The following is a 49,830-nucleotide window of genomic DNA, read 5'->3' on the forward strand; positions in this document are numbered from 1 at the left end:
GGTGAAAGCATGGTAACATGTTGAGCTGATAAGTACTAATAGGTCGAGGGCTTGACCTAAGAAAGCTTTAGCAGACAGTGTTTAGTTTTGAAGGTGTAGTATGTGGCCCAGTGGCTCAGTTGGTTAGAGCGCCGGCCTGTCACGCCGGAGGTCGAGGGTTCGAGCCCCTTCTGGGTCGCCATTATATATAATCGCGGGCGCATAGCTCAGCTGGGAGAGCACCTGCCTTACAAGCAGGGGGTCATAGGTTCGAGCCCTATTGCGCCCATCATTTTAGAATGAAAAATGAATATTAGTGCATAATAAGAATATGCCGACGTGGCTCAATTGGCAGAGCAGCTGACTTGTAATCAGCAGGTTATCGGTTCGAGTCCGATCGTCGGCTTTATGTGGAGGGATTCCCGAGTGGCCAAAGGGGGCAGACTGTAAATCTGTTGTCGCAGACTTCGAAGGTTCGAATCCTTCTCCCTCCACCATTTATTTATATCGCGGAGTGGAGCAGCCTGGTAGCTCGTCGGGCTCATAACCCGAAGGTCAGAGGTTCAAATCCTCTCTCCGCAACCATGCCCAGATAGCTCAGTCGGTAGAGCAGAGGACTGAAAATCCTCGTGTCACTGGTTCGATTCCGGTTCTGGGCACCATCTTTACATAATGAGCTTGGGCTACTAGCTCAGTCGGTAGAGCACTGGACTTTTAATCCAGGTGTCCCGGGTTCGAGTCCCGGGTAGCTCATCAAAAATCGTAAGAAATAGTTCTTACGATTTTTTTTATTGCATAAAAATGCTGTACTTTCACATTTATTGTACTTTATCGGTTTTGCCGCCTAAGCTTGGCGTGAGAATTTCGCAAGAGAAACTCTTTTTTGTACTTATTGTTAGAAAACTCAAGACTGTTATAATTGATGCTTACAGGGCTTGGCTAATATGTATTTTTAAGATATAATGAAATCAATAATTTATTTTTATATAGGATTGATTTTATGGCAGAAGCACCTTTATATGAAAGATTAATGCATTATAATAAAGAAGATATATATCCTTTTCACATGCCTGGACATAAATTAGGGAAGGTATTTTCTCCTTCTAATTTACTTAATTTAGATGTTACAGAAGTCAGAGGTATGGATAATCTATACGAGCCGGAAGAAGTAATAGCCAAAGCACAAGAATTAGCAGCAAAGACCTTCGGCGCAGAAGAAACGATATTTTTAGTGAATGGATCCACAGCTGGGGTTATAGCTTCTATCCTTGGGGTATGCGATCCTAAAGACCAACTCATTCTTGCGCGCAATAGTCATCATTCTGCCCATCACGGAATGATTTTAGGAGATATTACACCAAGTTATATTAATCCCAAAATGGTGAAGAAATACGGTTTATTAGGTGGGATTTCTTCAGAGGATGTAGAAGAAGCTATAAAAAAATGTCCAGAAGCAAAAGCTGTATTTATTACAAGTCCTACTTATGAAGGGTTCACTTCAAATATTAAAGAAATTGCTCGGATTGTCCATAAATATGATAAAGTTTTGATTGTTGATGAAGCTCACGGAGCTCACTTTAATTTTCATTCTTCTTTTCCTAAAACAGCTCTTAGTCAAGGAGCTGATATAGTCATTCAAAGTCTTCATAAGACTTTACCAGCTCTTACCCAAAGTGCCCTCATGCACTTTCAAGGCAATAGAGTAAATAGACATAGAGTAAAGCAAATACTTAGAATGATTCAAACCAGCAGTCCTTCTTATATATTTATGGGGTTGATGGATTTCCTTAGAAAAACATTGGACGAGGAAAAAAATCTTTGGTTTGAACCTTATTTTTCAAGACTTAAGGATTTAAGAAATGAGTTAAAGAAATTGGATCATATCATTCTTCTTGGAGAAGAATTAAACCATCAGTATGCTATTGAAGAAATTGATATTTCAAGATTGGTTTTTTATACTGGATATACCAATCAATCAGGGATGGATATTGACAAGCTTCTTAGGGACAAATACAAGATTCAAATGGAGTTAAGCAGTGAAATTCATTTTATTGGCATTACGACTGTAGGGGATACGCAAGAAGGGTATAAGCGTCTTTTAAATTCCTTAAGAGAAATAGACAAGAAATTAATCTTAAATCAAAAAAATGCCGATATAAACAATATATCGTATCCTCCATCAGAAATCATGATCTCTCCAAGAGAAGCTTTCTATGCACCAAAAGAAGTGATTCCCTTAGAAGATGGGGAAGGAAAAGTTTGTGCGAATTTCGTTGTATTTTATCCCCCTGGTATACCCTTATTATCTCCAGGAGAAAAAATAACAAAATTCCATATTGAACAGATCAAAAGACGAAAAAAAGAAAAGACAATAGAGGTTATTAGACGGGGTGAATTATGAGAGGATTATTTATTTCTATGGAGGGTTCAGACGGTTCAGGAAAGACAACACAGATCGAAAGATTAAAAGACTATTTTTTAAATAAAGGTTATGAAGTTATTATAACCAGAGAACCTGGGGGAACTTTAATCAGTGAGCAAATTAGAAATATTGTTTTAGATGTAAAAAATGAAGTTTTATCAGATATGACAGAAACCCTCCTTTATGCAGCATCTAGAGCACAGCATGTGGAAGAAAAGATCAAGCCGGCCCTAGAAAGCGGAAAGATTGTCATCAGTGATAGATTTGTAGATTCGAGTATTGTCTATCAAGGCTATGCAAGAGGGATTGGCATGGATATTGTGGAAGCTATTAATTCTTATGCCGTACAAGGATTTATGCCCGATATTACATTCTTTTTTGATATAGAACCAGAGTTAGCAATGAAAAGAAAAAACAGTCAAAAATCCTTGGATCGATTGGAACAGGAGCATATTTCATTTCATAATAAAGTATATGAGGGGTATAAAATCCTTCTAAAAAAATATCCAGAGCGTATAAAATCCATCAACGCAAGACAGAGTATAGACAATATCTACGAGCAAATTATAAAAGAAGTAAGCAGTTTATTAAAGGAGGATGCTTATGAAACTCATATTTGCGATCATTCATGATGAAGACGCCCACGGAGTAATGGATGAATTAAATAAAAAAGGTTTTGGAGTTACAAAGCTTGCCAGTACCGGTGGATTTTTAAAATCAGGAAATACAACGATCTTTATTGGAGTAGAAGAAGAAAAGGTTGATGAAGCTCTTAGTATTATAGAAAAGAAATGTAAAAGCAGAAAACAGGTAACAACAGCAAATTTACCACCAACCAATATAACGGAAGGATACATTCCTTATCCTATAGAAGTGACTGTAGGAGGAGCTACTATTTTTGTACTGGATGTAGACCGTTTTGAAAAAATCTAAGTTTTAAAGGGGAAAAAACAATGGATATGAAAGTCGGGCCAATTCAAACACCTTCTATACAAGCAACTAAAGAAGTAAAGGAAAAATCAGTAGAAAAAGATTTTGCCTTCACGCTTTTAAGCAAAATTGAGGAATCAGAGCTTCAAGAAAAGCTTGAAAAAATGTTAGAGGATATCACGGTCCAGGGTAAAAAATTAGCTGACCATATGGATATTAAAGATTTAAGAAAATATAGAACTTTGGTTTCTGACTTTATGAATGAAGTGGTATCGAGATCTCATAAGTTTTCCAGAGAGAATTTCCTGGATAAAAGAGGAAGACACCGGGTGTATGGTATTGTAAAAAAGGTTAATGACAATTTGGATGAACTGGCCCAGGAACTCATTAAAAAGGAAAAAGACCACTTGAAAATCTTAGAAAGAGTTGATGAAATCAGAGGATTGCTTTTGGATATAATAACTTAAAAATAGATCTATAAACTGCTGTAAAAAAACACAGCGGTATTTTTTTATCAAAAGATAGGAGATTTGCTATGTATACATTTGAAGAAATTATTGGTCATAGAGGAGTCATTCAAAATCTCCAGCAAGCGATTGAACACAATAAAGTATCTCACAGTTATATTTTTGACGGCATTTCTGGTGTTGGTAAAAAGATGATTGCATTTACTTTTGCCAAAACGCTTCAATGTTTGGAAAAAGGAACTGCACCCTGTAATAAATGCAGTTCGTGCAGAGCTTTTGACTCAGGAAATCATCCTGATGTTTTTTTTATCGATACAGATAAAAAGAATTTAGGAGTAGATGAAATCAGAGACCATATTCAAAAAGATATAGAAACAAAACCCTATAAATACAGGTATAAGATTTATATAGTGGACAAGGCGGACAAAATGACCGTGCAGGCTCAAAATGCCCTTTTAAAGACCATAGAAGAGCCTCCTTCCTATGGAATCATTATGCTTATTTCTACGAATTACAAACAATTTCTTCCCACTATTATATCAAGATGTTCCCTTATAAAGCTAAATCCTCTGAAGCCAGGAGAAATAAAAGATTACTTTAAAAGTACTGCTGTAGATCCTCATATGATTGATCTATACATTACTTTTTCCGGTGGAAGTATTGGCGCTATTAAAAACATGATGGAATCAGAGCATTTTTTGGAAATCAGAGAACATGTCATAAGATGGACTAATGAAATTCACTCAGGAGATTTAATGAAATTGTTTGAAATCCAAAAAGAAATGGAAAACTATAAAGAAGAAATAGATTTTGTACTGGATTTAATGTATGCTTGGTATAGAGATATTTTATTTCTAAAGCAAATGGGTAATAATCCATATATCATTAATAAAGATAAAGTTGATGTTTTGTTGAATACAGCTATGGTCTTATCTTATAATAAACTTGGCAAAAGTTTGGATGCAATAGAAAAAGCAAAAAAACAACTCAGGCAAAATGCGAATTTTCAACTTGCTTTAGAAATTATGTTACTACATATAAAGGAGAATGCACATGAACGTAATAGGAGTTCGTTTTAAGCGAGCAGGAAAAATATATTATTTTGATCCCGGTGATTTAGAAATAGAAGAGGGAAGTCATGTTATTGTAGAAACTGCAAGAGGTGTAGAATATGGAACGGTTGTTATAGCCAATCGAGATGTTCCTGAAGAACAATTGGTTCATCCCTTAAAAAGGGTGATTAGAATTGCAACGCCGGAAGATGATGAGACAGAATTTGAAAATAAAAGAAAAGAAAAAGAAGCTCTTGAAATATGTAAGCAAAAGATCAAAGAGCATAATTTAGAAATGAAGCTCATAGATGTAGAATTTACTTTTGACAATAATAAAATTATGTTCTATTTTACTGCAGAAGGAAGAATCGATTTTAGAGAACTGGTAAAGGATTTGGCGGCAATTTTTAGAACAAGAATAGAACTGCGTCAAATAGGAGTCAGGGACGAAACAAAAATGATGGGAAGCATAGGTATCTGTGGAAAGTCTCTATGTTGTGCGAGTTTCTTGTCAGAGTTCCAGCCGGTATCTATAAAAATGGCTAAAGAGCAGAATTTGTCCTTAAATCCTACAAAAATTTCTGGTGTTTGCGGAAGACTTATGTGTTGTCTGAAATATGAAGAAGAAACCTATAAAGAAATTAATGCGAAACTGCCTGATGTAGGACAAGAAGTAATGACTCCTGACGGTAAAGGAACTGTATTATCCGTTAATGTTCTTCGCCAACTGGTAAGGGTAGCAGTTGTTAAAAAAGAAGGAGATACGGAAGCTGGTGTATATTCTGTAGATGTCCTTCAGTTCACACCTTCTCCCAAGAAAAAAGATGAACAGGAAATAGAAGAGATCTATGATGAATTTACAGAATAATATTTTGCTTAGGGAAGGGGAAAGGATCGATGACCTGAATTTAAAAGGTTATCAAATCATTCAAAACCCCAAATTCTTTTGTTTTGGGATGGATGCAGTTTTACTTTCCGCCTTTACAGAAGTCAAAGAAGGAGATACAGTACTGGATTTAGGCAGTGGAAATGGCATAATACCTATGTTATTAGAAGCAAAGACTAGAGGAAAAAAATTTATCGGTCTTGAGATTCAAGAACAGAATGTGGATATGGCAAGAAGAAGCATTCTGCTTAATCATCTGGAAGACAAAGTAGAAATCCATCTTGGGGATGTTAAAAAAATAAAAGAGTATTATAAAGCCGAATCCTTTGATGTTGTTACATCCAATCCCCCTTATATGAATGCAGAAGGGGGACTAAAAAACTCCCATGAAGCAAAAACCATAGCAAGACATGAAGTGCTTTGTTCTTTAGAAGATATTATTTATGCTGCTTCTTATGTATTAAAAAATAAGGGCAGCTTTTATATGGTTCATCGTCCCCACAGATTGGTTGATATTATGGTGCTTTTAAGAAAATATCGTCTTGAGCCGAAAGCATTACAAATGGTTCATCCTTATATCGATAAAGAGCCTAATATGGTCCTTATAAAAGCGGTGAAAAATGCAAGAGCCTTGCTTAAGGGTTTAAAGCCTCTTATTATTTATAATGAAAAGGGTCAGTATAATGATGAAGTAAAGGAAATATACAATGAATAAAGGGGTAGCTCAATGCCTGGAACATTATATTTATGTGCAACACCTATTGGAAATTTAGAAGATATTACATATAGAGCGGTAAGAATTTTAAAAGAAGTGGATTTAATTGCTGCAGAAGATACAAGACATACAAAAAAACTCTTAAATCATTTAGAAATTACTACACCATTAACCAGTTACCACGAGCATAATAAGGCCGCTAAAGGACCAATATTGATTGAGAAATTAAAAGAAGGTTTAAACATCGCTCTTGTAAGTGATGCTGGAACTCCTGGAATATCCGATCCGGGAGAAGATCTTGTACGCCTTGCCCATGAAAATAATATTTTGGTTACGCCAGTACCGGGGGCCTCTGCGGTAATCTCAGGGCTTATTATATCGGGACTTTCTACCAGAAGATTTATTTTTGAAGGTTTCTTACCTACGGACAATAAAGGGCGAAATGAAAGGCTTAGAAAACTTTCTAATGAAGACAGAACCATTGTACTATATGAGGCTCCCCATAGGCTTTTAAAAACCTTAGAAGCCCTTTATGAGGCCTTAGGCAATAGAAAGATATCCATCGTAAGGGAACTTACCAAGCAGTACGAGGAAGTCAAAATAAGCACCATAGAAGAAAGCATAAAGTACTATCAGGAGGTTTCACCAAAAGGGGAATTTGTTTTAGTTATTGAAGGATTATCCAATGAAGCAATCAATGAAATAGAAATAAAGAAATGGGAAAATATTAGCATCGATGAACATGTCAGATTGTACATAGATCAAGGTAAAACTCAAAAGGAAGCCCTAAAGCAAGTGGCTAAAGACAGAGGGCTCAGTAAAAGAGAAGTTTATCAAATCATTCATCAAATCAAATAAAGAACAATAAAAAAAAGCCAGCTTCTGGCTTTTTTTTATTGTTCTTTAAGTTCCATTCCTGCTAATCTTACAAGTTCAATAATTGTTTCTTTAGAGATTTTCTTACCTTTATAGTCAATTAAATCTTCCATGCTACCAGTAAAAATGTCTGCTGGTTCATATTTCTTTAAAATGATTTTGTCGTTATCAACGAAAATCTCCAAAGCATCTTTTTCATGGATGTCTAAATTTCTTCTCAATTCGATAGGAAGCACCACTCTTCCTAATTCGTCTACTTTTCTTACAACACCTGTTGATTTCACGCTATATCCACTCCTCTAATATTTTGTTTTTCGACATTATATTACAATTAAAGAGTACCATAATTAACAATAAAAGTCAACACTATTTTTAAAATATAAAGAAATACATACAATAATAGTTATATAAGTAAGTTAAATAAGTCGATTTTTGGTGCAAAATGTTAAATTTTTGACATTTGGATTAACATATAAATGATGAGTTTCATTTTTTATTAAATATATCCAAAAATTAACTGGAAATAATCAAAACGGCTAAAATTCGACAAATATACTAGTCGTACTGTAAAAACTATATCTACAGCTTGTTCATATTTTTGCGGCTTGTACATATATATAGAGAAGAAACTATACAATTTGAATGGGGGGAGAGTATGTTAAATTATTTATGGGGATTTATGATTGTAATTGGTATTATCGTTGCTGCATTTACAGGAACTATGGGAGATGTTACTCAAACAGCAATTAATTCATCCAAGGAAGCTGTGCAGATCTGTATTACTTTATTAGGAGTACTGGGATTTTGGATGGGAATTATGAAAATAGCAGAAAAGTCAGGGCTTATTTCCAGTTTGACCAATAAGATACGACCAATTTTACGTTTTTTATTTCCAGATGTTCCTGATGGCCATGATGCTCAAAAATATATTGCTACCAATTTGATTGCCAATGTATTAGGACTGGGATGGGCAGCTACTCCTCCGGGATTATTGGCAATGAAGGCATTGCAAAAATTAAATCCTAAAAAAGATGAAGCCAGCAATGCCATGTGTATGTTTCTGATTGTAAACATTTCATCTGTACAGCTTATTTCAGTCAATATTATTGCCTATAGATCTCAATATGGTTCTGTAAATCCTTCAGAAGTTATAGGGCCTTCCTTACTTGCTACCTGTGTTTCAACTTTGGTTGCAGTGGTATTTGGGAAACTTATGGAAAGGAGAAAAAGAAGTTGAAATGGGTTTTATATATTTCTGATTTCATGATTCCTCTTATTATATTTGGCATACTTGTTTATGGATTTCTTAAAAAAATCAATATCTTTGATGTATTTATAGAAGGGGCAAGAGAAAGCGTCAATACTATTTTAACGATTATGCCTACTTTAATTGGACTTATGGTAGCTGTAGGGATTATTAGAGCTTCTGGAACCTTGGATATGATCGAAAGGGGACTAAAGCCCTTACTTAAATTTACTTCTTTTCCGTCGGAGCTGATTCCTCTTACGATTCTAAGGAGCATTTCATCTTCTGCCAGTTTGGGATTAGTTCTAGATTTGTTTAAACAATATGGGCCGGATTCATTCATAGGAAGGCTTATTTCTGTTATGATGGGATGTACGGAAACCATTTTTTATACTATGTCTGTATATTTTATGTCTGTTGGAATTAAAAAAACAAGATATACCCTCTTAGGAGCCATTCTTGCTAATCTGGCAGGAGTTATAGCTTCATTTTATATCACAATATGGGTTTTTGGAAGATAAGAAAGCGTTTAGCTGGTACACCTCTTGTGCCGAGCGCGGTCGACAAAGCTGATAAAATACAATAGGGGCGAGAATACATCCGGAGGGCTTTTTAATACATAGAAAAATGGAATAAATAAAAGGAGCCATTGGCTCCTTTTATTTATTATTTTAATTCGCTTACAACTTTCTTAAGTGCTGCTAATGCGTCATCAGGAAGCTTGTCAAATCCGCCTTTTTCTGTTGCTCTGGATTCAACGAATCTGATTCTGTCTTCCATTCTCTTCTTTAATTGATCTACATATTCAGCATCGTTTAAGTCAGGAACATAACCTTCAACTTCCATGATTTCGATATCAGAGAAGTTACCCCATGGTTTGAAGTTAGCAGTTCCTTCGATAATCGCTTCTAATACACCTAATGTAACAGCAGGAGTTACTTTCTTATCTAAGAAAGAACCTGTATTTAAGATGTAACAGTCTACATTTCTGTCTTGGAATAAAGCTTTGAATTTGTTGTAGTCATCAGCTAATGGGTATGTTCTGAATGGGTTAGCATATGGTTCTACAACTAATGCATTTGGATCTACTCCAGGAGCAAGTCTTTCAGCTGTTGTTCTCTTTGTAGCCAATGTAGCTCCCATTACAGAAGCAAGTTCAGCGCCTTTTAATTTAACAACAGGAGGAAGTGTTGGGTCTTTCATGAGCCAGAAGATTGCATTAACTGGTTCATCAAACTTGTCTACACGATTAGGTGACCATAATTTAGATTTAACAGCACGTCCATTTCCGTTGCGGATATCTTCGGTAACGATAACTACTTTTCCGTTTTCATCAACAGTAGCACCATTGTTTTGTACGGTTAATAAGTATTTATTGTCTTCGAAGGTTAATGGATAGTCTTGAGTTTTATCGAAGTAAGCAGGTTCTAATGCAACAGAAGAACCATCTACAGTAGAAATAACGAACGCATCGTCATGAAGAACAGTGATATCATATTTGTCATTGTGACGAGCATGAGTAATAGTAGATTTACCGGAACCGGACAATCCAAATACACCAGCAACGAATTTTCTTCCGTCAGCTAAGTTATAACGTTTTTGACCGCCATGGCAGGATGCATATCCGTTACGGTTTGCAATAGCCCATGCTAATGTAAGAGTACCTTTCTTGTGTTCACCGAAGTATCTCATGCCAAGAAGTGCAGCACAGTTGTGTTCTGGATCAAAGCATGTAAGACCCATTGGATGATCTGGGTGAGACCAGGTTGGATCAGAGAATACGTAGATATCTCCTTCATGTTCTAATTTTTTGGATCTTTGATACATATTGAAATATTCATCAGTTATATATTGGAAGTTAAGCATCCAGGAATACATAATGTTTTCTTGACCTTCTGGAATTAAAAGATGAGCTTTTACCATGAAGTCTTCATGAAGTCCTACATAAACTTCAGCATGATACATTTTTTTATAGCGAGTTTGATAAACAGCTTCACTGATTTTAAGAGCATATTCTGCAGTGTTTACTCCAGGTTCACCGATGATTTTTCTTGCAGAAGCGGCACGGCCACTAACAGCACCATCGTTAAAGAGCAATACTTTAGCGTCTGAATCTAATCCGATTGCTTCAGGATTATAAACAGGCATATCGGTTACAATGGTTCCGGGAGAAGCAGCAGCTAATTTGTATGCTTCTTTTAAAGATGTCACTTTAACAACATTGTTGCCATAGAAAGGGGTTTCAATGGTTGTTCTGATTTGAGAAAAAATAGGATTATTTGATCCAATTTGCTCTCTTGGAAATTTTGCTTGAGTTGCCATAAAAAAAAGCCTCCTTATTCATTTTATTTATGTAATTATAATAGAGAAAACTAAAGATAATAGGTAACTTTAAAACTTTCCCCATTATAATAATACATCTTTTATAGAATTAGTCAAGAAATAATAAAGAATTTTAAATGATAATTACTGGTATATAAATGTTATAAAACACCTATACTTTAAATAAGTTTCACTATATTTCATAAGTATTTTGCATTTTTCGTATAAAGGCGATATAATAATTTTTAGCAAATTTAATCAAACTATACATTAAACAGTGGAGGGTTAATATGAGTAAAAAAACTTATTATATTACAACGCCTATTTACTATCCCAGTGATAAACTTCACATTGGCCATTCCTATACAACCGTTGCAGCGGATGCTATGGCAAGGTATAAAAGACTTAGAGGATATGATGTGAAATTTTTAACAGGAACTGACGAACATGGTCAAAAGATCGAAAGAATTGCCAAACAAAAAGGAATGACACCGAAAGCGTATGTCGACTCTATTGTAACATGGATTAAAGAATTATGGAAGATAATGAATATCAGTTACGATACTTTTATTCGTACAACAGACGATTACCATGAAAAAACCGTTCAAAAGATTTTTAAAAAGTTATATGAAAAGGGAGACATATACAAAAGCTCCTATGAAGGCTGGTATTGTACGCCCTGTGAAACTTTCTTTACAGAAAGACAATTAAAGGATGGAAAATGTCCGGACTGTGGCAGAGAAGTAGAAAAAGTAAAAGAAGAAAGCTATTTCTTCAGATTGTCAAAATATCAAGACAGACTGATCGAATACATAGAAAGTCATCCTGAATTTATCCAACCTCAAACAAGACAAAATGAAATGATTAATAATTTCTTAAAACCTGGACTGGAAGATTTATGTGTTTCCAGGACTTCATTCAAATGGGGAATTCCTGTGGAATTTGATCCCGGTCATGTCGTATATGTATGGGTGGACGCATTGTCTAACTATATCAGTGCCCTTGGATATATGTCTGAAAACGATGAAGAATATAAAAAATATTGGCCGGCAGATGTACATTTGGTAGGAAAAGAAATTGTACGTTTCCATACCATTATATGGCCAGCACTTTTAATGGCTTTGGATGAGCCTCTTCCAAGACAGGTTTTTGGCCATGGATGGCTTGTTATAGACGGAGGCAAGATGTCAAAATCCAAGGGAAATGTGGTTGATCCTAAAGTATTGGTGGATCGTTATGGTTCTGATGCGATCCGATACTTCTTACTTAGAGAAGTTGCCTTTGGACAGGATGGAAACTTCACCAATGAAGCGCTGATCCAAAGAATTAACTCCGACCTTGCCAATGACTTTGGAAATCTTTTATCAAGAACTGTGGCCATGGTGGATAAATACTTTAATGGAACCTTGCCATTAAGCAGAAAAGCTACAGCATACGATGAAGAATTAAAAAACCTGGCTCGTGAGACCGTTACTAAAGTAGAAGAATATATGGAAAAACTCTTATTTAGCGATGCACTTACAGAAATTTGGAATCTTATCAGAAGAGCCAATAAATATATTGATGAAACACAGCCTTGGGTTTTGGCAAAGGATGAAGAGAAAAAAGACGAATTGGCTAATGTATTGTATAACTTAGGAGAAATTCTTCGTATTGTTTCCATTATTGTAGAACCCTTTATGCCGACAACTCCAAGAAAAGTATGGGAGCAGCTCTCTCTTTGTGAAGGAGAAAATACCACCTGGGACAGTGCGAAGACTTGGGGAAGTCTTCCACAGGATTTCACCGTTAAAAAAGGAGAAATACTCTTCCCAAGAATCGATATGAAAGTGGAGCTGGAAGCATTAGAGGCGGCACAAAATAAAGCCAGAGAAGAATCTGTAGCAAAAGCAGAAGAGAAAAAAGAAGAAAAAGAAGAGCAGCAAGTAACGGAGTATATATCCATTGATGATTTTGCAAAGCTGGATCTTAGAGTAGGAGAAGTCATTCAATGCGAGAAAGTAGAAAAAGCGGACAAGCTTTTAAAGTCTCAGATTAAAATTGGTAACGAAGTTAGACAAATCGTATCCGGTATTGCCAAATACTATACTCCTGAAGAAATGGTGGGTAAGAAAGTTATCGTAGTATGTAATCTAAAACCTGTAAAACTAAGAGGAATCTTGTCAGAGGGAATGATCTTGGCGGCTTCTGATGAAAATGGAAATCTCGTTTTGGCATCAACTGACAAAGATATTGAAAGCGGAGCGAAGGTGAAATAATGTATTTTGAATCCCATGCTCACTATGATGACGAAGCGTTCAATGAAGACAGGGATGAGCTTCTTTTAAGTTTAAAAGACAGTGGAATTGGCTATGTTATTCAAAGTGCCGCGAACATTTCTTCATCCAAAGCGGGAATAGAACTTGCGAAAAAATATGATTTTATATACTGTGCCATAGGCGTTCATCCCCATGATACAGAAGAGCTAGACGAGGAGAAATTTAAGGAATTAAAGAGCCTTGCGGCAGAAGAAAAGGTTGTAGCCATCGGTGAAATAGGCCTTGATTATTATTACGACAATGCTCCGAGAGATTTGCAAAAATATTGGTTTGAGCGGCAGATGGAATTATCAAAGGAAGTAAATTTACCTGTCATCATTCACAGCAGAGAAGCAAGCCAGGATACTTTTGATCTCATTGAAAAGGTAAAGCCTGTAGGAGGCGTGATTCACTGTTATTCCGGCAGTGTCGAGATGGCAAAGGAATATGTAAAAAAAGGTTTCTACATTGGAGTGGGAGGAACAGTTACATTTAAAAATGCCAAAAAAGTAGTTGAGGTTGTAAAGGAAATCCCTCTATCATCTATTTTGATTGAAACTGATGCGCCTTATCTTAGCCCTGTTCCTCTCAGGGGAAAAAGAAATGACTCCAGAAATTTGAAATATGTTGTAGAAAAAATTGCAGAAATTAAAGATATTACCTCCGAAGAAGTTGCCAGAATCACGATGGAAAACGGAAAGAAATTATTTAAAATTTGAGAAAAATTAAGTTTTGATTACAAAAATGAATATGAATAAGCAAAAACCAGAATATGTAAAGAGGCTTCAAAGCCTGATATATTCTGGTTTTTTTAATATGTTAAGAAAGTATAAATTAATATTTACAAAATAATAAAGGAGTTATGAATAAAATGTTAAAAATGCGTCAACACTAGTGTTTATAAGGGTTTGAGAGATTTATTACTAATTTATTAACAATGTATTAAGTAAATTTGACAATCCATAGTTTTCCATTTATAATACCAAAGAACTCACTTATACAGGAGGTAAAAAAATGAACCAAAAAACAAGAACCCTATTGCTTATTATAGGTATGTTCTTATTGGGCTCAAGCAGCGTTACAGCATATCAACTGATGTTAAAAGAAGTAACGGTTATTGATAATGATAAGTTAACATTATACAAAACACCTAAAACTACTGTAGAAAGTTTTTTACAGGAGCAAAGTATTACATTAAGTGAAAATGACGAAATGGATGTAGACCCGGATGATCAAATCGTAGAAGGAATGACCATAACTATTCACAGAGCAGTTCCTGTTGAAGTAACAGTGGACGGAAAAGAAAAAGAAGTGTATACTAAAACAAAGACCATTGAAGATTTTTTAGAAGAGCAGAATATTGAATTAGGCAGCAAAGGAAATACCAACATTCCTCTGGAAGAAAGAATTCGTCCTTATATGGAATTAGAGATTCAAACCTACAAAGAAGAATTTATCACTGAAAAGGCTGAGATTCCATATAAGACTCAGACAAAAGAAACCACTAATCTTCCGGCAGGAGAAAAGAAAGTTGTACAGCATGGTAAAAAGGGAATCTTGGAGAAAACCATTAAGATCGAATATCTTGGAGGAAAGGAACAAAAAAGAGAAGTAGTTGCAGAGATTGTTCTAAGCGAGCCCCAAGATGAAATTATAGAAGTTGGTGCCCAAAACACCATAAAAGGGTCAGACGGAAAAATATATAAGTACAAAAAGGTTCTGACTATGAATGCTACAGCTTACACTGCAAGTTACAAGGATACAGGTAAATATCCTGGTCAACCAGGATTTGGAATTACATATACAGGAACCAGGGCAAGAGTTGGAACAGTTGCTGTGGATCCAAAAGTAATTCCACTGGGAACTAAATTGTATGTTGAAGGTTATGGATATGCTGTAGCGGAAGATATAGGAGGAGCTATTAAAGGGAATAAAATTGATTTATACTTTAATACTCTGGAAGAAGCCGTTAATTTCGGCAGACAGCAAAGAAAAGTATATATACTGGCAGAACAATAAACTAAAGACATGGCTTTAAAGTAACAGAGGAGAATCCTATGGACTTAATTGCATCCCCTAGTAAGACAAAAGAGATTTTAAGTAAATACCCGTTTGTGTTTAGAAAGAAATACGGACAGAATTTTTTAATTGATTCCCATGTTTTAAATAAAATCATAAAGGGCGCACAAATTACAGAAGAGGATTGTGTGCTTGAGATCGGTCCGGGCATCGGAAGCTTAACTCAAGTGTTATCTTTTCAGGCCAAAAAGGTCATAGCAGTAGAAATCGACGACCAATTGATACCGATTTTAAATGATACATTAGGCCAATATGATAATATTAAAATCATTCATGGGGATATATTAAAGATTGACTTAAAAAAGCTTATAGAAGAGGAAAACAGTAATCAACCCATTAAGGTAGTGGCTAATCTGCCTTACTACATTACGACCCCTATTATTATGGAACTTTTAGAGAGCAAGCTGCCGGTAAAAAGTATTACGATTATGGTTCAAAAAGAAGTTGCGCAAAGACTTGCAGCTTCTCCGGGCAGCAAAGATTACGGAGCTATTTCAGTTGCGGTCCAATATTATTCAAAGCCCTGTCTGCTCGCAAATGTTCCTCATAATTGCTTTATTCCAAGACCTAATGTAGATTCCGCTGTTATACATCTGGAAGTATTAAATGAGCCCACAGTATCTGTAAAAGATGAAGCATTATTTTTTAAAATTATAAAAGCAGCATTTTCACAAAGAAGAAAAACTTTGATCAATAGCCTATATAATCAAAATGTGATTTCTATTTCTAAGGAAGAAATGGCCAGTATACTGAGCAGAGTCGGTCTGGATGAAAATATTAGAGGGGAAATGCTTTCGATTGATGAGTTTGCTAAGTTATCCGATGCTTTAAGTGAATATTTGAAGTAAAAAAGGCTCTTTATCAATAATAGTGGGATTATTCAAATCCCACCTTGTTATTGATTTTGAGCCTATTTTAATGCAATGATTAGGTACTAACTCAATCCATTCAAAAGGAAATGATTATAAGCATATAAAAAACTTAATCTTAATAGTTTTATTTAATTTTCAGCAGTACATTTTAACCTCTGGCATACCGGAGGTTTTATTATTTTTAATATGATCTTTCGGATATAAGCTGTAGAAAGTTATGCTAACGAAGTCAATTATTTTTTTTAGATAAAACCAAATAAAATATAAAAAATTGTCGAAAATACTTGTGAAAAACTTCTTGTATATGTATAGTTAATAATGTTGATTATTTTGGAATTATTTTGATAAGTAAGAAAAGGCTAATTTAAATGAATCATTAGATATATCAAAGTGAGTTATCAACTTTATTAGGTAGGGAAGCGTTTTTAAATATGAAATGGGTTTAATATATTTGAAAAAAGGGGTGAAGGTGTGGAACTGTTCGATTCTTTTAAAAGGGAAGAGGATGTTAAAGAAATTGATCATGTATATGATGATGAAGCTGAAATCCAAATGGTACAGGAACTGTTTGATCAAAACAACGAATTGCTGACAGAACATTATATACAAGAGTTTCTACTACCAAAACTGATACAGCTTGAAGAAGCAAGAAAGGTTGAATTGTCCCAAAAGCTTAAGAAAGATGAAACACGTCTTTATCATAATGTCTATGGAGAAGGTATTTTTGTTGGTTTGGATCCGACCAATAATTATATACAGGTAAGATTTGACAGTGCGAAAAAGACCTGCGAATTTTCATTCCCTGATGCCATCGGAGAGTATTTATTTATGTAAAAACCGGAGAAAATTAAAAGAGACATTGAGATGGAGCTTCTATGATTTATGTCATATTTTTTATTCTCCTCCAATATATTATAAAGACAAGGTATATAATGGGGGAGTTAAAGTGAGTAGGGAATATTATAGAGCGTATATTATTTTAAAACAAGATACCAGAGGATATTCTTTCACAAGCAAAGAACCTTCCGGTTACTGTAAAGTTGATGCTTATGGTGATCAGGCCAAAATCCAAGTCTATGTGCAGGACTTAAAGCCTATTCCCAAAGAAAAAGGCTATAGATTCTCACTGCTTGCGAATTTGCCTGCGGGTCCCAGGATTGTGCCTATAGAATCTTTTTATGTAGATGAAAAGGGTAAAAGAGATATTAAAATAAGTGTCAACAGAAACAATGTCGGGGGAAGCGGCCTTTCCATAGAACAGTTTGAAGGAGCGGTGATTACGGCAGAAGATGCTATTTCCCCTAATGTACCCCTGGTTGGTTTTAAAAAAGAACCATTTGCATGGAAAAGCTTATTAAACGCTGTGAGTGTAAAGCATGAATCAGAAGTAAAAGTAAAATCAGAAGAAGAAAAAGAAACCCTTAGAGCAATCAAAACAGAAGGGCCAACAGAGGACTTTATAAAAGAGCCTGACTTAGCTAAAAAGGCGGAGGAAGCTAAGAGCATAGGAGCAATACAAGAAATTAAAGAAGAACGAGGATTAGAAACCATAGAGCAAACAAAAGCAGAAGAAACAGCACAAAAAGACGAATTTCTTGAATCCATAGAAGTGGCAGAATCCAATTTTGAAACATCTGAAGTAGAAGGCTTATTAGCGTCAGAAGCATCCGATCGGGAAGTACCAGCTGCTGAAAATGGGGACACGGATTTTTTTTCATATTTTACCCCAGAGAAGCATGAAGAATTTCTTCACCATAAGCCTAAAAAAGAAAATTTCTTAAATAAAATTTTGCGGGAAAACATAAGAATGAATCCTTTTGAACGGAACAAGGAATACATGGAGTGGTACAGGATTTCTTATGAAGAACTGCCCTTGCTTTTAAATTATCCCTGGAGGTGGTACAGTAATCCTTATCTTTTAATAGGTGCCAAGAAGTATAATCACCTTCTTTTGGGAAGAAATGTACAGTTAAACACTTATTGCTTAGCTGTTCCTGATATTTATTTCCCAGCTGCAAAAGAAAAAGCCAAAGTTTATGGATTTAATTATTTTCTCTGTTGCAGAAATACACGACCTGCTCCCGGAGAATACGGTTACTGGATTATGGATTTGCCTCCGATTAGTTTTGAATTGGATTAAAAGAGTGTGTGTTATGCACATTCTTTTTTTTATTATATAGGAAATTCTTCTGAATTTCCTATATAATAAAAAGCCTTCCGGAAAGATTTACACTCGCGCGAATTGTAATTTGTCTGCTTTGCCGACCGTGTTCGGCGAAAAAGCTTTGCAAACGAAACTTTTTTTAAATTGTGCACAAACTATATTAAAAAACTAAAAGGAGCAGAGTCATGTATATTCGGCTAGGCTATGTTGCAATTGCTTTAGGTCTTCCTAATGTTACATCTTCAAGCCATCTTACTTTCACCAGGTATCAAAAATTAATATCTGAGGAAGAAAAAATCAACCAATTAAAAAAAGTCACCCTTTCCAATCTAAACGATTTATACACCATTTTAAAATACAATATTGAACATCAAGTTCATTTTTATAGAATAACATCCAGGCTTGTTCCCCTTGCTACCCATCCCGAGGTAAAAGACTGGAGGTACAGAACTTTTTTTAAAGAGGATTTTAAAAGAATAGGAGAACTTGTAAAAAGTCACGGCATGCGGGTGGATACGCATCCGGATCAGTTTAACGTGTTAAACAGTACAAGGGAAGAGGTTGTGGAAGCTACCATAAGGGATCTGATGTATCACCATGCGTTATTTGAAGATATGGACTATCCTTTAGGGAAGATGGTTCTTCATATTGGTAGTACTCAGGGTGGCAAAGAAAAGGCTATGGAGCGGTTTATAGAGAACTTTAATAAGGCACCTAAAGAGATTCGGGATAAACTGATTTTAGAAAATGACGATAAAAGTTTTACAGCAAAAGATGTATTATCCATATGCAAAGAAATTAAAGCGCCCATGGTGTTGGACATACATCATCATTTATGCAATAATGAAGGGGAAGAACCTGATTTGGAAGCAATATTTTCAACATGGGAAGGGACAAATCTTCCTCCCAAGATCCATCTTTCAAGTCCTAAGGAAGGACCAAAAGACAGAAGACATGCGGACTATATTAATCCCATGGATTTTATTCAATTTGCAGAAAAGGTAAAAGAATTTAATATAGATATAGATGTTATGTTAGAATCAAAGAAAAAGGATTTATCCCTCTTTGCACTGGTAAAAGACATTAAAGCCTTAAAGCCGGAATGGCAGTGGGCGGATCAAACGACATTAGAAATCTGATATAAAAAGGAGAAAAATTATGCGTCTTAGAAAGAAAAAAGGGGTGGAAGAATTACTCACCGAATTTCCCAATGTTATCACCAATGCCAATGAATATAAAGGACATTGGGGAGAGTTGTTTTTTAATAATCATCCTATACATCTGGAAATAGGCATGGGAAGGGGAGGATTTCTGACGGCTTTATCAAAGAAGAATCCAGAGGTGAATTATATTGGCATGGAAAGGGTCGCAACGCTGGTATATGATGCAGTAACCAGGCTTGGAGACTACAAGCCGGAGCATTTAAAATTCATCTGGAATAATGCCCACAATATAGAAGAAATCTTTGCACCGTCAGAGATAGACAGAATCTATCTTAATTTCTCTGATCCCTGGCCAAAGCAAAGGCATGTTAAAAAAAGGCTTACCCATAGAGGGTTTTTAGAAAAATATGAAGAGATTTTAAAGCCTCAGGGGGAAATTCATTTTAAAACGGACAATGAAGGACTCTTTTTATTCTCATTAGAAGAGTTAAAAGAAAAAAACTGGATCCTTAAAAATATTACTTATGATTTGCATAAGGATCATAATGAAGACAATGTAATGACAGAATATGAAAAAAGATTTATTGCACAGGGGAAAAAGATCTTTCGTCTGGAAGCTGTTTCTCCAAAAAAACAGGAAGCCTTGTAGGCTTCCTATTTCTTTGCAAGATTTGCAATATATAGAGCGGCTTCTTTTACTTTATCCTGATGGATTTTTTGCATGGTGTTCGTACCGTGGGTTCTGCTGTTTAAAAAGTGAATATCCACGTGACCATCTATGCCGTTATTTTTTACGGAATCAAGATTTTGGCCTCTGCCGTATCCCCCGCTTCGACCGTCTACAACCTGTACAGCTGGTTTTGAATCCACTCCGGCATGGGGCATAGCAGTCATAGAACCGGCAAGGAGAGTACCGTCCACTTCAACAACAACTGCCCGTCTTTCCCAGCTGAAACCTCCCCAGATTTCTTTCATAATTTTTGTATCTTCTTTGGTTAAAGTTTCTACATCGGCATGGTTTGTACCAAAGGTTCTTTTAATCATAAAAGATTTGCCTGTTTTTATGTCTGTTACCTTTGCATTTTTCCCTCTGGGGAATATGTATTGAACTTTACTGAACCAATCCAATGCACCATTTGAAGCATCATTGGTCGTATTTGAAGTTGCAGGAACGCTTCCAAATAGTGACTTGTATGTATTATTGCCAACAATTCCGTCTACAGTAAGACCTTTAGCCTTTTGATATGCTTTAACGGCATCAGTGGTAATTGAGCCGTAGTAACCGGTCGCTGTAGGGTATTTAAAATATCCTAAATTCTTAAGTTCAGTTTGAACTTTTTTAACTTCTGTTCCGTTCATTCCCTGCTTCAGTAAAATAGCAGAAGCATTTTGAGGTATTATAAGAATAGAAGCTGCCAATAATCCTGCCATCCATTGTTTAAATTTCTTGCTCATTTGTTGTTCCTCCTTGGCTGTCTAGATTACATAACATATTTACATCTTTATTTTATTACAAAACTATTAACTTGTAAACCCTTTTTTAATAATTTTGTAACAAACAAACTATATTTCACAGAAGGAATTTTAAGCGCATATAATATCATAAATAGAATGAGTTTTTTTGGGATAAGGATCGGGGCGAGGGTATGAAGTTTCATGAAAAAATTCGCTTTAAGGCAAGGCTTTTTGGATACGGACATAAAGGCATTAAAACTGCCTCCCGGGAAATCGTTAAAAAAATAGATGAATTGGATCAATTTTTGGATGAGAACATCAATATGCCGGGAAAGAAGAAAAAGAAGAAAAAAAGCAAAGAAGGAAAAGACAAAGAAAAGGAATCATAAAATGAAGGGATGAGATGCTGCCTCTTAAGTAAGAAGAAATCACTTAAGGGGTGTTTTTATATTCAGATGATTTGCCGTTAAAATCTTAGGGAAATGCCAGATTATTAATTCTTTAAGGGATAAGATGTATACGCAAATACTTGTTAAAAACATATGAGATTCAATATAAAAATGAATTTACATATTAAAACTTATAGTATAGACTGATATTAAGCAGATCTTATAAAACCAGCTAATCCTAAAATATACATATAGATGACTGTAAAAGCACATAAAAACATAATGATATCAAACGATTTTAATATGGTAGAATACAAGTTTTTAAGTGATTCTCTCAGGATAAATAAAAAGAAGAGACAAAATGATGAGCATATTAGTTTAATAAAAAATGAGTACGAGGGGGATTATTATGAAAGTTTTAAACTTTGGATCGTTAAATTATGATTATGTCTACTCTTTAGACCATATTTTGGTTCCGGGAGAAACCATTGCCTCTTCTAAAATGGAAGTTTTTTGCGGTGGGAAAGGATTAAATCAGTCCATAGCTTTAGCCAGGGCAGGCGTTTCGGTATTTCATGCCGGCATGGTTGGAGAAGACGGGGAAACCTTATTAAACATGTGTAAGCAGAATGGAGTAAATACGGAATTGATCAAAGTGGTTCCAGGAAAAAGCGGCCACACCATCATCCAGGTGGATAAAGATGGTCAAAACTGCATTTTATTATATGGAGGAAGCAATCGTTGTTTAACCAAAGAATATGTCGATGAAGTTTTATCCCATTTTGAAAAGGGAGACCTTATTGTTTTACAAAATGAAATCAATTGCCTTGACTATATCATCGACAAAGCTTATGAAAAAGAAATGACCATTGTATTAAATCCCTCACCTTTTGATGATGCTTTAAAAAGCTGTGATTTATCCAAAGTTTCAATATTCCTTCTTAATGAAATAGAAGGAGAGCAAATTACTGGGGGAAAGGATCCGGAAGAGATCTTAAGGACTTTGCAGGACAAGTTTCCAAAAGCCAAAATCGTTTTAACTTTAGGAAGCAATGGCTCTGTCTATCAAGACCGGGACTGCCAATACAGGCAGGGAATATTTAAAGTAAAAGCAGTGGATACAACTGCTGCAGGAGATACTTTTACCGGATATTTTATCGCTTCGATCCTTCAGGAAAAACCTGTACCGGAAGCACTGAAACTGGCTGCCAAGGCTTCAGCCATTGCAGTATCCAGAGAAGGAGCTGTACCTTCTATTCCAACCCTTGATGAAGTGATGACCTGTTCAATTTAAATAGAATAAAAAAAGCGGCTGCTGATCTGTAAACATCAACAGCCGTTTTCTATTGTATAGAAAATCCTTAAGGATTTCCTATACAATAAAAAGCCTTCCGGTATTTTCTTATTAAAATATAACCGCTTATTTCACATATTTTTTATAAATAGGATAACAGATGCTCTAATACTAATGTAAAGCCCATATAAGCGATATAGAGCCCAATAGATACCCATACCGGCCAGTTAAAGACTTTTTGCCCGGAAGTTTCTAAAGGTTCTATAACAGTTTCTTGCCCTTCATATACATCTTCCGACTCAATCAAGGTATATTGGCCAGAAACTTCCAAGGGTTCTCTTGTCGTCTCTGCCTTTAGATTCTTTTTTGAGTAAAGATTTCTTAAAGCATATATCAAAATACCTGCAACAGGAGTTATTAAAAGTGCAAACACGAAAACTGCAGCCAGACTGATCAGTTTTTCAGCGAATGTCGGTTCCTGTGTTAAAGCAGTAATATCTTCATTGGTGAACTTTGTGATGAAAATAAGAAACTTTTGCAGAAGGACTTGCGAGCCATTAATCGTAAAGTGAGCCACCATTGAAGGAATAATGGAGTTGGTCAGCCTTACCATATAGGCAAACAGGGCTCCTAAAGCAAAGGCGTATAAAAATTGCTGCAGGTTTAAATGAAGCATGCCGAAGAATAGTCCATTCAGGAGCATGGCTTTTTTTATGTCTATTTCATCATATCCGGAGAGAAGAATGCCTCTCATGGTTATTTCCTCACATATGGCAGGGGTTAGGGCAATCACCGCAATCAATAAAAGGGTGGGATAGGAGTCCAGCTCGCTGATTAAATTGGCCACATCGTTTGTGAAAAATAAACTGCTAAGAGCCGATAAAACCATCATAAAAGGCTGAACAAAAATAGCAATAAGAAAGGAAAACAAAACCGTAGGCCAGCCGGGCCAGTTTAGCCTGAGAGTCTTTTTAACAGGCGCTTTGGTTATAATAAAGTAAAAACAAGCAGGAATCAGCAACAGAAGAATTTGGCTTGCTACGAGTATTAAGGGCATTGGCACATTGAGAAAAGAAAATATTATGGACAGGCATAAGCCTCCAAATATTCCAACGATGATTAATATTCCGGCAAACAGATTAGATTTAAGGGTTTGATTCATTCTTACACCTCTTTTAAATATCTTTTAATAATCCTTTTTTCTTTAATCTTTTTTCTACCCATTTGTTAAACAGGGTACGAATCACTGCAAAGGTAGGAACGCCGATCAGCATACCCAATACGCCTAAGAGGGCACCTCCTACGATAATGGAGAAAATTACCCAAAAAGGGCTAAGGCCTGTGGAGTCCCCTAATATTTTTGGCCCCAAAATAATTCCGTCAAATTGCTGCAGAGCAAAGATAAATAAACTTACCCAGAGGGCATCTACGGGGCTTATTAAAAGGGTAATTAAAATAGCTGGAATGGCACCGATAAAAGGGCCAAAATAAGGAATCATATTCGTAATGCCAACGATGACTGAAAGTAATAAAGCATAGGGATTTTTTAAAAACAGCATGCCGATAAAACATAAAATACCTATAATCAATGAGTCAATGAATTTACCGACAAAAAACTTATTAAACATCATATGGCTTTCTTTTGCTATAGACAGTATTTTGTTTGCGGTTTGCATATTAAAGATAGCATAGATGGTTTCTTTTGATTTTTTGATAAATCCTTCTTTTTCATTTAATAGATAAAATCCGATCATAAGTCCCAGAAGAATATTGATGAAACCTGAGGTAATACCTAAAGCGCTATTTACAATATATGTTAAAAGCTGATTAAGTATTAAACTGGATTTTTGAATCAAAGGATCTATATTGCTGTCGATAATGGATTTTAAATCATAAGACGTAAGGGAACTGTAGCTGGCCAAAAGCTCATCGAGATTTCTTTCTAAATTGGCCAGACTGCCAGGAGCTTTTTGGAACAGGTCTACGATGCTATGATAGATTTGAGGGAGTACATAGATAAAGACAAGACTTAAAAAGCCGAATACAGTGACATATACGACTAAAATAGATAGGATCCGCCTGAGCCGGGAATACCCTTTACGCTTATCTAATTGCTGAAGCCAAAATTCTACCTTATTGATGGCGGGGCTTAAAATATATGCGATAAAAAAACCGTAAATAAATGGCATTAGTATATGGACAAGTTTTTCAAAAAAATAAGAGACGTATTTAACAATAATAGTTACATTCCCAACAATCTTTTCGAACAAAACAGTCATTGCCAAAACCAGAAAAGCGTGCAATCCTATTTTAAAATATTTGTCGTCCCAAGGCATTTTTTTCAAGTTGACCACTCCCCCATGAGTTGCTATTATAAATACAGTATCATAGGATAATTTTTTGGTCAATGGAACATTTTTTTAAAAATAGGTATTGCAAAATGTAATTATCCATGATATAATGTTTTTCGCTTGGTAAATTTGATGACAAGCATATGCGCTATTAGCTCAGTTGGTAGAGCACCTGACTCTTAATCAGGGTGTCCGGGGTTCGAGCCCCCGATGGCGTATTATGCGATTGTGGCGGAATTGGCATACGCGCTAGACTAAGGATCTAGTGGTCCTAGACCTTGAGGGTTCGAGTCCCTCCAATCGCACTAAATAAAAAAGATATCTCCTGATCAGGAGATATCTTTTTTGCTATATAGCAAATTCTCTAGGATTTCCTATATAATAAAAAGATGTTCTCTTGATCTTGACAATGTACTTTGAATCAAAAGTGATCTTAAGATTCATGTCGTCGACCCTCGGTGATGCAAAATACCCAGGGGGTCGACGACTTTTTATTGCATTTAAAAGGGTTAATTGGTAAAATAAATACAAACAAATCAGGATTAAGAGATAAAAAACGTTGATTTTACTGCTGTTTTAATCGGACTATTGTAGAATTGAAACTGATTGCTGCGTTAAATTTTTCTTCTACTGCTTTAAGGTTTTAATCGGACTATTGTAGAATTGAAACTGGTTTTGTATATCTCTATGTAGTTTTATCCACCCGTTTTAATCGGACTATTGTAGAATTGAAACGGCTATCAACTTTGAACCTTGATTGTTCTAATTCGTTTTAATCGGACTATTGTAGAATTGAAACTCTTTAATTTCTAACTCTCGAAGACCGTCACAACTTGTTTTAATCGGACTATTGTAGAATTGAAACCTTCTATCTGACGTCTTCGTTCTTCCAGCGCGGCGAGTTTTAATCGGACTATTGTAGAATTGAAACTATTCCGATCAATTTTTTACCGGCTACCAATGGTAGTTTTAATCGGACTATTGTAGAATTGAAACTTTTTATCTCTTATCTTTAAAACCTTTACCTCTTGTTTTAATCGGACTATTGTAGAATTGAAACGAGAAGTCGGCGACATCTATTATTCAATTAAACTGGTTTTAATCGGACTATTGTAGAATTGAAACCTCAAAAACCAGTACGGTTTCATTCTCAATCCCCTCGTTTTAATCGGACTATTGTAGAATTGAAACCTGAGGCTCATTATGAATACTGTATCTTTTTAGGCACAAGTTTTAATCGGACTATTGTAGAATTGAAACTTCTAAGGCTGTTATTAAATTTGCTTTTGCTTCTTCTGTTTTAATCGGACTATTGTAGAATTGAAACTTAGTTTTATAGTAGATTAAATTTTCTGTATTAAAAGTTTTAATCGGACTATTGTAGAATTGAAACATACTAGTCATTGACGATTGTAAGTCTTTGCTTCTTCGTTTTAATCGGACTATTGTAGAATTGAAACAGTCTGTTTGTAGTTGCGCTATATCTTTTATTGCAGTTTTAATCGGACTATTGTAGAATTGAAACAAATTCATCTGGCTCATAATCTTCTGGCAAAATAAAGTTTTAATCGGACTATTGTAGAATTGAAACGCAGTATTAGTGTGGATACTATTTCACTAAATGAAAGTTTTAATCGGACTATTGTAGAATTGAAACTAGTTATATCCTCATTCAAATCTCCCACCCAATTTAGTTTTAATCGGACTATTGTAGAATTGAAACTTCTTTAGCAACTTCGGGATTTAATATTGTTTCTGTGTTTTAATCGGACTATTGTAGAATTGAAACTGGGAAGTATTTACTATAAAAACTTTGGCTGATAGAGTTTTAATCGGACTATTGTAGAATTGAAACGTAATTCATTACAACTTTTCTTATGTGTTTGTTTTGGTTTTAATCGGACTATTGTAGAATTGAAACTCACAACAAGCATCTGAGTTAGCAGAGGAATTAGGTTTTAATCGGACTATTGTAGAATTCAGTTTTGAAATCTTATGTTCCAATAAATATGTTTCAATAAATCCCTGACTTTTTTGGAGTCAGGGATTTATCTTTTGCATCGAAAAAAATTGTACAAAATACTAAAAATTACACCACTTTTTATTATCAGAAATGTATGATAAAATAAATGCGTGATAATATAAATAATAAAATATCACAAATTTTAAAGGAACAGCTGATTTTTTTTGTACAACAACGATGGGGGGAAGATGATACCATGAACTATTTGAGGAATTGTAAGGTTTCTACAAAGCTTTTTTTAATGGTACTGCCGACAGTGGTGATTGCGGTATTTTATCTTTATCAAATCGCTTGTCAATCCCAGAAGATCAGTGCCATTACAAAGAAAACATATTATGATGAGGTCTATGTGAATACGAGACTCATTTTAAATGCGGAAAGAGCTTTTTACGAAGCCACAATTGCAGAAAAAACTTTAGCACTATCCGGTGATGAGTTGGATGCAGATGCACGCTCCTCATTGTTGAGGGAATATAACTTTAAAAAAGGGAAGGTATTAGAGGAAGTAGAAAAAGCCATTGCCAATGTAAACAGCAATCCTAACTTTATTGATTTTAAATTTTCAGGACCTAAATATACAATCTATGAATTATACAATGCTTTTCAATCTGGTTTTCAGGATTGGGAGGCTGCCTATAATCCGGAAACTGGTGAAGGAGATATAAAAGCCAAGGAAGAGGCATTCGAGTATGCCAGTGACTTTTTAAACTACATGACGGATATTTTGGATGAATACAGCATATATGTTGAACAGAATATAGAGAAATCTGTTAAAGATACAGTGATTGAGTCAGCTATTATCCTTATAATACTCATCTTACTTGTTGTTTTACTGGCTGTATTTGTTATTCAATATTTAAGAAAACATATCTTAAAACTTACGGACAACATGAATGCCCTTTCAAAAAATGATTTATCTTTCAAACCGCATATGATACATAGTAAGGATGAATTAGGGGATTTATCGAAATCAATATCCACATTAATTTATTCTTTAAGGGATATTGTTAAAAGATTAACTCAATTAACGACGAGTTTGACCAATTCATCCCATGTTATGATGGATAGTTCCAATGAAGTTTCTGACTCTATGAACGAAATAAGTAACATCATATCTGATATTGCTAAGGGGGCATATGAACAAGCAGAGGATTCTAAACAACTTATGCAAGAAATTAATGTCTTAGGAGATGTGCTTCATAAAAGTACATCCAGTGCCAATGAACTCTCAAAGGCGAGCTTAGAGATCAAAGCGGCAACAGAAGAGGGGTTAAAAAGTGTCAATCAGCTTGAAGCAATAACCATAAAAAATGGGGAGTCTTTTCAATCGATTTTTGACAGCATTAAGATTACCCATGTCAATGCAGGTAAAATCAGTGAAGCCAGTGAATTGATTTCAGATATTGCCAGAAAGACAAAACTTTTATCATTAAATGCTACTATAGAGGCAGCCAGAGCAGGGGAATCAGGAAAAGGATTTGCTGTTGTTGCAGATGAAATAAGAAAGTTATCCGAGCAGTCAGAACAATCCATTGAGATGATACGAGGAATCTTAGAGCAACTTAAAAGCAATATCAATAGCATCAATCAACAGAGTGTTATTGCAAAAAATGCAGTTATGGCTCAGACAGCCAGTGTAAACGATACAAAGGATAAATATTTTGTGATTGTAGATACATTAAACAAAATAAATACAGAAATAAAGAATTTAGAGATGGTGACAAAAGATGTAGAGCATAGTCGTTCTGTGGTTTCTGATATTGGAATCAGGGTATCCAATATTTCTGAAGAGTATGCGGCAAGTACAGAAGAAACTTCTGCTATGACAGAGGGAATTTTAAAGGCTATGATGGATGTTAACCACATTGGGCAGGAATTAGATCACTTTGTCCTGGAATTAAAAGATTTGATTGGCAAGTTCAAGTTGCCGATGGAATTAGAAAATTAAGGAAAGGGCGGTATAATGTTAAAAGTATTTCTGGTTGAAGATGAGTTCGTTGTGAGAGAAGGTATAAAAAATAATATTGATTGGGCTGGAGAAGGATTTTTATTTTGCGGAGAAGCACCGGATGGTGAGATTGCTTATAAGATGATTCAAAAGGAGCAGCCAGATATTATCATCACAGATATCAAAATGCCTTTTATGAATGGATTGGAACTAAGCCGTCTCGTAACAAAGGAACTTCCAGAAAGCAAAATTATTATTTTAAGTGGACACGAAGAATTTACTTTTGCCCAGGAGGCTATAAAAATAGGTGTTATGGAGTATCTCCTAAAGCCTATTAGCAGTGTGGAATTAATGAAAGTAGTTAAACAAGTTGCCCAGAAGATTATTAAAGAGAGAATGGAAAAGAGTAATTTTGAAAGATATAAAAAAGAGATGGAAGAAAATGAAGTTTATATTAAGCGACGTCTTTTTGAAGATATGATTCAGGGTTCTCTTTCCACCGCCCAGATTTTAGAGAGAAGTAAAGAGCTTGGTTTTGAAATGAGCGCACCATATTATCAAATTGTACTGTTTAAGTATAGTATTGGGGGCAAGGATGAAAATTTTTCTGATGAATTATTAGGGGTTGTCAAGGATTTAAAGGACATTAATTCCAAGTATCACCATATTGTGTTTTTTGATCGTGCCATTGAAGGGATTGCCTTGATTATAAAAGCAAATTCCCTGGAACAGCTGGAAGAGATCCGTAAGAAGTATTTTGATGAAATTAAATCATTATTTTCTAATCATCCTGAAATCAATTATTTTGGAGGTGTAGGCAGTCCTGTAAGCAGGCTAACACAGCTTAGAGAGTCTTATGAGAGTGCATCTTTGGCTTTTGCTCGCCGCTTTATTTTAGATGAAAATGCTATTATAAGCAGCGATGAACTTTCAGATTTGATTTATGAACAGGATAGCCCTACTATTAATGATTTTCAATTAGGTAATTTAGACATTAAAAGAGTGGATGGATTTTTAAGAAACGGTGAAGCCAGTGAGATTCAGTTTTTTGTTGAAGAATTTCTAAAAAGCATCAATAAAACAAGCAAAAAATCATTACTATTTAAGCAGTATATCTTTATGAATGTATATTTTACAGTGCTTAATTTTCTCAAGGAAATAGGAAGAGAAGAGGTTTTAACAGAAGAATCCTCTACCGGAATGAATGAGATGAAAGAAGTCCTTATGGATTTTCAAAAGGTGAAATCCTATATCACCCGTCTGCTCACTATAGCTATTGAGCAAAGGGATGTCATAAGAACAAAGCGTTATCATCGTATGATCGAACAAGCCAAAGAATACATTAATGAACATTATGCGGATGAAAATATATCTTTAAATGAAGTGGCGGCATATGTGAACATAAGTCCCAGTCATTTTAGTACAATTTTTAGTCGTGAAATGGGTAAAAGTTTTATACGATATTTAACGGATCTGCGTATGAATAAAGCTAAGGAATTATTGAAATGCTCGGATTTACGTTGCTCAGAAATCAGTATGGCAGTAGGTTATAAGGACCCCCATTATTTTTCATATCTTTTCAAAAAAGAGCAAAATTGCACGCCTAAACAGTATCGAAATATGAAGAAGGATGCCGTATAGTGCTTTATGGAGGTTGACGGAGTGAAGCCTTGGATTAGACATACATTCGGAAAGACCTTTGGGAATTTGAAATTGAATAGAAAGATCCAAATTTCTATTATGGTATGCATTATTCCACTTTTTATTCTTTTTATGATGATGTTTTTTAATATATCTAAAATGAATCGGGAATATAACCAGATTATAGCCAATGCTTCTGAAGCCGGGCGATTTAGTATTGATTTTAAAGAAGAATTTGATTACAAGATTTATTTGCTTATAGCAGGACACTCATCCTTTGAAGAGGAAGATCCCTACAGTACCATTAATGACGCAAGGGCTATTGCCTATGATCTTATTATAAATACCAACCTTAAAGAAAATAAACAGCGGGCAAAGACCATTTTAAAGCTGTTGGACAATCTTGAGAGGTATGTACAACGTATTGAACAAAATAAGATCGAGGGAGGGCACTATGATGATAACATCATTATATGGGAAAAGGATATTCAGATTGTTACAGCCCTTATTCAGTCCACAGTATTAGAATACACATATTATGAAACGAAAGCCATAGATCAGGTCAGATTAGAAACCTTGGAGAATTTCAGGCAAATTATCTTATATACTCTTATCATCTTTGGAATTGTTATGATTATTGAGATTGCTTTATCTATTATTATTCCAAATAGTATTGTTAAACCCATTCAGCATTTAAATGATGTTACCAAACAGGTCGCTAAGGGCGACCTTTCCGTTCGTGCCAAAGTTTTGCATGGAGCGGAGGTAAAAAGCTTGGGAGAATCCCTTAATATGATGATTGGAAGAATAGAGTATCTTTTAGATGCGGTGAAAACAGAGGAAAAAAACTTAAGGGAAGCAGAGCTTGAACTTTTGCAGGCTCAGATCAATCCACACTTTCTTTATAACACCCTGGATACGATTATTTGGCTGGCTGAATCGGGAAATCCCAAAGAGGTAGTGGATATGGTGAAGGCATTATCAGACTTCTTTCGTACGTCATTAAATCATGGCAACGGCATGTTTACCTTAAAAGAAGAGGAACGGCATGTAAAGAGCTATCTCCAGATTCAGCATGTGAGATACCAGGATATATTAGAGTATGAGATTGACTTACCTGATGATATTAAGGATGCCATCATACCCAAAATCACATTGCAGCCTATTGTTGAAAATGCCCTTTATCACGGAATAAAAAACCGCAGAGGCAAAGGAAAGATTAGTGTTACTGGAATGAGAGAAGGTAATGATGTTGTAATTTCTATTGCGGATAATGGCGCAGGGATGACACCTGAACAACTTAACAAAATCACCACTCTTTTAAATGAGGGACATGCAGGTGGAAAAGTTCAAAAGAAGATGGATTCCTATGGACTTTATAATGTTAATCAGCGGATCAAGCTTAAGTTTGGAAATAATTATGGCCTTTCTATCAGCAGCGTATATGGAGAGGGAACTTGTGTAAAAGTAAGAATTCCATTTGGAAATTCAATTCCATAAAAATTTCAAATAAAATCAAAAAAAAGTCAACTTAAAAATGAGTCAAGTGAAAATATTCAAATAAATACAAATGAATGTTAATTGATGCCAATTTGATGATTTTGTATAATTTGAATATAAACCTTAACTGGTGTGTAAAAAAGGATGGAGGATGGTAAAATGAAGACATTTAAAAAGTTTATTGCGTTAATGTTGACTGGTATGTTAATTACAGCATTAACGGCATGTGGAGGAAGCAAAACTACAGAAGCTCCAGCTACTGCTGATACACCAGCTGCTGAAGCTCCAGCTGCATCTGCACCTGCAGAAACAAAAGAAGACAAAGATCTAATTTATGTTGGATTTGTTCAAGTTGGTGCAGAATCTGACTGGCGTATGGCCAATACAAAATCCATGCAGGAAACTTTCACAGAAGAAAATGGATTCAAATTTGAAATGGTTGATGCGCAACAAAAAACAGATAAACAAATCACAGCAATCAGAGACTTCATTCAAAAAGATGTTGATTACATTGTTCTCGCTCCAAACACAGAAGCTGGTTGGGATACAGTTTTAGGAGAAGCAAGAGATGCAGGAATTCCTGTTATTATCGTTGACCGTATGATTCAAACCAGTGATGACAGTCTCTTCACAGCTTGGGTAGGATCAAACTTCAAACAAGAAGGTTATGACGCAGTGGATGCTCTTGCAGAAGCACTTAAACTTAAAGGTATTGATCCTAAAGCAGAAGAAATCAATATCGTTACGCTTCAAGGAACTATGGGATCCTCTGCACAAATTGGACGTACAGACGGATTTGCTGAAAAAATGAAAGAATATCCTAACTGGAAAATGTTAGACAGACAATCCGGTGACTTCACACAGGAAAAAGGTCAGGAAGTTATGGAATCTTTCTTAAAATCCTATCCTGATATCGATGTTGTAATCGCTGAAAATGACAATATGGCATTTGGTGCAATTAATGCAATCAAAGCTGCAGGAAAAACTTGTGGTCCAAATGGAGATATTACTATCGTTTCCTTTGACGCAGTTAAAGCTGCTTTTGAAGCTATGATTGCCGGAGATATCGATGTAGACGTTGAATGTAATCCATTACATGGTCCCCGTGTAAAAGAAATTATTGAAAAATTAGAAGCTGGTCAAACAGTAGATAAGATCGCTTATGTTAAAGAAGATGTATTCTTTGCTAAAGATGCTGCAAACATCATTGGAAGCCGTCAATATTAATGCTCAAATTTAGGAAAGCTGATTGCGCTGATTATGATGCTTAATACGAACCGCCGAGGAATCATTTATGGTTCTTCGACGGACTTTTTTTAGAAGGAGTGAAGACAAATGGCATCTAATGAAATTTTGACTATGCGCCGAATAACGAAAAACTTTATTGGCGTAAGGGCGTTAAATAATGTTGATTTCACTCTTAGAGCTGGTGAAATTCATGCGTTGATGGGCGAAAATGGTGCGGGCAAATCTACCTTAATTAAGGTATTAACAGGAGCTGAAGAATTCGAAAGCGGAGAAATCAGAATTGCGGGCATAGACCACCCTATTATCAATCGTTCTCCCCAGGAAGCGCAGCGTAATGGAATCAGCACAGTATATCAGGAAGTCAATCTTTGTCCGAATTTATCTGTTGCAGAAAATCTTTTTATCGGAAGAGAACCAAAGAAATTTGGAAGAATCGACTGGAAGACGATGAACAAAAGAGCTAAGGAAATATTAGATGAACTGGACATCCATATTGATGTAACCCTTACGCTTGACAATTATTCTGTGGCTATTCAGCAAATGATTGCCATAGCAAGAGCTGTTGATATTTCAGCAAAGGTACTGATTTTAGATGAACCTACATCGAGTCTTGATGAGCAAGAAGTTGAAAAACTTTTCCAAGTTATGAGGATGCTAAAAGAAAGAGGCTTAGGTATTATATTCGTTACCCACTTCTTAGATCAGGTATATGCAGTATGTGATCGTATCACTGTACTTAGAAATGGAGAATTAGTTGGAGAATATGAGATAGAAAACTTGCCACGTCTGCAGCTGGTAGCTCGTATGATGGGAAAAGATCTGGATGATTTAGAAGAGATTAAGAGTGAGCATACAAGTTCTAAAGGTGAAGTAGTCATTGAAGCAAAAGGATTAGGTTGTAAAGGAAAAGTAAAACCTTTTGATCTATCGATTCATAAAGGTGAAGTGATAGGGTTATCAGGTCTTTTGGGATCTGGACGAAGTGAACTTGCAAGGACATTATATGGTGCAGACAAACCAGACAGTGGAGAACTTAAAGTGAATGGTCAAAGATTAGCTGCTAATGCACCGATTGATTCTATTAAAGCAGGTATGGCATTTTTACCAGAAAACCGTAAAGATGAAGGGATTATTGCTGATCTATCTGTAAGAGAAAACATTATACTCGCATTACAGGCAAGACAAGGATTATTTAAATTATTAAGTAGAAAAGAACAGGAAGAATTCGCCGATCGATATATAGAACTTCTTAAGATTAAAACAGCCAGCAGAGAAACCCCTATCAAACAACTTAGTGGAGGAAACCAGCAAAAGGCAATACTCGCACGATGGCTGCTTTTAAATCCGGACTTTCTTATATTGGATGAACCCACAAGAGGTATAGATGTGGGTACCAAAACAGAAATCCAGAAACTTGTAATAGAACTTGCCAAACAAGGCAAAGCAGTAATGTTCATATCTTCTGAAATAGAAGAAATGCTGCGTACCTGTAACCGTATGCTTGTTTTACGGGATTCCTCCGTCGTAGGAGAACTTCATGATGAGGAAATCAGCCAAGACAATATCATGGCGGCAATAGCAGGGGGGAATGCGGTATGAAAAATATAAAGATTTTCAAAAAACCTTTATATCAGTATTCATTATTTTTACCAATCGTATGTCTTATTTTAGTGCTCATAGCAAATCTTATCCAAACACCAACCTTTTTTAAGATTACGATTCAAAATGGAGTTTTATATGGGTATATGATTGATATCATCAATCGTGCCAGCGGGCTTGTTATCCTTGCAGTAGGCATGACATTGGTGGTTGCAGCTTCCGGAGGAACAGATATATCTGTAGGGGCAGTGAGTGCTCTTGCCGGGGCGGTGTGTGTAGCGACTCTTGGAACAGAAGAAACATATAGAGTGCCTTATATTGTAGCCGTATTACTGGCTTTGCTTATAGGAATCATTTGTGGTGTCGTAAACGGATATCTGGTTTCTTATATGAAAGTTCAGCCTATGGTTGCAACCCTTATTCTGTTTACTGCAGGAAGAGGAATTGCTCAATTGGTTACAGGCAGTTTTATTCTCTATGTTAAACCTGAGCAGTTTGGCTATCTTGGTAACTTTATGCCGGGAATACCTGTTCCAACGCCTTGTTTTGTGGCATTGATCATAGTTTTGATAACGTTTATTGTTCTAAAAAAGACGCCTCTTGGCATGTATATTCAATCTGTAGGGATCAATAGCCGCGCCAGCCGACTGATTGGGCTTAATTCAAAGCTTATTGTATTTCTTACTTATGTGTTCTGTGGTTTATTGGCGGCGGTAGCAGGTTTGATTTCCGTATCAAGAACTATGTCTATTGATGCCAATAACGTAGGATTAAACTCAGAATTGGATGCGATTTTGGCAGTGGCTATCGGTGGCAACAGCCTGGGTGGAGGTAAATTCTCCCTTTTGGGAAGCGTGATCGGTGCGATCACTATACAGGCACTTACTACGACCCTTTATGCAATGCATGTAGCTGCTGACCAGCTTCCACTATATAAAGCAATTGTGGTTGTAATTATTGTATCTTTACAATCTCCTACATTAATTAAATGGTTTAAATCTATAGTACCTAAGGTATACACTAACTCTAATCAAGCTGTAAAGGAGGCGAAATAAGATGAGTAATCTGAAAACCAATTCGCCTCAGCAACCTCAGCCAAACTTTTTTAAGGTTATAGCTGAAAAGCTCCTGGAGCGTAACTTTTTACTCTTTGCTACCATAACATTATTCATCATCATGTATATAGCAGGACTTATTGTATACAAGGACAAAAACTTTGCAAATCTGCAGGTTTTTCTGAATCTGTTTACCAGTAATGCAGGACTTATCATTGTATCTGTAGGGATGACAATGGTTCTTATTACTGGTGGAATAGATATTTCTGTTGGGTCCGTAGTAGCTGTTACTTGTATGATGCTTGCGGCGATGATGGAAAAGGCCCATATGGGTGTTGTACCAGCTATGCTGATTGTTCTTGTATTTGGTGTTATATTTGGAGCAATTCAGGGTTGGCTGATCGCATATCTAAATATTCAGCCGTTTATTGTAACCCTTGCAGGGATGTTCTTTGCAAGAGGGTTGACTGCCATGATTAGCCTTGAAATGATTACCATAACTAATGAAACTTTTTTGGCAATTGCCCAGAAAAAAATCTATTTGCCTTTTGGTGGATATGTGAATAAAAAAGGCGTTATGATTTATCCATATATTTATCCCACAGTGATTTTGGCCCTCATTATTGTGGTTCTTGCGTACTTTTTACTTAAATATACTAAGTTCGGCCGTGCGATCTATGCTGTCGGTGGTAAAGAACAATCCGCACTGCTTATGGGTCTTAACGTAAAGCGTACCAAATTCTATGTTTATATCATCAATGGTTTTCTTGCTACTTTAGGAGGCATTGCATTCTGTTTAAATACAAGTGGTGCCTTTGTTGAACTGGCAAGAGGCTTTGAAATGGATGCTATTGCAGCTACGGTTATAGGAGGTACACCTCTTACCGGTGGCGTAGGTAATGTCATTGGATCATTGTTTGGTGTGCTTATTAAAGCAACCATAGAAACTTTCGTATCTTTCCAGGGAAATATTTCTTCCTGGTGGTCCAAGATTATTATTTCCGCTCTTCTGGCTTTCTTTATTGTTCTTCAAAGTCTTCTTGTTATGAGAAAGGAAAAGAAAAGATAGAATCCCTCCCTATAATTATAGAAATTTCTTGATAGAAATGATGTGCCCCCACTAACTTTACTGCATAGTAGTTTAGATACATCCCTCATCTACTTGATAAGGGATGTATCATTTTTAACTACTATGCAATTTTTTTGCTTATTATTGTAAATTTGTTTCGTTATTAGCATTAGGTAAAGATGAAAAAAGTAAAAACTTTAAAAGTTTTTTAAAATATACTGATTCATATGGGTAAATATCCGTAAACAATGTAAAGACCTGCTTATAGTATTTCAAAAAGATATTCAATATAATTTTTTTTAAAGGGATAATTATGTTCAAATATTTGGCGGTAAGGAAGAGATCAGGGCGATAGCGTTAACAGAATTATTTTATAGGGAGGTATAGCTAATGAAAAAGTATAAAAAATGGCTGGCTGTAATGATGACTTCATTTTTTGTTATTACATCGAACTTGGGGATAGTACCAGTATTGGCAAACCCAGTACAGTATGAAGAAGGAACAGCTGCCACAGTTAATGCTTCTGCAGCAGATGTTGAAGCAGAAAAAGCAGGAGACAACACAGAAGATACTTTGGATATTACAGGCGGTGTTTATGATCGGCTCACAACTTTGGCTAATCCGGAAGATGAAGAAATACCAGTAACAGGAGTAGCACTTGACAGGAATACTCTAGCTTTAACAAAAGATTCAACCGCAACACTGACTGCAGCCATAACGCCTTTAAATGCAACCAATAAAACAGTAATCTTTGCATCAGACAATGAAGCTGTAGCTACTGTAACGGGAGCAGTTTATGATGAACTGACCGGAACAACAAGTGTAACGGTTTGTGCAATAGCTGCCGGAAGTGCAAGGATTACTGCAATGACAGCCGATGGAGGTAAAACTTCAACTTGTGATGTAACAGTAACAGACCAAAGTATCACAAAATCCTTTGTAATTCTAACGGATCATAAACTGGTCAGAGATGGGGGACTTAGCGCCAGTGTGCAAATTGACCTTGCAGAGGGAGCAGAGCCTCATAGTGGGGAAGAAACAGTGGTATTCCAATTGATGAAAGACAATGTACCAATAACGCTCTCTGCATGGATGAAGGATATAACTTCACAAGAAAAAATAACAGGATATTTTAACGTGGATCCTGCTGATACTTCCTACACAGTAAAGATATATGTATTAGATCGTTTTGATACGGATATAACTGAACCGATCCGTTTAGCGGAATCCGTCACTTTAAAATAATTTATATAAATCAAGGGGCCTGTTTAGCAGGCCCATAGATATTATAGCCTTATATTCTAACAATCAGAACAGTTGAGGAAGATATTTCATCTATGTGTTTGATCGTTTTTATAGTGCTATGAGCGCATCTGAAAGTTTGGCGGAATTAAAGATTAAAGTAATTATTATAAGCGTATGACTTAGGTCCAATGACTATAATAATGATAGGATCGGGGGAATTGAAAATGAAGAGAAGAATAATTGCTATTGCCATGCTGTTGACTTTTTTTACGGCCACCAACATATTTGCTGCAGAACTTACGATAGACAGTATCTCTGAGATAGGACCCGGAGGTACGGTAGTTATTTCAGGAAGCACTTCGATGGATGAGATTTCCATAAAAGTCATGGCACCTAATAGGACAATTCTCTATATAGATGTCGTAAAAGGACCAACATTTAATACTACCTTTGATCTTCCGGAAAATGCAGAAGAAGGCACTTACACAATTATAGCAGGACGAGACTCAGAAGTAGCAACAGTAACCTTTAACGCAAAAAGTGGAGATGCAAAAGTACCAGTAAGTGGAGTAAGCCTAGACAAAACCGCTTCAACAATAAAGGTAGGAGAAACATTACAATTATCAGCAGAAGTAATTCCAACCAATGCAACCAATAAGGCAGTAACATGGCAAAGCAATAATACTTCTATAGCAACAGTGGATCAAACAGGAAAAGTAACAGGAGTGAAGGCAGGTACTGCAATCATAACCGTTACAACCCGGGATGGCAACTTTAGTGCAGAGTGCAGTATAACCGTTACAAATCCATCTTCTGGTGGTTCTGGTGGATCAGGCGGTGGCAGTTCAGGTGGAAGCCAACCTGCAAAAGAAACAGATCAACCTAAAGAAGAAGTAAAAGAAGAAACACCAACAACAACTACAGAAACCGAGCAAGGTCAAACACCATCTTCACAAACTGCAGACTTTAAAGATACAGCAGAACACTGGGCAAGGGAAGCAATTAACAAATTGGTAAAAGAAGGCATCATCAGCGGATATCCGGATGGAACCTTCAGACCAAATGCCGAGATCACCAGAGCAGAATTTGTCACCTTAATATGCAGAATGTTAGGCTTAGAACCCATCAATAGCCCATCCAAATTTAAGGATGTAGACTCTAATGCCTGGTATGCAGGATACATCAATGCCATAAGAGAAGCAGGAATGATTGGTGGCTATGAAGATGGCACCTTTAAGCCGAATCAGAAGATTACAAGAGAAGAAGGCTTTGTTATTCTCTACAGAATGGCTAAAGCACAACTTAGTGCCTCCGGGTCTAATCCAAACTTTACGGATGATGAAAGTATCGCAGCATGGGCAAGGGAAGCAGTAGAAGCATTGGTATCAGCAGGAGTGGTAAGCGGTTATGAAGATGGAACCATAAAACCAAAGAACAATATTACCCGTGCAGAAACCGTGAAGATTCTTTCGTTCTTCTTGCAATAATTCTGCAGGAGTAAGTAATAAAGGAATCTAAGGAGGCGTGATGCATGAAGAAATTAAAAAAATGGATAGTTCTGATGTCGACTTGTGTTTTTGCAGCGCCATCAAGTTTAATAACAGGGCAGTATGAAGTACAAGCAGAGACTAATCTTGCTCCTGCAGCAGCAAAAATCCCGGGTAACAGCAATCCCCTTATTACCCACAAATATGGTGGAGACCCATGTGCTATGGTTTATGACGGCAGGGTTTACATCTATATGACAGATGATCAGGCTCAGTGGGAACTAACACCCGATACGAATAATAGTTATAGCGATTGTCGCAGTATCTCCATTATCTCTTCAGCCGATATGGTGAACTGGACAGACCACGGCAAGGTGCCGGTTGGCAAACAATTAGCGGGAGGAACTAGCTGGGCAGACAGGGCCTGGGCTCCTGCAGCTGCATGGAAGAACATTAATGGAGAAGATAAATTTTTTATCTACTTCGCTGATGGTGATACTGGTGGAATAGGTGTATTGGTGGGAGATTCGCCTATTGGACCTTTCCATGATCCTTTGGGTAAAGCACTTATCACTTGGGAAGTAGAAAATGTTAATTCTTCAAGTGTACCATGGCTCGTTGACCCGGCAGTTTTAGTGGATGATGATGGTAAAGCCTATCTTTACTTCGGTGGCGGTATAAACGGCTTAAATGCAAACGAGCCAAAGTCAGCCCGAGTGGTATAGTTGGGAGAGGACATGATTAGTATTGAAGGAACACCTCAAGAAATCAATGCACCGAGATTTTTTAGAGATTCGGGCATACATAAGTTTAACGGCAAATATTACTATTCCTACTGCTCTAACAGCAGTGGAGTGAATGGAGAGGGTTATCCGCCAACCAATACGATTGCTTATATGGTTAGTGACAATCCCTTAGGACCTTTTGAGTATATCGGGCCAATTTTACCTGGACCAGGAGTATTTGGAAATGGTGACTCAGGAAACAACCATCACGCAATTTTTGAATTTGAAGGCGAGTGGTATATCACTTATCAGAACCGCCAGGTGAATATTGCAAAGAGGAAAAATGAGGGGAAATCCGGACATAAGGATTACCGTTCACCAAGTATAACGGAACTTGATATTGATCCTGTAACTGGATCTATTACGCCTCTTCAGATGGAAAGCAAAGGGGTCGGCAGGTTAAAAACCATGAACCCATATACACGGGTTGAAGCTGAAACCATTGCCTGGAACGGGGGAATCTCTACAGAGGCATCCACTCAACCTGGTTTAGTGGTAGAGAGCATCAATCTACAGGTGAATGATATCAATCATGGAGATTGGATTGCTGTATCAGGTTTGGACTTTGGAGATCAAGGTGCGGGTACATTTACAGCAAATGTTGCCAGTGGTTCCCGTGGAGGCGAAATAGAACTGCGTATTGACAGCCTTGACGGCCAAGTTATAGGCACACTTCCTGTTTCTTCTACAGGGGGATGGGATAATTGGAAGACGATAACAACAGTCGTTTCTGGAGTAACAGGCGTACATGATGTATACATGATTTTTAAAGGCCAAACGTCAGAAGAACTTTTTAAGCTTGACTATTGGATGTTTAATGAAAAGCGTGATGTACATGAACTTGTTGCTATAAATGCAACAGTAGATCAACATATCATTGATATTACTTCAGGAGATAATACAGCGAATCTGAATGTTACTGCTATATACGCCGATGGAACTACTGAAGATGTTACTTCTATGGCTATGGCAACGCCCAGCCACACAGGTATAGTGGAAATTAACAATGGCATTGTGACAGGAGTTGACTATGGAACAACAAGTATTCATATAAGTTATGAAGGAAAGACATTTGAAGTTTATTTGGAAGTAAAGCCTATAAAACCAGAAAGTAAAGTAAAAAGACTTATCATTGACAATAATAATTTTACATTGGACCCTGGTGATACAGCAGAGTTTACAGTTACGGCAGAATATTTAGACGGACACACGGAAGACGTTACGAATAGAGCAACCTATGAAAATCCTAATCCAGCTATTGCAGAGGTTTCAAATGGTACGATTACAGCTAAATTAAGTGGCTTAGTGACTGTAGCTGTAAGCTTTAAGGGAGACTTAGGAGACACTGCAACTGCTCAAATATCTGTAACCGTATCCGGACAAGGAACCGAAGAAGGGTTAAAACCATTTACAATGATCACTGACGGCAAACTTGTCAGAGCCAATGGTATTCTGGCAGAAATACAGGTTAGTCCTACAGGAGGAGTAGTTGGCCATGACGGTGAAGAAGTTGTTGTATTCCAGTTGATGAAAGGAAATACACCGGTAAGTATTCCTGTTCTTATGAGGGACATTACTTCTACAGAAAGTATGAAAGCTTATTTTAATGTAGAGTCTGACGATCCTTCATACACAGTAAAGGTATTCATACTGGATCGCTTTAGTAGTGATGATACAGCTCCCGTAAGTTTAGCAGAACCAGTAATTTTAAAATAATGCTTAAAATTAGTGTGTAGCGATTTTTTAAAAAGATTGACTTTATTTTAGAGTCAATCTTTTTTGTTTACATTCTAAAAATTAAGTTTCATTTTAAATTCATACAATAGTATTTTATTTTAAAACATTTCATAAATTTTAGTTGGATAAATTGTTAAAGAATATTATAATTTTAAATATAAGTAGCTATATATAATTGTTTTTTTCTTATTGGCATTAAAGTTGAAATTGGCGATGATAACCTGATTCTATTCACAAAGAGATTAGGAAAATATTTCTGCTTTGTAACGAAGCATAGTTCTAATAATATTCATTTAAAAGTTGAAGTGGATTACGTATTTTAAAAAAGATTATGTTACTTTTGGCAGTTTGTCTGAAAAGATGCTTCTTAATACCAATATACCAATGAAGATAATTTTGTATATGTTAAACTGATAAGGAGCAGAGAGTATGTATAAACTATTGATTGTGGATAATAAGGGAAATATTTCAAACGAGTTAGTTATTTGAAGTATTTTGTAATATGAAGCATCTTGATTTGGACATATATAAGGCTTATTCGGGGGAAGAAGCCATGGAATGGCTCAGAAGAACGAAAATAGATATTGTAATAACAGACATCAGGATGCCTAAGATGGATGGTATACAGCTCCTTAATGCAATTTACAAGAATTGGCCCCAATGTAAAGTGATCGTATTGTCGGATTGTGACCAATTTGAATATATCTATAACACAGTACAATATAACTGTACTCGATATATATTAAAGAGTGAAGATCCGGATAGGGTTATAAAAGCTGTAGAGGATGCAGTTAATGAAATACAAAAAACCAATGAAATTAAAGGATTGATTCATCAGGCAAAAGAACAAATCAACATGGCTAAATTTTTATTTCAAAAGGATTATCTTGTTCAATTATTACATGGCGACAGCACCTTAAAAATTAACAAATATCACTTTGAACAGTTGAAAATACCCCTAAATCCTGAAATTCCTGTTATTTTAGTAATGGGCAATATCAGCAACATTCCTAAAAATTTAACTTACTGGGACAAGATGGAATACTTGTGCTCTATTAAATTGATTATAGAACAAAAGATGGGCATTTATATGAGCAATGTTGTGGTAATGGATGAAAATTATAGATTTTTTATATTTGTTCAGCCTGAAGAATTGCTTACAAATATTTCTTCTCACAAGGCTCAGGATATATATTATGAGAAGACGATTTCCTTTTTAAAAGAAATTTTTAAAATGATTCAAACAGCCTGCAAAGAATTCAATCATGCATCTGTCCATTTTATCTTGACTGGAGTTCCGTGCAGATGGGAAGAAGTCTTTCGTGAATATGATTATTTTAATCAGTTAATCAATTATCGGGCTGGAACAGATCTTGAAATGTTAATGATTGATAATCATATACTTTATAATAAAACAGAAAAAATGACTGAGGATGACATTTATCTCGATGGATTGTCACAAAACAAAAGTTTGGACTGGATTAAAGCTTATTTTAGGTCAGGCCAAAAAGAAACATTTTTTGAGCTATTGGATCAATTCCTCAATCCCATTAAAAAGGTAAGAAGTAAAAATAATGGTTTGGCGATAGAACTTTATTTCAAAGTTGCATTGAGTTTATTATCTTATATCAATGAAAGAAATTTAACCAATCAACTTGCTTCTAAAATCGACTCGAGCAAGTTAATGCGAATAGATTTACATGATTCCTGGGAAGAAGCTGTGGAATATTTAAAATTATTATGTTGTGCTATTTTCGACCTTCAGAGTGAAGAAAAAATAGACCGCACCAATAAAATTATTCAATTGGTTCAGAGATTCATTGTAGAACATATTAATGAAGATCTGTCTCTGGTTAAGTTAGCGGAACGCGTTTATTTAAATCCATCTTATTTATCCAGACTATATAAGCAGGTAACAGGAGAAAACTTATCTGATTTTATAGATCAGGAACGTATAAAGCGGGCTAAAGAATTGATGCAAACCAGGAATATCAAAATCAATGAGATAGGGAAATTGGTTGGTTATGAAAATGCTGCATCGTTTACAAGATTCTTTAGGAAAATGACATCATATTCACCACAAGAATATTATGACCTCTTATTAGATCAAGACAGGCATTAAAAAAGATATACCAAATGAATGAATGTAAAAACGATTTGGACATATTCGAATCCTATTTTAAAAATACCAAATGACAAGGGTCATAGCATATCCGTTTTTTGGCATAAAACCTCTCTGGTGCAGTAATTAAAAGCCTGGCATATAAAAATCTATGCCAGGCCTAAAATTTGATTATAGATTTATTTTAAATATTCTACGGCTGCTCTTTCAATAGCCAGTCCCTTCTTGTAACATTCCATAAACTTTTCAAATCCTTCCACATCTTTAGGATCAGGACTTATTGCGACGCCTTCTTTTCCTGCAAATACTTTACTGTCAAGGTAATCTTCCAAGGTCTCATTTTTAGCTTTGTTCATCATATAAGAGGCTAGAATGGCTATACCCCATGCCCCGCCTTCGCCGGCTGTTTCCATAACGGAAACAGGGGTATTGATTGCGCCGGCCATAATTTTTTGTGCCACGCCTTTGGTCTTGAACAAACCGCCATGGCCTAAAATTCTGTCCAGTTTCACATTTTCCTGTTTAAGAAGGATATCAAGACCTATTTTAAGAGCGCCCAATGCTGTAAAGAGATTTACACGCATAAAGTTGGCGAGATTAAAATTGCTGTTAGAGGAGCGCACAAACAGCGGACGGCCTTCTTCAAATCCTGTCATATGTTCACCGGAAAGATAACCGTAAGCGAGCAATCCTCCACAGTCGGGGTCTCCCTCAAGGGCTAAGTTATATAAAGTTCCAAAGATTTTATTCATGTCAGTTTCAATACCCATTGCTTTTGCAAATTCGGCAAACAGTCCTACCCATGCATTTAAGTCAGAGGAACAGTTGTTGGAATGCGCCATACCTACCAGATTGCCTGTAGGTGTTGTGACAAGATCTATTTCTGGATATACTTTTGACAGCTCTTTTTCCAGCACAATCATTGCAAAGACTGAAGTTCCGGCAGAAATATTACCGGTGCGTTTTGCTACGGCATTGGTTGCAACCATACCTGTTCCTGCATCGCCTTCAGGAGGACAAAGAGGAATACCAGCCTGCAGTTCTCCGGTAACATCCAGAAGTTTTGCACCTTCTTCTGTAAGGACACCGGCATTTTCACCGGCCAGTAGAACTTTTGGAAGAATATCACGCAGTTTCCATGGGAAATTCTTAGGAGCAAGAAGTTCATCAAATTGGTTGATCATCTTTTGGTCAAAATCCTTGGTGCTTAAATCAATTGGGAACATTCCGGAAGCATCTCCAATACCAAGAACTTTTTGACCTGTTAATTTCCAGTGAATATATCCGGCCAAAGTGGTCATAAAGGAAATATCGCCAACATGTTCTTCGTTATTTAAAATCGCTTGATAAAGGTGGGCAATACTCCATCTTTGAGGAATATTGTAATTAAATAATTTGGTTAAAGCCGTAGATGCTTCTTCCGTAATGTTATTGCGCCAGGTACGGAATGGTACCAAAAGATTGTCATCTTTATCAAAAACCATATAGCCATGCATCATGGCGCTAAAACCAATTGCACCTATTCTTTTGATGGTTAGGCCGTATTTTTCTTTAACATCCATGGCCATGTTTTTGTAGCTATTCTGGACACCTTTCCAGATGTCTTCCAGGCTGTATGTCCAGATATTGTCGATATAGCTGTTTTCCCAGTCATGGCTGCCGGAAGCAACAGGTGTGTTGTTTTCGTCAATCAGAACAGCTTTGATGCGGGTTGAACCCAGTTCAATACCCAGTACGGTTTTTCCATTGATAATGGCATTTTTAATATTTTCCATACAGTAGTCCCCCATATTGATTGATTATCTTCTCCAAGCCATGTCGTTCCATTTTAATTGATTTCTGAATGCAAGAATGTCTGTATTTTTGTCGATTAATACGCATTCAATTTGAGCCATTTCAGCCCAATCCATCATTTGTTCTACTGTAACGTCATAGGAGAAGGAAGTATGGTGAGCGCCTCCTGCAAGAATCCAGGCTTCAGCAGCTTCGCTAAGGGAAGGTTCTGGTTTCCACAATACTCTTGCTACAGGAAGTTTAGGCATATCAATTGTAGGCTGTACAGCGTTTACAGTATTGATGATTAAACGATAGCGCCCGCCCATTTCAATTAAAGAAGTTGCGATCGCAGAACCGCCTTTGCCGTTAAATACCAAACGAGCTGGGTCAGCTTTTCCGCCAATGCTTAGAGGATGTACTTCGATTCTTGGTTTGGTTGCAGCGATAGTAGGACATACTTCTAACATATGAGCGCCTAAAATCATTTCATTACCCGGTTCTAAATGATAGGTATAGTCTTCCATAAAGGATGTTCCACCGCTAAGGCCAGCACTCATCAGTTTCATGATACGAACCATTGCAGCAGTTTTCCAGTCGCCTTCTCCGCCAAAACCATATCCTTGTGCCATTAAACGTTGAACAGCAAGACCTGGAAGTTGTTTCATTCCGAATAAGTTTTCAAAGTTGGTTGTAAAGGCACCGAAATTGCCTTCTTCGAGGAAAGATTTCATACCGATTTCAATACGGGCTTGTTCTTTGATAGAATCAATATTGGCTGCAGGATCGATATCGTAGAGTTCTTTATATTCATCCATAAGTTCATTCACTTGAGCTTCTGTTACAGAATCAATACGTTCTACAAGATCTCCGATGCCATAAGCGTCAATTGCCCAGCCAAATTTAATCTGAGCCTCAACCTTATCTCCTTCAGTAACAGCAACATTACGCATATTGTCGCCAAAGCGCGCTACTTTAAGATTGCGTCCTTGGGTAAAGGCAAGGGCAGAACGCATCCAGGCACCTATACGATTTCTGGTTTCTGGATTTTCCCAGTAACCTACAATAACCTTGCGGGCAATTCTTAATCTGGCGCCGATAAAACCATATTCTCTGTCACCATGGGCAGATTGGTTAAGATTCATAAAGTCCATATCAATACTGCTCCAGGGGATGTCGCGGTTAAATTGTGTATGAAGGTGAAGGAGAGGTTTCTTAAGTTCGGAAAGACCAGCAATCCACATTTTTGCCGGGGAGAATGTATGCATCCATGTAATAATACCAGCGCATTTATCGTCTAAGTTTGCTTCAGAGCAGAGTTTGCGGATCGCATCAGGAGTTGTTAAGACAGGCTTAAATACAACTTTGCATGGAATAGATGGGTCAAGATCTAATCCCTCTGCCATTTTGCGGGAATGGGCTTCTACCTGTTCCAATGTTTCAGGACCATATAAGTGTTGACTTCCTGTTACAAACCAAAATTCGAATGATTTTAAATTTAACATCATTCTTCCTCCTTTATAAAATATATTTTAAAATTACAATATAAACTATTTTGCGCCAAAAACTTGTGCGCACAAGTAATTTACTTTTATTTTATACTTCTTTTATATAATTTTCAATATAGTTTTTAAAAATTTATATAAATTTCTATAAAATATTCACAGAAATAAATAAGTATGCTATAATAACTTGTGCATACAACATGAAGAGGTGACTTATGAGTTTAAATAACGAACCAAAGTATATACAACTTAAGGAGTTTATAAAAAATTATATATCTGAAGGACAGCTTAAGGCGGATGATAAGCTTTTTTCAGAGCACGAGCTGGCAAATCGCTTTCAGATAAGCCGCCATACCGTCAGAAAAGCTATAGGGGAACTCATCAATGAAGGATGGCTTTATCAAGTCCAGGGAAAGGGTACTTTTGTTGCCAATACTGAAGGAGAGTCTAAAAGGAAGAGCAAGCTTATAGGCGTAATCACCACCTATCTTAAAGACTATATTTTTCCTGATATCATCTACGGAATTGACGAAGTCTTAAGTAAAGAAGGCTATACCATCTTACTGGGGCATACGAATAATGAGTTTGAAAAAGAAAGAAACTGCCTTCTTAATATGCTCAACAACAATCTGGACGGTTTAATCATTGAGCCTACCAAAAGCGTATTGCCCAATCCCAATATAGATATTTATGAGCGCTTTAAGGCCGAAGGAATTCCTATTGTATTCATACATGCTTATTATAACAATTTTGAAGCTTCTTATGTAATGGAGGACGATGTTTTGGGCGGTTATATGGCCACCAGGCATTTGATAGAGCAGGGCCATCAGCGTATAGCAGGCATCTTTAAGAGTGATGATCTGCAAGGGTTAGGAAGATTTCAGGGTTTTGTACAGGCTCATAGGGAACATAATTTAACAATTAATGAAAAGCATATTTTATGGTTTTCATCCCAGGATTTCGATCCATTACTTCTGGATGATGCGTATATTCAGAGGTTTATTCACAGACTAAAAACCTGCACAGGGCTTATTTGTTACAATGACCAAATTGCAATCAATATGCTTGAAATATTAAGAACACAGGGGATTCATGTGCCAGGGGATTGTGCTGTAGTTGGATTTGATAATTCAGAACTGGCACAGCAAGGAGAAATAAAACTTACAACGGTAGCCCATCCTAAGGAAAAACTGGGAAGAAAAGCTGCCGCAAGCCTTCTGGAGCTTATCAATGGTACGAAAGAGTGTATACAGGAAAAAATGGAACCGGAACTTATTATGAGGGATTCCACACAAACTACCAATTGACTTAACTTGTACGCACAAGTATAATATCAACTAATTATTAAGTAAATTAAAAATATATTTAAAATAAATATGAAGGGATGGTCTTATGTTAGAAGAATTGAAAAAATCTGTGCTGGAAGCCAACCTGGCATTAGTAGAACATCAGTTAGTAATTTTTACCTGGGGAAATGTAAGCGGCATTGACAGAGAAAAAGGCTTGGTCGTGATTAAGCCCAGTGGTGTAGAGTATGATGAATTAACAGAAGACAAACTGGTCGTATTGGATTTAGAGGGCAACATTGTAGAAGGGAATCTAAGACCTTCTTCAGATACGCCGACCCACCTGGTCCTTTATAAAAATTTCCCAGAAATAGGTGGTGTTGTACACACCCATTCTTCCTGGGCAACTGCCTGGGCACAGGCTGGCAGAGGAATCCCGCCTATGGGAACAACCCATGGAGATTATTTTTACGGTGAAATTCCCTGCACAAGAAAAATGACAGCATCTGAAATTCAGGGAGAATATGAAAAAGAAACAGGAAATGTTATTGTTGAGACCTTTAAAGGTCTTGATCCTATGCAAATTCCAGGGGTACTTGTGCATAGCCATGGACCTTTTTCCTGGGGAAAAGATCCGATGAATGCGGTGCATAATGCAGTAGTTATGGAAGAAGTGGCAAAAATGACTTTCAGAACCTTGGTGCTTTCACCGGATAAAGGAAGGATGGATCAGGTTTTACTGGATAAACACTTTTTAAGAAAGCATGGCAAAAATGCTTACTATGGTCAAAATTAAACTAAAAATAAAGGGGAGACAAAAATGAAAATATTTATTGACACTGCCAATG

At 36.3% G+C, this 49,830-nt stretch carries 41 protein-coding genes, 9 tRNA genes and 1 CRISPR repeat array; of the genes, 43 read left to right on the plus strand and 7 right to left on the minus strand.

The features are described 5' to 3' along the window. The first annotated feature begins 104 nt into the window (after positions 1-104). From JOD07_RS12845 to rsmI, 15 genes are all read left to right on the plus strand, one after another. Positions 105-181, plus strand: a tRNA-Asp gene (locus JOD07_RS12845). A gap of 14 nt (positions 182-195) precedes the next feature. After that, positions 196-268 (plus strand) — tRNA-Val (locus tag JOD07_RS12850). Between the two features lie 44 nt (positions 269-312). Beyond that, positions 313-385, plus strand: a tRNA-Thr gene (locus JOD07_RS12855). Positions 386-391: 6 nt separating this feature from the next. Next, positions 392-476, plus strand: a tRNA-Tyr gene (locus JOD07_RS12860). Between the two features lie 11 nt (positions 477-487). Beyond that, positions 488-564, plus strand: a tRNA-Met gene (locus tag JOD07_RS12865). A gap of 1 nt (position 565) precedes the next feature. Beyond that, positions 566-641: transfer RNA gene (locus JOD07_RS12870), tRNA-Phe, on the plus strand. 18 nt (positions 642-659) lie between these two features. Then, positions 660-732 (plus strand) — tRNA-Lys (locus JOD07_RS12875). A 247-nt stretch (positions 733-979) separates the two neighbouring features. Further along, the gene (locus JOD07_RS12880) at positions 980-2,380 is read left to right on the plus strand and encodes an aminotransferase class I/II-fold pyridoxal phosphate-dependent enzyme (protein WP_204614250.1); all 1,401 of its coding nucleotides are present in this window, start codon (positions 980-982) and stop codon (positions 2,378-2,380) included. Further along, entirely contained in the window at positions 2,377-3,033 is a 657-nt protein-coding gene (gene tmk / locus JOD07_RS12885; RefSeq protein ID WP_207756968.1) for a dTMP kinase, read from the plus strand. The genes JOD07_RS12880 and tmk overlap by 4 nt, the downstream gene beginning before the upstream one ends. After that, positions 3,005-3,334 (plus strand): cyclic-di-AMP receptor, encoded by a 330-nt coding sequence (locus JOD07_RS12890; protein ID WP_158741737.1) that lies wholly within the window; start codon positions 3,005-3,007, stop codon positions 3,332-3,334. The genes tmk and JOD07_RS12890 overlap by 29 nt, the downstream gene beginning before the upstream one ends. A 20-nt stretch (positions 3,335-3,354) precedes the next feature. Then, positions 3,355-3,798, plus strand: coding sequence for a YaaR family protein (locus JOD07_RS12895; RefSeq protein WP_158741736.1), 444 nt, complete (start codon positions 3,355-3,357; stop codon positions 3,796-3,798). Positions 3,799-3,866: 68 nt separating this feature from the next. Further along, on the plus strand, positions 3,867-4,877 hold the full coding sequence (holB, locus tag JOD07_RS12900) for a DNA polymerase III subunit delta' (protein ID WP_158741735.1): 1,011 nt from the start codon (positions 3,867-3,869) through the stop codon (positions 4,875-4,877). Next, entirely contained in the window at positions 4,852-5,718 is an 867-nt protein-coding gene (locus tag JOD07_RS12905; protein ID WP_158741734.1) for a PSP1 domain-containing protein, read from the plus strand. The genes holB and JOD07_RS12905 overlap by 26 nt, the downstream gene beginning before the upstream one ends. Beyond that, on the plus strand, positions 5,702-6,451 hold the full coding sequence (locus JOD07_RS12910) for a tRNA1(Val) (adenine(37)-N6)-methyltransferase (protein ID WP_204614251.1): 750 nt from the start codon (positions 5,702-5,704) through the stop codon (positions 6,449-6,451). Before JOD07_RS12905 ends, JOD07_RS12910 begins: the two co-directional genes overlap by 17 nt. Positions 6,452-6,463: 12 nt before the next feature. Beyond that, a complete protein-coding gene (rsmI, locus tag JOD07_RS12915) occupies positions 6,464-7,309 on the plus strand; it encodes a 16S rRNA (cytidine(1402)-2'-O)-methyltransferase (RefSeq protein ID WP_158741732.1) in 846 nt (281 codons plus the stop codon). Between the two features lie 35 nt (positions 7,310-7,344). Here rsmI and JOD07_RS12920 read toward each other — a convergent pair whose 3' ends face one another. Continuing rightward, positions 7,345-7,611: an AbrB/MazE/SpoVT family DNA-binding domain-containing protein gene (locus JOD07_RS12920; protein WP_158741731.1), complete on the minus strand. Its 267-nt coding sequence runs from the start codon at positions 7,609-7,611 to the stop codon at positions 7,345-7,347. 371 nt (positions 7,612-7,982) lie between these two features. Between JOD07_RS12920 and JOD07_RS12925 the strand changes: the two genes are divergently transcribed. Both JOD07_RS12925 and JOD07_RS12930 read left to right on the plus strand, forming a co-directional pair. Continuing rightward, complete coding sequence (locus JOD07_RS12925; RefSeq protein ID WP_158741730.1) at positions 7,983-8,564, plus strand: nucleoside recognition domain-containing protein; 582 nt, start codon at positions 7,983-7,985, stop codon at positions 8,562-8,564. After that, positions 8,561-9,094, plus strand: coding sequence for a spore maturation protein (locus tag JOD07_RS12930; RefSeq protein ID WP_158741729.1), 534 nt, complete (start codon positions 8,561-8,563; stop codon positions 9,092-9,094). The genes JOD07_RS12925 and JOD07_RS12930 overlap by 4 nt, the downstream gene beginning before the upstream one ends. Positions 9,095-9,239: 145 nt before the next feature. Here the strand turns inward: JOD07_RS12930 and JOD07_RS12935 are convergent, their stop codons facing one another. Beyond that, positions 9,240-10,895, minus strand: a complete 1,656-nt coding sequence (locus JOD07_RS12935) for a phosphoenolpyruvate carboxykinase (ATP) (RefSeq protein ID WP_204614252.1) — start codon at positions 10,893-10,895, stop codon at positions 9,240-9,242. Between the two features lie 269 nt (positions 10,896-11,164). Here JOD07_RS12935 and metG point away from each other — a divergent pair, with 269 nt between their 5' ends. From metG to trmB, 8 genes are all read left to right on the plus strand, one after another. Further along, a complete protein-coding gene (metG, locus tag JOD07_RS12940) occupies positions 11,165-13,153 on the plus strand; it encodes a methionine--tRNA ligase (protein WP_274596599.1) in 1,989 nt (662 codons plus the stop codon). Then, positions 13,153-13,911: a TatD family hydrolase gene (locus tag JOD07_RS12945; RefSeq protein ID WP_158741726.1), complete on the plus strand. Its 759-nt coding sequence runs from the start codon at positions 13,153-13,155 to the stop codon at positions 13,909-13,911. The genes metG and JOD07_RS12945 overlap by 1 nt, the downstream gene beginning before the upstream one ends. Positions 13,912-14,206: 295 nt before the next feature. After that, positions 14,207-15,211 carry a 3D domain-containing protein gene (locus JOD07_RS15710; RefSeq protein WP_158741725.1) on the plus strand — a complete coding sequence of 335 codons (1,005 nt, stop codon included), beginning with the start codon at positions 14,207-14,209 and terminating at the stop codon, positions 15,209-15,211. A gap of 38 nt (positions 15,212-15,249) precedes the next feature. Then, positions 15,250-16,119, plus strand: coding sequence for a 16S rRNA (adenine(1518)-N(6)/adenine(1519)-N(6))-dimethyltransferase RsmA (rsmA, locus tag JOD07_RS12955; RefSeq protein WP_204614253.1), 870 nt, complete (start codon positions 15,250-15,252; stop codon positions 16,117-16,119). Between the two features lie 495 nt (positions 16,120-16,614). Beyond that, positions 16,615-16,977, plus strand: coding sequence for a hypothetical protein (locus tag JOD07_RS12960; RefSeq protein WP_204614254.1), 363 nt, complete (start codon positions 16,615-16,617; stop codon positions 16,975-16,977). A gap of 112 nt (positions 16,978-17,089) precedes the next feature. After that, complete coding sequence (locus tag JOD07_RS12965; protein ID WP_204614256.1) at positions 17,090-18,283, plus strand: DUF7922 domain-containing protein; 1,194 nt, start codon at positions 17,090-17,092, stop codon at positions 18,281-18,283. 209 nt (positions 18,284-18,492) lie between these two features. Next, entirely contained in the window at positions 18,493-19,446 is a 954-nt protein-coding gene (gene uvsE, locus JOD07_RS12970; protein ID WP_204614258.1) for a UV DNA damage repair endonuclease UvsE, read from the plus strand. 19 nt (positions 19,447-19,465) lie between these two features. Beyond that, complete coding sequence (gene trmB / locus JOD07_RS12975; RefSeq protein ID WP_204614260.1) at positions 19,466-20,119, plus strand: tRNA (guanosine(46)-N7)-methyltransferase TrmB; 654 nt, start codon at positions 19,466-19,468, stop codon at positions 20,117-20,119. A gap of 5 nt (positions 20,120-20,124) precedes the next feature. Here the strand turns inward: trmB and JOD07_RS12980 are convergent, their stop codons facing one another. Then, the gene (locus JOD07_RS12980; RefSeq protein ID WP_158741719.1) at positions 20,125-20,925 is read right to left on the minus strand and encodes a peptidoglycan-binding domain-containing protein; all 801 of its coding nucleotides are present in this window, start codon (positions 20,923-20,925) and stop codon (positions 20,125-20,127) included. 191 nt (positions 20,926-21,116) lie between these two features. Here JOD07_RS12980 and JOD07_RS12985 point away from each other — a divergent pair, with 191 nt between their 5' ends. Continuing rightward, complete coding sequence (locus JOD07_RS12985) at positions 21,117-21,314, plus strand: hypothetical protein (RefSeq protein WP_158741718.1); 198 nt, start codon at positions 21,117-21,119, stop codon at positions 21,312-21,314. 409 nt (positions 21,315-21,723) lie between these two features. Then, complete coding sequence (locus tag JOD07_RS12990) at positions 21,724-22,608, plus strand: ribokinase (RefSeq protein WP_204614261.1); 885 nt, start codon at positions 21,724-21,726, stop codon at positions 22,606-22,608. Positions 22,609-22,750: 142 nt separating this feature from the next. Here JOD07_RS12990 and JOD07_RS12995 read toward each other — a convergent pair whose 3' ends face one another. Together JOD07_RS12995 and JOD07_RS13000 are read right to left on the minus strand one after the other, a co-directional pair. Continuing rightward, on the minus strand, positions 22,751-23,770 hold the full coding sequence (locus JOD07_RS12995; protein ID WP_158741716.1) for a CPBP family intramembrane glutamic endopeptidase: 1,020 nt from the start codon (positions 23,768-23,770) through the stop codon (positions 22,751-22,753). A gap of 13 nt (positions 23,771-23,783) precedes the next feature. Beyond that, positions 23,784-24,944: an AI-2E family transporter gene (locus tag JOD07_RS13000; RefSeq protein ID WP_243429332.1), complete on the minus strand. Its 1,161-nt coding sequence runs from the start codon at positions 24,942-24,944 to the stop codon at positions 23,784-23,786. A gap of 160 nt (positions 24,945-25,104) precedes the next feature. Here JOD07_RS13000 and JOD07_RS13005 point away from each other — a divergent pair. The 14 genes from JOD07_RS13005 to JOD07_RS13070 all read left to right on the plus strand — a co-directional run bounded on the left by JOD07_RS13005 (position 25,105) and on the right by JOD07_RS13070 (position 44,418). Then, a tRNA-Lys gene (locus JOD07_RS13005) sits at positions 25,105-25,177 on the plus strand. 4 nt (positions 25,178-25,181) lie between these two features. Continuing rightward, a tRNA-Leu gene (locus JOD07_RS13010) sits at positions 25,182-25,264 on the plus strand. A 268-nt stretch (positions 25,265-25,532) separates the two neighbouring features. Continuing rightward, a CRISPR array of direct repeats spans positions 25,533-26,944; the repeat unit is 30 nt; unit sequence GTTTTAATCGGACTATTGTAGAATTGAAAC. Positions 26,945-27,178: 234 nt separating this feature from the next. Beyond that, the gene (locus tag JOD07_RS13015) at positions 27,179-28,930 is read left to right on the plus strand and encodes a methyl-accepting chemotaxis protein (RefSeq protein WP_204614263.1); all 1,752 of its coding nucleotides are present in this window, start codon (positions 27,179-27,181) and stop codon (positions 28,928-28,930) included. A gap of 15 nt (positions 28,931-28,945) precedes the next feature. Continuing rightward, entirely contained in the window at positions 28,946-30,571 is a 1,626-nt protein-coding gene (locus tag JOD07_RS13020) for a response regulator (RefSeq protein ID WP_204614264.1), read from the plus strand. Positions 30,572-30,592: 21 nt separating this feature from the next. Further along, positions 30,593-32,071 carry a sensor histidine kinase gene (locus tag JOD07_RS13025; protein ID WP_158741712.1) on the plus strand — a complete coding sequence of 493 codons (1,479 nt, stop codon included), beginning with the start codon at positions 30,593-30,595 and terminating at the stop codon, positions 32,069-32,071. 159 nt (positions 32,072-32,230) lie between these two features. Continuing rightward, the gene (locus JOD07_RS13030; protein WP_158741711.1) at positions 32,231-33,298 is read left to right on the plus strand and encodes an ABC transporter substrate-binding protein; all 1,068 of its coding nucleotides are present in this window, start codon (positions 32,231-32,233) and stop codon (positions 33,296-33,298) included. Positions 33,299-33,406: 108 nt separating this feature from the next. After that, on the plus strand, positions 33,407-34,918 hold the full coding sequence (locus tag JOD07_RS13035; RefSeq protein ID WP_158741710.1) for a sugar ABC transporter ATP-binding protein: 1,512 nt from the start codon (positions 33,407-33,409) through the stop codon (positions 34,916-34,918). Then, the gene (locus JOD07_RS13040) at positions 34,915-35,973 is read left to right on the plus strand and encodes an ABC transporter permease (protein ID WP_204614265.1); all 1,059 of its coding nucleotides are present in this window, start codon (positions 34,915-34,917) and stop codon (positions 35,971-35,973) included. The genes JOD07_RS13035 and JOD07_RS13040 overlap by 4 nt, the downstream gene beginning before the upstream one ends. 1 nt (position 35,974) lies before the next feature. Then, entirely contained in the window at positions 35,975-37,042 is a 1,068-nt protein-coding gene (locus JOD07_RS13045) for an ABC transporter permease subunit (protein WP_204614266.1), read from the plus strand. A gap of 390 nt (positions 37,043-37,432) precedes the next feature. After that, a complete protein-coding gene (locus tag JOD07_RS13050; protein WP_204614267.1) occupies positions 37,433-38,287 on the plus strand; it encodes an Ig-like domain-containing protein in 855 nt (284 codons plus the stop codon). 224 nt (positions 38,288-38,511) lie between these two features. Continuing rightward, the gene (locus JOD07_RS13055; protein ID WP_204614275.1) at positions 38,512-39,774 is read left to right on the plus strand and encodes an S-layer homology domain-containing protein; all 1,263 of its coding nucleotides are present in this window, start codon (positions 38,512-38,514) and stop codon (positions 39,772-39,774) included. A gap of 74 nt (positions 39,775-39,848) precedes the next feature. Beyond that, the gene (locus tag JOD07_RS13060; protein WP_204614277.1) at positions 39,849-40,499 is read left to right on the plus strand and encodes a family 43 glycosylhydrolase; all 651 of its coding nucleotides are present in this window, start codon (positions 39,849-39,851) and stop codon (positions 40,497-40,499) included. 12 nt (positions 40,500-40,511) lie between these two features. Further along, entirely contained in the window at positions 40,512-42,275 is a 1,764-nt protein-coding gene (locus JOD07_RS13065) for a carbohydrate-binding protein (protein ID WP_204614279.1), read from the plus strand. 523 nt (positions 42,276-42,798) lie between these two features. Continuing rightward, a complete protein-coding gene (locus JOD07_RS13070; RefSeq protein ID WP_243429331.1) occupies positions 42,799-44,418 on the plus strand; it encodes a response regulator transcription factor in 1,620 nt (539 codons plus the stop codon). A gap of 179 nt (positions 44,419-44,597) precedes the next feature. Here the strand turns inward: JOD07_RS13070 and JOD07_RS13075 are convergent, their stop codons facing one another. Then, the gene (locus tag JOD07_RS13075) at positions 44,598-46,193 is read right to left on the minus strand and encodes a xylulokinase (protein ID WP_330636328.1); all 1,596 of its coding nucleotides are present in this window, start codon (positions 46,191-46,193) and stop codon (positions 44,598-44,600) included. Positions 46,194-46,217: 24 nt separating this feature from the next. Further along, positions 46,218-47,696, minus strand: coding sequence for an L-arabinose isomerase (araA, locus tag JOD07_RS13080; RefSeq protein WP_158741703.1), 1,479 nt, complete (start codon positions 47,694-47,696; stop codon positions 46,218-46,220). A gap of 215 nt (positions 47,697-47,911) precedes the next feature. On the opposite strand from araA, the gene JOD07_RS13085 reads away from it, so the two are divergent. Both JOD07_RS13085 and araD read left to right on the plus strand, forming a co-directional pair. Continuing rightward, the gene (locus JOD07_RS13085) at positions 47,912-49,003 is read left to right on the plus strand and encodes a GntR family transcriptional regulator (protein WP_158741702.1); all 1,092 of its coding nucleotides are present in this window, start codon (positions 47,912-47,914) and stop codon (positions 49,001-49,003) included. Positions 49,004-49,088: 85 nt separating this feature from the next. After that, positions 49,089-49,778 carry an L-ribulose-5-phosphate 4-epimerase gene (gene araD, locus JOD07_RS13090; protein WP_158741701.1) on the plus strand — a complete coding sequence of 230 codons (690 nt, stop codon included), beginning with the start codon at positions 49,089-49,091 and terminating at the stop codon, positions 49,776-49,778. The last annotated feature ends 52 nt before the right edge of the window (positions 49,779-49,830 follow it).

This window comes from Defluviitalea raffinosedens (genome assembly GCF_016908775.1).
Classification (GTDB): Bacteria; Bacillota; Clostridia; order Lachnospirales; family Defluviitaleaceae; genus Defluviitalea; species Defluviitalea raffinosedens.

Coding starts and splice junctions, on each gene's coding strand:
- JOD07_RS13000 (WP_243429332.1), bottom strand. CDS start 24,944: ATGCCTTGGGACGACAAATATTTTAAAATAGGATTGCACGCTTTTCTG.
- JOD07_RS13050 (WP_204614267.1), top strand. CDS start 37,433: ATGAAAAAGTATAAAAAATGGCTGGCTGTAATGATGACTTCATTTTTT.
- JOD07_RS12910 (WP_204614251.1), top strand. CDS start 5,702: ATGAATTTACAGAATAATATTTTGCTTAGGGAAGGGGAAAGGATCGAT.
- JOD07_RS12990 (WP_204614261.1), top strand. CDS start 21,724: ATGAAAGTTTTAAACTTTGGATCGTTAAATTATGATTATGTCTACTCT.
- JOD07_RS15710 (WP_158741725.1), top strand. CDS start 14,207: ATGAACCAAAAAACAAGAACCCTATTGCTTATTATAGGTATGTTCTTA.
- JOD07_RS12945 (WP_158741726.1), top strand. CDS start 13,153: ATGTATTTTGAATCCCATGCTCACTATGATGACGAAGCGTTCAATGAA.
- JOD07_RS12980 (WP_158741719.1), bottom strand. CDS start 20,925: ATGAGCAAGAAATTTAAACAATGGATGGCAGGATTATTGGCAGCTTCT.
- rsmI (WP_158741732.1), top strand. CDS start 6,464: ATGCCTGGAACATTATATTTATGTGCAACACCTATTGGAAATTTAGAA.
- JOD07_RS13060 (WP_204614277.1), top strand. CDS start 39,849: ATGTCGACTTGTGTTTTTGCAGCGCCATCAAGTTTAATAACAGGGCAG.
- JOD07_RS12995 (WP_158741716.1), bottom strand. CDS start 23,770: ATGAATCAAACCCTTAAATCTAATCTGTTTGCCGGAATATTAATCATC.
- holB (WP_158741735.1), top strand. CDS start 3,867: ATGTATACATTTGAAGAAATTATTGGTCATAGAGGAGTCATTCAAAAT.
- JOD07_RS13045 (WP_204614266.1), top strand. CDS start 35,975: ATGAGTAATCTGAAAACCAATTCGCCTCAGCAACCTCAGCCAAACTTT.
- JOD07_RS13075 (WP_330636328.1), bottom strand. CDS start 46,193: ATGGAAAATATTAAAAATGCCATTATCAATGGAAAAACCGTACTGGGT.
- JOD07_RS13065 (WP_204614279.1), top strand. CDS start 40,512: ATGATTAGTATTGAAGGAACACCTCAAGAAATCAATGCACCGAGATTT.
- JOD07_RS13070 (WP_243429331.1), top strand. CDS start 42,799: ATGAAGCATCTTGATTTGGACATATATAAGGCTTATTCGGGGGAAGAA.
- JOD07_RS12890 (WP_158741737.1), top strand. CDS start 3,005: ATGAAACTCATATTTGCGATCATTCATGATGAAGACGCCCACGGAGTA.
- JOD07_RS13040 (WP_204614265.1), top strand. CDS start 34,915: ATGAAAAATATAAAGATTTTCAAAAAACCTTTATATCAGTATTCATTA.
- JOD07_RS12895 (WP_158741736.1), top strand. CDS start 3,355: ATGGATATGAAAGTCGGGCCAATTCAAACACCTTCTATACAAGCAACT.
- trmB (WP_204614260.1), top strand. CDS start 19,466: ATGCGTCTTAGAAAGAAAAAAGGGGTGGAAGAATTACTCACCGAATTT.
- JOD07_RS13015 (WP_204614263.1), top strand. CDS start 27,179: ATGAACTATTTGAGGAATTGTAAGGTTTCTACAAAGCTTTTTTTAATG.
- JOD07_RS12905 (WP_158741734.1), top strand. CDS start 4,852: ATGAACGTAATAGGAGTTCGTTTTAAGCGAGCAGGAAAAATATATTAT.
- JOD07_RS13035 (WP_158741710.1), top strand. CDS start 33,407: ATGGCATCTAATGAAATTTTGACTATGCGCCGAATAACGAAAAACTTT.
- JOD07_RS13020 (WP_204614264.1), top strand. CDS start 28,946: ATGTTAAAAGTATTTCTGGTTGAAGATGAGTTCGTTGTGAGAGAAGGT.
- JOD07_RS12880 (WP_204614250.1), top strand. CDS start 980: ATGGCAGAAGCACCTTTATATGAAAGATTAATGCATTATAATAAAGAA.
- uvsE (WP_204614258.1), top strand. CDS start 18,493: ATGTATATTCGGCTAGGCTATGTTGCAATTGCTTTAGGTCTTCCTAAT.
- JOD07_RS13085 (WP_158741702.1), top strand. CDS start 47,912: ATGAGTTTAAATAACGAACCAAAGTATATACAACTTAAGGAGTTTATA.
- JOD07_RS12985 (WP_158741718.1), top strand. CDS start 21,117: ATGAAGTTTCATGAAAAAATTCGCTTTAAGGCAAGGCTTTTTGGATAC.
- rsmA (WP_204614253.1), top strand. CDS start 15,250: ATGGACTTAATTGCATCCCCTAGTAAGACAAAAGAGATTTTAAGTAAA.
- tmk (WP_207756968.1), top strand. CDS start 2,377: ATGAGAGGATTATTTATTTCTATGGAGGGTTCAGACGGTTCAGGAAAG.
- JOD07_RS13055 (WP_204614275.1), top strand. CDS start 38,512: ATGAAGAGAAGAATAATTGCTATTGCCATGCTGTTGACTTTTTTTACG.
- JOD07_RS12925 (WP_158741730.1), top strand. CDS start 7,983: ATGTTAAATTATTTATGGGGATTTATGATTGTAATTGGTATTATCGTT.
- JOD07_RS12935 (WP_204614252.1), bottom strand. CDS start 10,895: ATGGCAACTCAAGCAAAATTTCCAAGAGAGCAAATTGGATCAAATAAT.
- araD (WP_158741701.1), top strand. CDS start 49,089: ATGTTAGAAGAATTGAAAAAATCTGTGCTGGAAGCCAACCTGGCATTA.
- JOD07_RS13030 (WP_158741711.1), top strand. CDS start 32,231: ATGAAGACATTTAAAAAGTTTATTGCGTTAATGTTGACTGGTATGTTA.
- araA (WP_158741703.1), bottom strand. CDS start 47,696: ATGTTAAATTTAAAATCATTCGAATTTTGGTTTGTAACAGGAAGTCAA.